The 57,671-nt window shown below is 41.5% G+C and carries 53 protein-coding genes and 1 pseudogene (1 of these 54 running past the window's edge); 2 read left to right on the top strand and 52 right to left on the bottom strand.

Annotation, left to right across the window (positions count from 1 at the left end; genetic code table 11):
* The 36 genes from ACFO3P_RS03975 to ACFO3P_RS03800 all read right to left on the bottom strand — a co-directional run.
* Nucleotides 1-961: the 5' portion of an ROK family protein gene (locus tag ACFO3P_RS03975; protein WP_042529551.1), read on the bottom strand. Its footprint begins 605 nt before the window's first position; only the first 961 of its 1,566 coding nucleotides appear in the window; it begins with the start codon at nucleotides 959-961; its stop codon lies beyond the left edge, outside the window.
* On the bottom strand, nucleotides 961-2,055 hold the full coding sequence (locus ACFO3P_RS03970; protein WP_256705206.1) for a DUF917 domain-containing protein: 1,095 nt from the start codon (nucleotides 2,053-2,055) through the stop codon (nucleotides 961-963). Before ACFO3P_RS03970 ends, ACFO3P_RS03975 begins: the two co-directional genes overlap by 1 nt.
* A 44-nt stretch (nucleotides 2,056-2,099) precedes the next feature.
* Nucleotides 2,100-3,386 carry a purine-cytosine permease family protein gene (locus ACFO3P_RS03965; protein WP_379542168.1) on the bottom strand — a complete coding sequence of 429 codons (1,287 nt, stop codon included), beginning with the start codon at nucleotides 3,384-3,386 and terminating at the stop codon, nucleotides 2,100-2,102.
* 629 nt (nucleotides 3,387-4,015) lie between these two features.
* Nucleotides 4,016-4,138 carry a hypothetical protein gene (locus ACFO3P_RS03960; RefSeq protein ID WP_264299300.1) on the bottom strand — a complete coding sequence of 41 codons (123 nt, stop codon included), beginning with the start codon at nucleotides 4,136-4,138 and terminating at the stop codon, nucleotides 4,016-4,018.
* Between the two features lie 40 nt (nucleotides 4,139-4,178).
* On the bottom strand, nucleotides 4,179-4,766 hold the full coding sequence (locus ACFO3P_RS03955; RefSeq protein ID WP_193064692.1) for a TetR/AcrR family transcriptional regulator: 588 nt from the start codon (nucleotides 4,764-4,766) through the stop codon (nucleotides 4,179-4,181).
* A 210-nt stretch (nucleotides 4,767-4,976) separates the two neighbouring features.
* On the bottom strand, nucleotides 4,977-5,306 hold the full coding sequence (gene spoIIID / locus ACFO3P_RS03950) for a sporulation transcriptional regulator SpoIIID (protein WP_193064693.1): 330 nt from the start codon (nucleotides 5,304-5,306) through the stop codon (nucleotides 4,977-4,979).
* A 501-nt stretch (nucleotides 5,307-5,807) separates the two neighbouring features.
* Nucleotides 5,808-6,671 carry a M23 family metallopeptidase gene (locus ACFO3P_RS03945; protein ID WP_193064694.1) on the bottom strand — a complete coding sequence of 288 codons (864 nt, stop codon included), beginning with the start codon at nucleotides 6,669-6,671 and terminating at the stop codon, nucleotides 5,808-5,810.
* Nucleotides 6,672-6,943: 272 nt separating this feature from the next.
* Nucleotides 6,944-8,161, bottom strand: a complete 1,218-nt coding sequence (gene spoIID / locus ACFO3P_RS03940) for a stage II sporulation protein D (RefSeq protein WP_379542167.1) — start codon at nucleotides 8,159-8,161, stop codon at nucleotides 6,944-6,946.
* A 570-nt stretch (nucleotides 8,162-8,731) separates the two neighbouring features.
* Complete coding sequence (locus ACFO3P_RS03935; RefSeq protein WP_193064696.1) at nucleotides 8,732-9,763, bottom strand: ABC transporter ATP-binding protein; 1,032 nt, start codon at nucleotides 9,761-9,763, stop codon at nucleotides 8,732-8,734.
* A gap of 4 nt (nucleotides 9,764-9,767) precedes the next feature.
* Entirely contained in the window at nucleotides 9,768-10,703 is a 936-nt protein-coding gene (locus tag ACFO3P_RS03930) for a C40 family peptidase (protein WP_193064697.1), read from the bottom strand.
* Between the two features lies 1 nt (nucleotide 10,704).
* Nucleotides 10,705-11,826 (bottom strand): mandelate racemase/muconate lactonizing enzyme family protein, encoded by a 1,122-nt coding sequence (locus ACFO3P_RS03925; protein WP_379542166.1) that lies wholly within the window; start codon nucleotides 11,824-11,826, stop codon nucleotides 10,705-10,707.
* 39 nt (nucleotides 11,827-11,865) lie between these two features.
* Nucleotides 11,866-12,780 (bottom strand): S66 peptidase family protein, encoded by a 915-nt coding sequence (locus ACFO3P_RS03920; protein ID WP_193064699.1) that lies wholly within the window; start codon nucleotides 12,778-12,780, stop codon nucleotides 11,866-11,868.
* A 165-nt stretch (nucleotides 12,781-12,945) separates the two neighbouring features.
* Complete coding sequence (locus tag ACFO3P_RS03915; RefSeq protein WP_256705216.1) at nucleotides 12,946-14,637, bottom strand: peptide ABC transporter substrate-binding protein; 1,692 nt, start codon at nucleotides 14,635-14,637, stop codon at nucleotides 12,946-12,948.
* Nucleotides 14,638-14,652: 15 nt separating this feature from the next.
* The gene (locus ACFO3P_RS03910) at nucleotides 14,653-15,657 is read right to left on the bottom strand and encodes an ABC transporter ATP-binding protein (RefSeq protein ID WP_256705217.1); all 1,005 of its coding nucleotides are present in this window, start codon (nucleotides 15,655-15,657) and stop codon (nucleotides 14,653-14,655) included.
* 9 nt (nucleotides 15,658-15,666) lie between these two features.
* The gene (locus ACFO3P_RS03905; RefSeq protein ID WP_042529522.1) at nucleotides 15,667-16,623 is read right to left on the bottom strand and encodes an ABC transporter permease; all 957 of its coding nucleotides are present in this window, start codon (nucleotides 16,621-16,623) and stop codon (nucleotides 15,667-15,669) included.
* On the bottom strand, nucleotides 16,620-17,558 hold the full coding sequence (locus ACFO3P_RS03900; protein ID WP_042529520.1) for an ABC transporter permease: 939 nt from the start codon (nucleotides 17,556-17,558) through the stop codon (nucleotides 16,620-16,622). The genes ACFO3P_RS03905 and ACFO3P_RS03900 overlap by 4 nt, the downstream gene beginning before the upstream one ends.
* Nucleotides 17,559-17,718: 160 nt before the next feature.
* A complete protein-coding gene (locus ACFO3P_RS03895; RefSeq protein WP_042529518.1) occupies nucleotides 17,719-18,543 on the bottom strand; it encodes a M55 family metallopeptidase in 825 nt (274 codons plus the stop codon).
* Nucleotides 18,544-19,281: 738 nt separating this feature from the next.
* Nucleotides 19,282-20,613 (bottom strand): UDP-N-acetylglucosamine 1-carboxyvinyltransferase, encoded by a 1,332-nt coding sequence (gene murA / locus ACFO3P_RS03890; protein ID WP_042529516.1) that lies wholly within the window; start codon nucleotides 20,611-20,613, stop codon nucleotides 19,282-19,284.
* Between the two features lie 36 nt (nucleotides 20,614-20,649).
* Nucleotides 20,650-21,447 (bottom strand): YwmB family TATA-box binding protein, encoded by a 798-nt coding sequence (locus ACFO3P_RS03885; RefSeq protein WP_193064702.1) that lies wholly within the window; start codon nucleotides 21,445-21,447, stop codon nucleotides 20,650-20,652.
* 48 nt (nucleotides 21,448-21,495) lie between these two features.
* Nucleotides 21,496-21,747, bottom strand: coding sequence for a DUF1146 family protein (locus ACFO3P_RS03880; protein WP_042529514.1), 252 nt, complete (start codon nucleotides 21,745-21,747; stop codon nucleotides 21,496-21,498).
* Between the two features lie 465 nt (nucleotides 21,748-22,212).
* Nucleotides 22,213-22,611 carry a F0F1 ATP synthase subunit epsilon gene (locus tag ACFO3P_RS03875; protein WP_042529512.1) on the bottom strand — a complete coding sequence of 133 codons (399 nt, stop codon included), beginning with the start codon at nucleotides 22,609-22,611 and terminating at the stop codon, nucleotides 22,213-22,215.
* Nucleotides 22,612-22,693: 82 nt separating this feature from the next.
* Nucleotides 22,694-24,091, bottom strand: coding sequence for a F0F1 ATP synthase subunit beta (gene atpD / locus ACFO3P_RS03870; protein WP_042529510.1), 1,398 nt, complete (start codon nucleotides 24,089-24,091; stop codon nucleotides 22,694-22,696).
* Between the two features lie 33 nt (nucleotides 24,092-24,124).
* A complete protein-coding gene (atpG, locus tag ACFO3P_RS03865) occupies nucleotides 24,125-24,985 on the bottom strand; it encodes an ATP synthase F1 subunit gamma (RefSeq protein WP_042535684.1) in 861 nt (286 codons plus the stop codon).
* 80 nt (nucleotides 24,986-25,065) lie between these two features.
* Nucleotides 25,066-26,577 carry a F0F1 ATP synthase subunit alpha gene (gene atpA / locus ACFO3P_RS03860; RefSeq protein WP_042529508.1) on the bottom strand — a complete coding sequence of 504 codons (1,512 nt, stop codon included), beginning with the start codon at nucleotides 26,575-26,577 and terminating at the stop codon, nucleotides 25,066-25,068.
* Between the two features lie 18 nt (nucleotides 26,578-26,595).
* Nucleotides 26,596-27,141 carry a F0F1 ATP synthase subunit delta gene (locus ACFO3P_RS03855; RefSeq protein WP_042529506.1) on the bottom strand — a complete coding sequence of 182 codons (546 nt, stop codon included), beginning with the start codon at nucleotides 27,139-27,141 and terminating at the stop codon, nucleotides 26,596-26,598.
* Entirely contained in the window at nucleotides 27,138-27,665 is a 528-nt protein-coding gene (locus tag ACFO3P_RS03850) for a F0F1 ATP synthase subunit B (protein ID WP_042529504.1), read from the bottom strand. Before ACFO3P_RS03850 ends, ACFO3P_RS03855 begins: the two co-directional genes overlap by 4 nt.
* A 189-nt stretch (nucleotides 27,666-27,854) precedes the next feature.
* Nucleotides 27,855-28,067 (bottom strand): F0F1 ATP synthase subunit C, encoded by a 213-nt coding sequence (gene atpE / locus ACFO3P_RS03845; protein WP_040978261.1) that lies wholly within the window; start codon nucleotides 28,065-28,067, stop codon nucleotides 27,855-27,857.
* 46 nt (nucleotides 28,068-28,113) lie between these two features.
* Nucleotides 28,114-28,836 carry a F0F1 ATP synthase subunit A gene (atpB, locus tag ACFO3P_RS03840; protein WP_042529502.1) on the bottom strand — a complete coding sequence of 241 codons (723 nt, stop codon included), beginning with the start codon at nucleotides 28,834-28,836 and terminating at the stop codon, nucleotides 28,114-28,116.
* A gap of 46 nt (nucleotides 28,837-28,882) precedes the next feature.
* Nucleotides 28,883-29,281, bottom strand: coding sequence for an ATP synthase subunit I (locus ACFO3P_RS03835; RefSeq protein ID WP_042529500.1), 399 nt, complete (start codon nucleotides 29,279-29,281; stop codon nucleotides 28,883-28,885).
* Nucleotides 29,282-30,187: 906 nt separating this feature from the next.
* Entirely contained in the window at nucleotides 30,188-32,407 is a 2,220-nt protein-coding gene (locus ACFO3P_RS03830; RefSeq protein WP_289585506.1) for a S8 family serine peptidase, read from the bottom strand.
* Nucleotides 32,408-32,577: 170 nt separating this feature from the next.
* Nucleotides 32,578-33,207, bottom strand: a complete 630-nt coding sequence (gene upp, locus ACFO3P_RS03825) for a uracil phosphoribosyltransferase (RefSeq protein WP_042529494.1) — start codon at nucleotides 33,205-33,207, stop codon at nucleotides 32,578-32,580.
* Between the two features lie 17 nt (nucleotides 33,208-33,224).
* Nucleotides 33,225-33,521, bottom strand: coding sequence for a hypothetical protein (locus ACFO3P_RS03820; protein WP_193064703.1), 297 nt, complete (start codon nucleotides 33,519-33,521; stop codon nucleotides 33,225-33,227).
* Nucleotides 33,522-33,758: 237 nt separating this feature from the next.
* Nucleotides 33,759-34,994: a serine hydroxymethyltransferase gene (locus tag ACFO3P_RS03815; RefSeq protein ID WP_193064737.1), complete on the bottom strand. Its 1,236-nt coding sequence runs from the start codon at nucleotides 34,992-34,994 to the stop codon at nucleotides 33,759-33,761.
* 70 nt (nucleotides 34,995-35,064) lie between these two features.
* Nucleotides 35,065-35,613: a TIGR01440 family protein gene (locus ACFO3P_RS03810; protein WP_193064704.1), complete on the bottom strand. Its 549-nt coding sequence runs from the start codon at nucleotides 35,611-35,613 to the stop codon at nucleotides 35,065-35,067.
* Nucleotides 35,614-35,704: 91 nt separating this feature from the next.
* Nucleotides 35,705-37,087 (bottom strand): methyl-accepting chemotaxis protein, encoded by a 1,383-nt coding sequence (locus tag ACFO3P_RS03805; protein ID WP_193064705.1) that lies wholly within the window; start codon nucleotides 37,085-37,087, stop codon nucleotides 35,705-35,707.
* Between the two features lie 219 nt (nucleotides 37,088-37,306).
* A complete protein-coding gene (locus ACFO3P_RS03800; RefSeq protein ID WP_193064706.1) occupies nucleotides 37,307-37,906 on the bottom strand; it encodes a low molecular weight protein arginine phosphatase in 600 nt (199 codons plus the stop codon).
* Between the two features lie 269 nt (nucleotides 37,907-38,175).
* Here ACFO3P_RS03800 and ACFO3P_RS03795 point away from each other — a divergent pair, with 269 nt between their 5' ends.
* Nucleotides 38,176-39,642 carry an alpha-amylase gene (locus ACFO3P_RS03795; RefSeq protein WP_193064707.1) on the top strand — a complete coding sequence of 489 codons (1,467 nt, stop codon included), beginning with the start codon at nucleotides 38,176-38,178 and terminating at the stop codon, nucleotides 39,640-39,642.
* Between the two features lie 191 nt (nucleotides 39,643-39,833).
* Here the strand turns inward: ACFO3P_RS03795 and ACFO3P_RS03790 are convergent, their stop codons facing one another.
* The 8 genes from ACFO3P_RS03790 to ACFO3P_RS03755 all read right to left on the bottom strand — a co-directional run bounded on the left by ACFO3P_RS03790 (nucleotide 39,834) and on the right by ACFO3P_RS03755 (nucleotide 46,379).
* Nucleotides 39,834-40,382: a manganese efflux pump MntP gene (locus tag ACFO3P_RS03790; RefSeq protein WP_042529486.1), complete on the bottom strand. Its 549-nt coding sequence runs from the start codon at nucleotides 40,380-40,382 to the stop codon at nucleotides 39,834-39,836.
* Nucleotides 40,383-40,497: 115 nt separating this feature from the next.
* Nucleotides 40,498-41,526: an L-threonylcarbamoyladenylate synthase gene (locus tag ACFO3P_RS03785; RefSeq protein WP_042529484.1), complete on the bottom strand. Its 1,029-nt coding sequence runs from the start codon at nucleotides 41,524-41,526 to the stop codon at nucleotides 40,498-40,500.
* A gap of 474 nt (nucleotides 41,527-42,000) precedes the next feature.
* Complete coding sequence (locus ACFO3P_RS03780) at nucleotides 42,001-42,402, bottom strand: hypothetical protein (protein WP_042529482.1); 402 nt, start codon at nucleotides 42,400-42,402, stop codon at nucleotides 42,001-42,003.
* Nucleotides 42,403-42,478: 76 nt separating this feature from the next.
* Nucleotides 42,479-43,072 carry a stage II sporulation protein R gene (spoIIR, locus tag ACFO3P_RS03775; RefSeq protein WP_193064708.1) on the bottom strand — a complete coding sequence of 198 codons (594 nt, stop codon included), beginning with the start codon at nucleotides 43,070-43,072 and terminating at the stop codon, nucleotides 42,479-42,481.
* 126 nt (nucleotides 43,073-43,198) lie between these two features.
* The gene (gene prmC / locus ACFO3P_RS03770) at nucleotides 43,199-44,062 is read right to left on the bottom strand and encodes a peptide chain release factor N(5)-glutamine methyltransferase (RefSeq protein ID WP_193064709.1); all 864 of its coding nucleotides are present in this window, start codon (nucleotides 44,060-44,062) and stop codon (nucleotides 43,199-43,201) included.
* A 3-nt stretch (nucleotides 44,063-44,065) separates the two neighbouring features.
* Complete coding sequence (prfA, locus tag ACFO3P_RS03765) at nucleotides 44,066-45,136, bottom strand: peptide chain release factor 1 (protein WP_042529476.1); 1,071 nt, start codon at nucleotides 45,134-45,136, stop codon at nucleotides 44,066-44,068.
* A gap of 257 nt (nucleotides 45,137-45,393) precedes the next feature.
* A complete protein-coding gene (locus ACFO3P_RS03760; RefSeq protein ID WP_042529474.1) occupies nucleotides 45,394-45,648 on the bottom strand; it encodes a hypothetical protein in 255 nt (84 codons plus the stop codon).
* Between the two features lie 320 nt (nucleotides 45,649-45,968).
* Nucleotides 45,969-46,379 (bottom strand): hypothetical protein, encoded by a 411-nt coding sequence (locus tag ACFO3P_RS03755; protein ID WP_042529472.1) that lies wholly within the window; start codon nucleotides 46,377-46,379, stop codon nucleotides 45,969-45,971.
* A 135-nt stretch (nucleotides 46,380-46,514) separates the two neighbouring features.
* Here ACFO3P_RS03755 and ACFO3P_RS03750 point away from each other — a divergent pair.
* Nucleotides 46,515-47,584, top strand: a pseudogene (locus ACFO3P_RS03750) (RNA-guided endonuclease InsQ/TnpB family protein); the annotation flags it as partial.
* A 370-nt stretch (nucleotides 47,585-47,954) separates the two neighbouring features.
* On the opposite strand, the gene ACFO3P_RS03745 reads toward ACFO3P_RS03750, so the two are convergent.
* From ACFO3P_RS03745 to ACFO3P_RS03710, 8 genes are all read right to left on the bottom strand, one after another.
* Nucleotides 47,955-48,578 (bottom strand): thymidine kinase, encoded by a 624-nt coding sequence (locus ACFO3P_RS03745; RefSeq protein ID WP_042529470.1) that lies wholly within the window; start codon nucleotides 48,576-48,578, stop codon nucleotides 47,955-47,957.
* A 222-nt stretch (nucleotides 48,579-48,800) separates the two neighbouring features.
* Nucleotides 48,801-49,046 carry a type B 50S ribosomal protein L31 gene (locus ACFO3P_RS03740; RefSeq protein ID WP_042529468.1) on the bottom strand — a complete coding sequence of 82 codons (246 nt, stop codon included), beginning with the start codon at nucleotides 49,044-49,046 and terminating at the stop codon, nucleotides 48,801-48,803.
* 162 nt (nucleotides 49,047-49,208) lie between these two features.
* The gene (gene rho, locus ACFO3P_RS03735; RefSeq protein ID WP_042529466.1) at nucleotides 49,209-50,492 is read right to left on the bottom strand and encodes a transcription termination factor Rho; all 1,284 of its coding nucleotides are present in this window, start codon (nucleotides 50,490-50,492) and stop codon (nucleotides 49,209-49,211) included.
* Between the two features lie 1,055 nt (nucleotides 50,493-51,547).
* On the bottom strand, nucleotides 51,548-52,834 hold the full coding sequence (locus ACFO3P_RS03730) for a UDP-N-acetylglucosamine 1-carboxyvinyltransferase (RefSeq protein WP_042529464.1): 1,287 nt from the start codon (nucleotides 52,832-52,834) through the stop codon (nucleotides 51,548-51,550).
* A gap of 112 nt (nucleotides 52,835-52,946) precedes the next feature.
* Nucleotides 52,947-53,588, bottom strand: coding sequence for a fructose-6-phosphate aldolase (gene fsa, locus ACFO3P_RS03725; protein WP_042529462.1), 642 nt, complete (start codon nucleotides 53,586-53,588; stop codon nucleotides 52,947-52,949).
* Nucleotides 53,589-53,719: 131 nt separating this feature from the next.
* A complete protein-coding gene (fba, locus tag ACFO3P_RS03720; protein ID WP_042529460.1) occupies nucleotides 53,720-54,574 on the bottom strand; it encodes a class II fructose-1,6-bisphosphate aldolase in 855 nt (284 codons plus the stop codon).
* Nucleotides 54,575-54,676: 102 nt separating this feature from the next.
* A complete protein-coding gene (locus ACFO3P_RS03715; RefSeq protein WP_042529458.1) occupies nucleotides 54,677-55,042 on the bottom strand; it encodes a response regulator in 366 nt (121 codons plus the stop codon).
* 567 nt (nucleotides 55,043-55,609) lie between these two features.
* On the bottom strand, nucleotides 55,610-57,214 hold the full coding sequence (locus ACFO3P_RS03710) for a CTP synthase (protein WP_042529456.1): 1,605 nt from the start codon (nucleotides 57,212-57,214) through the stop codon (nucleotides 55,610-55,612).
* Between the last annotated feature and the right edge of the window lie 457 nt (nucleotides 57,215-57,671).

Raw genomic sequence — 57,671 nt, 5'->3', positions numbered from 1 at the left:
CTCCGCCGAGTCCGATAGAAATTAAGTCAGGCATACGGAAATTCGTTCTTGCTCCTCCAATTTCTACTTCCAGAGAAGATTCCCGCGGAAAAGAATGAATTAACACACCAACATCTGAGGTTGTACCGCCAACATCTACAACAATAGCATCAGACAGGTTCCCTAAATAGGAAGCGCCGCGTAAAGAGTTTGTCGGACCACAGGCAACTGTAAATATCGGGTAACGAACCGCGTAATCAACAGACATTAATGTTCCGTCATTTTGTCCAAAAAATACTTTTGCATCAATATTTTCACTTTTTAACGCATTGATAAACCCGTCTGCAGCTGTTTTCGCTACACGGATTACGGAAGCATTCAAGATTGTTGCATTTTCACGTTCCAGCAGACCGACAGAACCAATTTCAGCAGATAATGAAATGGCCACGTCTTCTCCTAATACTTCTTGAAATATTTTCTTTGCTCTCTCCTCATGGTCGGTAGATACAGGAGAAAAAACAGAAGTGATTGCAATAGAATCTACCTCTCCTTTTACTTCATTGGCAATTTTGTATAAATGTGCTTCATCTAAATCAACGATTTCCCTGCCATCAAATTCATGTCCGCCACGTACAAGGTAAACATGCTTTCCAAGCGCCGCACGAAGGTCATCCGGCACGCCTACCAGCGGTTTCACTGCCAATGTAGCCGGGGCGCCAATACGAACAGCAGCAATGTTGTTTAACCCTTTCCGCTCTACAATAGCGTTTGTACAATGCGTTGTCCCAAGCATGGCATAACGGATATGTTCAGGAGACACATTTGCTTTTGTAATCACTTCATGCATCGCTGTATAAATTCCAGTTTCTACGTCCTCTGTTGTGGATGATTTTGTTTCGGAAATCACTTGATTATCCTGATCCAGCAAAACAGCATCCGTATGTGTTCCGCCTACGTCAATTCCAATACGATACGTACTCATTATTCCGTCTCTCCTTTACGAACTAATTCTTCCACCGGCGTATATTCGACATCGTAGCCAAAATATTTGGGTCCGACTGTTGCAATCCCTTTTTCCGTTCTCCATTTTTCATGGCATGGTATACCAATAACGACACATCTGGAACCATAACGGATTCCTTCTGTAGTAATTGGCAAACCTGTTTCTGCATCCAGTACGGCAATTAAATCCGGTGTCACACAAAGCAATCGCCGATCTGTTTGAGCAAGAAGATGCTCATTTTGAAAACGAAGCTGAAGCGTTTCTTCTTTATAGTCACCGATTCCTTCAAAGGATGCTGTACCTCTCGCAAAACCAGTTTCTGTTTTCCGATCGATATCTGTTACTTTTCCACGGAATAATTCAAACCCGCCCACTGTTTTCAAAACTTCCTGAATCGCATTGACATTATTTGCTTTAGCAAGGCGAATGGTTTTTCCAATTTCCTCTTCCAACTTTAAAATACCGGCAATTCCGCTATCTTTTAGATTTTTACCTCGCATGGAATACATGGCATTCATTACAGAGCCGCCCATTTGAATGGCAGAGGCGCGGGCAATGCGTTCTGTCCAGACGTTATCAATCGTGGATAACAGCGCTGTATTCCCTTTTTCATCGCCGATTACTGCCGGAGTAGCCTGGATACCATCTAAATAGAATGTAACCATCTGCAGTTCAGGAAATGCTCTTCCCATTCCATCTGCATCAATAACAGGCAATCCCCGTCTTGCAGCGAGCGCAAAAGGCAGCATGGAGTTTACTCCTCCCGCTTCAATCGGAAAAGTTGCATAAATGTCTTCCCCAAGAAATTCTTCCAGTTTCCCAAAAACCTCGATCGCTTCTTCTCCACTGGGAACTTTTTCAAGCATGACCGTTGGAGCCCCCATCATGGAAGAGGGAACAACTAAAGCATCCTCTGGAACTTCATCTATATCCAATAAAGTTACTGGTCCATTTTCTTCGATTGCCTGCAGCGCCATCAGCTTTCCGATATATGGATCTCCGCCTCCGCCTGTTCCAAGCAGTGCTGCACCAACAGCGATATCTTCAATTTCTTGTTTGCCTATTTTTCTCATTTTTTTAAGCCTCCATGTTTCCAGAATATAAGATTTGATTTGTATTATTTCTTTTTTCTAAAGATAAGGGACCCGATATAATAAACGATTCCGCTAATCAATAGCGAGTTAATGGATGGAATACCAATTGTGAGGATATACCCTGCAGCAAAACCTGCTGCCCAGGCAATCAGTGTAACAGGATGCATTTTTTCAACATCTGTGGGCAGCGTCCCTTGTTCTCTGGATTCATACAAACTTTTACGGTGTGTTTTTAAAATAAAGTACTCTACCACCATAATTCCCGCAATTGGCGGAACAAGTACGCCGAGGAATACTAAGAAATCAACAAAATAATCCAGCATTCCAAGCACGGAAAGCACCGTTCCAATAATACCAATCACTAATGTAACCTTTGCACGGTTAAGCTTTATTTTAAATACGGAATCAAAAATATTTGTAAAGCCGAGAGACGAAGAATACAGATTCAAATTATTAATTTTAACTGTAGATAAAACAACAGCAAATGCTCCAAGCCAGCCGGATGCTTGTACCATAATACTCACTACATCATTCGTCCGGGCAGCAAGTGCCATCAATACAGCTATCATATTGATTCCAAGTTCCCCAATCAGTACCCCGATGGTAGCCATCCAGAATACATCTTTACCACTTTTAGCAAATCGGGTGAAATCTGGTGTAATAACAGCTCCAATGATAAATCCGCCTGCAACCATTGTAGCAGCTGCCCCCATTGTTAAAGGGTCACCAGCCGGAGCTGCAGAGAATAATCCATTAATAGAATGCTCACTAAATACATAATAAACGCCCACAGCCATTGCTAACAGGAATAATGGCACTGTAATTGTAGCTGTGATACTCAATAATTTAAAACCGAAGATAACGAGTACTGTAACTCCTAATCCTGTAATCGTAGCAGCAGCTGCATGCGGAAGTGCTCCCCCGGTAGCCTGAACCAGACCATCGGCAAACACAGAGTTTTGAACCCCGAACCACCCGATACAGGAAATAGCAATCACGCCGCCGATAATGCTCGATCCGTATCTGCCGAACCCTGTCCATCTTGAAAGTAAACTGGTGGAAAGACCTTCTTTAGCACCTGCATATCCTAAAAGAAAGCTGATAACCTGTAAAATAACACTTCCCAGCATCGTTGCCCAAAAAGCTTGCCAAAATGTCATTCCATAACCTAGCGATGCACCTAAAATAAATTGGGAAATGGTTGCTAATGCTCCTACTCTAATAATCGTAATACTCCAAAGAGACTGCCTTGCCGATCTGGGTACTCTGGATAGTGAATAATCATCTCCAATATTGGTTTTATTCCCCATTGTTTATTCCTCCTTCGTCATTTCATGCTGTTATGATTGGGTTGTTCAGGAAAAAGCTGCTATTTCGTCTAGCTCATTGAGATGATATTTCTTTCATTCGCTGTAGAATCCTATCAGAGCGCAGGCCAACCACGCAGACTCCTAAGTGGTTGGCAGGCTAAACCCGTGACTCCTGGGGTTGCGATTACTCACCCCATCGAAAAGCGTTGTCACAACGCCTGCACTTGCACGTCCTGGGACTGCGATTACTCGCCCCATCGAAAACATTTGTGCATCGCAGGGCGAGCTGAAGACCCACTTGAAAAGCGGTTTTCTTTTCAAGTTAGCTGAAGCCGTCCCCATGGCAGACTAAGACCGCAACGTCCTGGGGTTGCGATTACTCACCCCATCGAAAAGAGTTGTTGCAACGTCTGCACTAGTACGTCCTGGGACTGCGATTACTCGTCCCATCGAAAACATTTGTACGTCGGAAAGCGGAGTGGTTGGCCGGAGCGGAGCTATGCACCATCATCAAGTCCAAAAAGGCCGGATATTTCACCAAAATGCAAGCATGGTAATGAAGAACATGTTCATCTTGGAATAGCAAGATATATTTGCTTATTCTTAGGTGCGAAAGTTGAGTTAATAACTTATTTTTTAGAAAACTCGGTATATACTTCGCTTGATATTTCATCATTCATGCCTCTGACAGCATTGAGACCTGCGATTACTCGGTCTATTAAAACCGTTGTTGCAATTACTCGTTCTCTCAAAAAGCATTGCGGCTCCTTGCACTGATTAAAATAACGCTGTTTACATGTATTTAAAATGCAATTCCTCTAATAATGATTGCATCAACTGACTTGCCAGTATAATCTGCTCTTCAAAATCAGCCCCGTCGTATAATTTAATCCCCCAAAAGACGCCGTTACCTATCAAAACGAACTGCTTAATAATTCTGTCAATTTCATCAGCCTGCATCTTCGGATAACTATCTCTTAGTATCGAATCTAAGGATGCGACAAGCCATTCATTATATCGCTTCATATGGTCATACAAATACTGCGAGATTCCCGGTATTGGAGAAGTTACCAATGAAATATAAGCATCCGTTCCTTCCATATCTCCTTTATGGTGGTCTGCAATCCCTTCAAACATGGCAGAAAAAATCTTCTGAACAGGCTCCTCTCGCTTCTCATTCAAAATACTTTTCATTTTATCAAAATGGTTATCCAAAAATTGCTTGAATGCCACGATAAACAAATCTTCTTTATTTTTGTAGAAAAAATAAATAGATGCCGGTTTAATACCAACTTCATTGGCTATTTTCCTCATTGTTGCGCCATGATACCCATTTAAAGCATATTGTTTTAGTGCTGCATCAATTAACTTTTTTTGCAATTCCTCACCACCTAACGATTGTTAGATTATTATATTACCTAACATTCGTTCAGTCAATAAGTTATTTGATAATTTAATTTAAATAAAATCTTCTCCTAATTTGCATTAATAGGAATCATCCTTGATCTATTCGTGATTCTCCTTTGTACAAAGAAATGGCAACAAAAAACAATCCAACTTTTTGCTAAAAATTGGATTGTCTCTATTTTCCTAGCTTCCTTGTGCTTTTGGCCTGCTGGAGGAAGATAGGAATGTTTGTGTGATTTTTGCTTCTGTTAATGGTGCCTCGTCTTTTGGCGTTTTATACTTCTTTCTTGTTGCTTCTCCCCCGCGCAAATGTCGGATTGCTTTATGATACTCTAAGATTTCTTTTACTTCCAATGCTAATTTGGGATTGATTTCCGGCAGGCGCTCTGTCAAGTCCTTATGGACCGTACTTTTGGATACGCCAAATTCTTTTGCAATGGTGCGGACTGTTTTTCTCGTTTCTACAACATGCCTCCCTATTTTAATTGTCCTTTCTTTGATGTAATCATGCACACCGTTCGCCCCCCTAAGTTGTAATTCCGAGGTGTCGTTTGGACAGGGTGTATGTTTTGGGATAGGACTTATAAAAGGATGTTCAAAAAATCCACTGAAAATGACACATCGAATTTCTACGTTAGCTTGCTTTTCCGCTAACGTTGCGTTTTTAGCCGACTCGGTCCTTTTCATTGCACTTTTTTGAACACATACTATAATAAGCGGTTGACTATTTTTATGTAGTCATTGGTATATAAAAAAAGGGTTCCACTTTAGATGAAGGATACTTCTAAATCACATGTCTTTTCACCTCAGACAGTTCGATTGCATGGTTTGTAATATCATCATATTAAAAAAAACGTTCCTTTATGCTTAAGATTTGTACAAATAATCCGGGGGACAAGATGTATTTTCAAAAGTTCGTTCCTGCATTGCTTTAGGGGACGTTAAAAAAACCAATAAAAAAACCGGCAATGAAGGATTCATCACCGGATTTTTGGTTTTCCCAAGCATTTCAAATTATTCTTCTGAATTTTCCAACTCTACATCGATTTCTTCATCTGCTTCTTCGTCTTCACTTGGTACTTCTTCTTGTTCCGTATCTTCTTCATCTTCTGCACCCTCTTCAGGCTCTGTTACATCTTCTCCTGAAGTCGGCTCATCGCTTACTGCTTCATCCTCTTCCGCACTTTCTTCTACGGCAATGCTGGATGCCGGCTGCTCAAAATAGCTTTCCGGATTTACTTCTTTGCCATCTTTACGGATTTCAAAATGTAAATGTGTTCCATTGTCTTTACCAAACAAGTTTTTACCAGCTGTTCCAAGCGTGTCTCCTTGTGCCACTTTATCACTGACAGTGACAGCCACATCTTCAAGACTAGCATAATACGTTTTTAAGTCATCCCCATGAGATAACACAACCACGTTGCCTAGTAACGGATCTTCCTTCACTTCTTCTACTGTTCCGCTGATAGAAGCCAAAACATCAAATGATTCTGCATCTGCTGCTGCGATATCTACTCCTGTACTTTGATAGTAACGATTGTTGTAAAGTACAAGTGCATTTTCTCTGTCTTCTTGTTCTGCGTTGTAGTCAAAAAATTTAGTTACGATTTCTGCTTCATCTGTGTTTTCAAGCGGCATTCCTACCAATTCCTGCTGGTCAACTACCGGAACGGAATCTTCTTCATTCATTACTGGAAGATATTCTTCCTCTCCATTTCTTTGATCAGCCGGTTCTGAAACATCAGATCCTGCATTTTGATACCAAACGACTGCTGCTAATAAAACAGCTGCGATACTTAAATACATTGCTGGGAAAAACCATTTCTTGCGGAAAATTTGGCTCCATTTATTTTTTGGGCCTTTGAATTCCTCTTTCATTTTCATCACCTCTGCAACCATTGTGAGCAGAAAAAGAGAATTATATACATGGCTATGAAAAAATTTTTTTGATTTTCATAATAAGTAGTTTATGCAGAGGTTTTCATAGATAGGTTATTTCGCTTTTATCCTGGTTTAAGATAGAAGGAAAAGCTTCATCGCAGCAGCTTCAAAAGCATCTGATTCTCAAACCATATGAAGCAGTTTTTTGCACATGAATAGAAAAGACATTGATAGGCTTACCCTATTTTTTTGATAAAAAATCCCCCGTCTCAGTTAGAAACGAGGGTTGGTGCTATTTCACCTATCTGGCTGATTTCAACATCTGTGTAATAGTGATGAATGATTTCTTCATAGTTTTTACCTTCTGCCGCCATGCCATTTGCTCCGTATTGACTCATGCCGACACCATGCCCATAGCCTTGTGTTGTAAAAATCAAATGGCTGTCACTCTGTTCAATGGTAAAGTCACTCGATCTTAAGCCTAATTTATCGCGAAATTCCGGACCGGTAAATGCCGTCCCGGCTACGGTTATTTCTGCTACTCTGCCGCTGTCTGTATGGTTGATTTCCATCGGGATTGCCTTATCGTCCTGAAGCGGAATTTCTAAAGCCTCGGATACTTCTGCAACGGTCAGCGTTGTCTGCTGGGAGAATTCCGGTGATTCTTGATCCCAGGGACTCTCTACACTGCGCAGATAGGCAACCTCGCCTTCCCAATAATCCTCTGAATTTTCCGTATAGCCATTGCTTGTAGAAAAGAAGGAAGCTGTAATCGGCGCACTATTGTAAGTAATAATCTGCCCTTCTGTCTCTTTCACAGCCTGGTTTATTTTGTTCATTTTCTCATGATATTCTGCTCCCCATTGTTCTTGCAGCTCTTGTTCACTTTTATATACTTGATGCTGTGTCGAATCGGTCAGGTCATAGCTATCATTTTTCTCGCCATTTAATAAAAAGTTGACTGTAAATGTTCTAGCAGCAATCGCCTGTGCTTTTAATGCCTCCATTTCAAACTCTGCGGGCATCTCCGAAGAAACCACACCAGCGACATATTGCTCTACCGGAACATTTTCCACTTCTTCATTACTCACGCGCATGACAGAAACATTAAATGGAGAAGCCCCAACTTCTACTGCCTCGCTGCTGGATGCTGTCTCTTTTGGAAGTTCTTCTGCCCCATCTTCTTCGTTCTCCTTTTCTTCGTCATTGGCTACTATCTCCGAGCCTGCACTAATTTGATTTTCTGTCTTAGTCATTTGTACAACCACTGTCGGGACAGCAAGAATAAAAAACATCATAACCATAAAAACCGTAATGACTATCTGCTTCCAAGGAGACGAGCGCTGAGGTTTATAATGCACTAATTTCCGGTTAGAAAAAGGTACGATTTTCTGGATTGGCTGGTTCGATATCCTGTTTTTCTGCTTCAATTGTTTCATTTTCTTATGAACTGCTGTATTTTTCCGTTTATATTTTTTGTTATACACGTTCCTCCTCCTTTTCTTAAGACTGATAAGCTGTTTATGTCTATCATGCCTACTATTAAATTTATACATTTTACCGGCAAAATAGACCTTTTCTTAAGAAAAAAAGTGAGAAGTGCGTTATGCAAATGGAAAATTAGAATGGAAACTTTATTCAGCGGGGAGGTTTTGCGTTCCTGTGGAATAAGAATTAAAAGCTTTGTGCGTGACATTCTCGGACCGCGATTAATAATGTTGTCAGGTTAAAACGCCGCTGCGACGGGTTTTGGTGGGGTGAGTAATCGCAACCCCAGAAAAACACTACGCTAGATAGGTTTTATTACTATCTGTATCAAAATTAATAAAATTCATTAACTTAACAGCATTGCTACCATTACGCGTCCCATCGAAAACCGTTGCGATCAGGCGTTCAGCCAAAAACATTTGTAGCATCGCCTATATTAAAACATCGTATCTTGCACGAAATTTGGACAGGTTTCTATTATTCCACTTATCAAATAATTCCGCTTTTATGATATACACAAAAAAACCATAGAGGGTCTCTATCGGTTAAGAGTTTCTATGGTCCTCCTGCTATGATTGAATTTCTTCTTCGACAATTTCTTTTGTCCGCTGCGGTCCTGTTGTCAGGCTGTCTTGATAATTTTTATCATAGAGGTGACAGGCTACACGATGCCCGGGATCTATCTCTTGCCATACCGGCTTGACGTCCTTGCATATCTCCATTGCCATGGGGCATCTTGTTCGAAATACACAGCCAGAGGGCGGGTTGATAGGGCTTGGCAATTCGCCTTCTAAAATAATCCGCTCTCTCTTTTCTTCTATATCCGGATCAGGGATCGGGATAGCTGATAGCAGGGCTTTGGTATAAGGATGCAATGGATTTTCATAGAGCGCTTCTCCGCTTGTTTCCTCTACTAAATTCCCTAGATACATTACGCCGATCCGGTCTGAAAATTGTTTTACCATCGATAGGTCATGGGCAATAAATAAGAACGTCAGCCCTTTTTCCTGCTGCAGCCGCTTCATCAGATTGACGACCTGCGCCTGCACAGAAACGTCCAATGCAGAGATAGGCTCATCCGCAATAATAAAGTCCGGGTTTAGCGCGAGCGCTCTTGCAATTCCGATTCGCTGGCGCTGTCCGCCGCTGAACTCATGTGGATAGCGGTTCACATGATCCCGGCTGAGCCCTACCTCTTCCAACAGTTCATATATCCGGTTCATCAGGTCTTTTTTCTTCTTAAAAACCCCATGTACCTCCAGCGGCTCAGAGATAATTTCCCTAATGGTAGACCGGGGATTCAGCGAAGCATAGGGGTCCTGAAAAATCATCTGCATCTTGCGGTAGAGAGCGAATTGTTCCTTTTCCGTCAACCCATGGACATTTTCATAATTAAACCAAACATCCCCGCTTGTTTTTTCATATAATCCTAGAATCGTGCGGCCGATGGTAGATTTTCCGCAGCCGGATTCGCCAACCAGCCCATACGTTTCCCCTTTAAAAATATGAAAAGATACATCATTAACAGCTTTTAAAATATCTGACCTCCCGACATCAAAGTATTTCACTAGATTTTTTACTTCCAGGATTTTATCTTCCATCTCCTCACCTCCAGTATCTTCTTGCTGCGCAGAGCTCCTTTTCATACTCGGTCCCTTTTAAAGGCGTGATTTCCACCCCTTTTCCGGTTTGCGGGGAATGCAGCATTTCTCCATTTCCTTTATAGATGCCGACATGATGGATGGCTCCTTTCCCTTCCTGATAGGCAAAGAAAAGCAAATCTCCCGGCTTGAGGGCATCGATTGCAATTTCTTCTCCCGCCCTCGCCTGGTCTCCCGCATCCCGGGCAATCCAGTAACCATTTGCTTTATGTGCAGCATAGGCCAGACCGGAACAATCATAGCCGAAGGAGCTCATTCCTCCCCAGAAATAATCCAATCCGATGAAGGGAAGAGCTGCAGTGACAATATCTGCTCCGCTGCCCTGTTTTATCCCGTCCTCTTTTGTCACGGTGACTGTTTTTTCTTTGGCGATCTGCTGCTTTCCGGATGGTGTTTGTACATAAACATGTGCTTCCCTCTCCCCTAAATAAGGCAGTATCGTTAAATAACTCAGCTGGATGCGCGTGTCTTTCGCCGGGTCTTCCAGCCAGGCATTGTCTGTCGTCACCACAATATATTTATCCTGAAGCCATGCTTCTTTATCCACGCTTGTCAATTGCCGGAGAGGGATATATCCAGGATAGCCTCTGGAATCTTTTTTGGACGGCTGGAACGGAGCAATCACATGCGCCCAGTCTCCCTCTTCTTCTAAAACGATAACAGGCTCGCCATATAGCGTTTGCGATTGTACGCGATTTTCATTACATAGTGCCAAGCTTTCCTCATAGGTTAAGGAATTGACCCATTTTAATATATCTGTAGGATGGGAGGTTCCATCTTTATCCTCTGCTCTGGCTGCCTGCGGATTGGTCCAAATTGTTGCAGCCTGTACATTTGTTACATGGAATGTTTTCGGAAGCTCCTTCAACAACTGCTGCATTCTACCAGCTCCCCTCCCTTTTGATTGTTTGCAGATAAGCTTTCTTCACTGATTTTATCCCGAGTCCGGATTGATTTGAAAACGTAATTTGATTTCCCTTTCCCTGATACTGGATACCGCCTTCCAAAATATCATCGGACAGCATCAGCGGCGCATCAAAATCAAAGCGGGTCACCGCCGGATGACTGGCTGCAAAATGAGCTGCTGCGGTAATGCCCAGCTTGGTCTCTATCATGCTTCCGACCATACATGAGACACCAAAATCCTGAGCCAGGTTCGCGATTTTTATAGCCTGATGGATTCCGCCGGACTTCATCAATTTAATATTGATTAAATCTGCCGCCCCCATTTCCAGCACACGGCGTGCATCCTGTGTGGAAAATACCGCTTCGTCAGCCATAATTGGTGTTGTGGTACGTTCGGTAATATATTTGAGCGCCTGCACATCATGTGCCGGCACAGGCTGCTCTACCAATTCCAAATTTAATCCCAGCTCTTCCATTTGTGTAATAGCTTTCACAGCCTCTTTCGCCGTCCAGCCCTGGTTGGCATCTAACCGTATCAGCACATCCTCTCCTGCAGCTTTCCTGATAGCAGCTACCCGTTCTATATCTTTTTCTGCCGGGTCCTTGCCTACTTTCACCTTTAAAATCCGAAACCCATTCTCTTTATATAATTTTGCATCCTGCTCCATCAGTTCCGTCTCATTCACGCTGACCGTATAATCATTTTCAATCTGCGAACGATAGCCTCCCAGGTATTGATATAAAGGCTGTTCGGCTGCTTGAGCAAGACAATCATACAATGCCATATCCACTGCAGCCTTGGCGCTTGTATTGCCTGTGATTGCTTTCTCTAAACGGGCAAATACAGCTGCATAAGAACATAATGATGCATCGATTATAACCGGACGGAGCACTTTATCCATTGCATAATGGATGCTCGCCAGGCTTTCCCCTGTAATAACATGTGTCGGCGGGGCTTCTCCCCAGCCAGTGATGCCATTATCGCAGGTTATTTTCACAACTATACTTTCCGCAATGGTTACTGTGCGCAACGCTGTTTTAAATGGGGTATGCAATGGAATCGAGCTATGATAAAGTTCCAAATCAACAATCTTCATGCTAAACAGCCCTTTCTATGTGGGTAATTCTCTCTTTCATTAACGGACTCCCGGCGACAGCTGAAGTGTTTTCGTTCTGCTGGATAACGTTGCTTTTGCCCCCAAAGGAATAGAGAAATGCGGAAAACAGTGGCCAATTCGGAAACCGGCAACAACCGGCTTGGTATAATTTCTAAAATAATGTTTCCAGACTTCCTCCATCCTCAGACTTGGCTGGACTTTCGGTTCAGCTTCCGCAAAGTCGCCAATAATGATACCGGCAGCATCCTTTAGTTTCCCAGCCAGACGAAGCTGGTTCATCATCCCGTCAACTCGATACGGCTCCTCTCCAATATCCTCGATGAACAGCAGCTTATCCTTTGTTACAATTTCATAGGGCGTTCCGATTGTCTGCACCAGGAGAGAAAGATTTCCACCGACAATGCTGCCCGTGGCTTCTCCTTCTCGATAGACAGTCAGCGGAGAAATGCTTTCCGAATAAATGAGATTGGTCGGCCCGAACAACTGTCTAAACAGCTGACTGGAAAGCGTATCGAAGTCTTTTTTCACCATATCCGATGCCGGCATCGGGCCATGGAACGTAATCAGGCCTGTTGCTTGCCGGATAGCTGTATGTAAAAATGTAATATCGCTGTATCCCCAGATAATTTTGGGATTTTTTTTGATTAATTCCATATCTAATTTATCAATGAAACGCCCCGTACCGTATCCGCCTCTGGCAAAAATGATCGCTTTGATGTTCCGGTCGGCAACCATCTGATGAAAATCTGCTAACCGATGGGTATCCTTTCCTGCTAAATAGCCATATTGATCATAGACATGCTGTCCAAGCTTTATCCTTAAACCCATATTTTCAAAAAAGGAGAAGGATTGCTCCAGTTTTTCTTTTTTTACAGGACCGGCCGGCGCAATCATTCCGATGGTGTCCCCAGTTTTCAAACGATAAGAAAGCATCTATATATCCTCCTTTTTTGGCAGTTAAGAAAGTATAAACTTTCTTACTGCATAAGTGTAACTAAGGTTGTCACCTAAGGGCTTAGTGACAACCAAGTTTTCTAAAAACAGAGACAGGCTCATATATGAATGAGCCTATCCTGTTTACCGCAGTTCCCCTGTACCTTACTCCGTCTTATCTGCGTATTTCAAATCAAAGTATCCTACCGGGTGGCGAAGGATTCCCTCCACGCCATCTGCTTCCAGAACAACCACGTTATAGTAGCGGATTGGCATGGCAATCATTTCTTCAGCCAGCATTCTTTCTGCTTCGTATAGATATTCATAGCGCTGCTCTTCATCTGTTTCGCTTTTACCTTTTTGAATCAGCTCGTCATATTCTTCACTTTCAAACCCGGTACGGTTCATATAAGAATCTGAGACAAAGCTTTCTAAGAAGTTGACTGGATCAGCATAATCATTGATAAATGAGCTTCTTGAGAATTGCAGTTCCAGATTTTGCTGCGCTTCTGCAAACACATTCCATTCCTGGTTCTCCAGTGTGACCTCCACGCCTAAGTTTTCACTCAACATATTTTGCATGGCTTCTGCAATCGCTTGAATAGTGTCGCTGGTATTAAAGGATAGTACAATCGGCGGCAGCTCATCATAGCCTTCTTCCTTCATTCCTTCTGCGAGCAGCTCTTGGGCACGTTCCGGATCAAATGCTACTAAATCGCCGTTTTCTTCACGGAAATCGTTTCCGTCCGGTGCGGTAAAGCCAGGTGATACAAAACCGTATGCAGGCTCTACCCCTTGTTTAACGACGTATTCCGCAATATCATCGCGGTTAATAGCGTATGAAAACGCCTGTCTGATTTTCTTATTTTGGAACGGTTCTTCTGTCAGGTTAAAACGAAAGAATTCCAGTCCGCCATATTCCCCGATAAATACATTATCTCCATCTATCAATTCATCAGATAGCTCTGGAGGCACGCTCGCTGTATCCAGCTCGCCTGTCTGGAACATTTGGTATTGTGTATTTGAATCGTTAACCATGGAAAAATGAACATAATCCAGGTTAACAGCATCTGCATCCCAATATTCTGGATTCTTTGCAAAAATCATTTCACTATCATGATCCCATGAATCTAACATGTATGGACCATTTGCTACAAACGTATCTGCTTCAGCATGCCAGTCTGGCGTTTCTTCAGCAACCTGATGGTTGATTGGGAAAAATGCCGGGTTGGTAAGCAAATCCAGGAAGAATCCAGTCGGCTGAATTAAAACAACTTCCAATGTCTTATCATCAATGGCTGTGACATTGACATCATCGGCCGAACCTTCCCCGCTGTTGTATTCTTCTCCGCCTTCAATGTAGTAAGCTAAAAATGCGGCAGCAGAAGCTGTATCAGGGTCCAGCATATGCTTCCAGGCAAAGACAAAATCTTCTGCAACCACAGGGTCTCCATTAGACCAATTGGCATCCTCCCGCAAATGGAATGTATACGTCAATCCATCCTCAGAAATATCCCAGCTCTCTGCCACCCCTTCTGCTGCTTCTGAATTCTCATCCAGACGTGTCAACCCTTCCATCAGATTATTCAAAGGATCCCAAGATACCTGATCAAAGCCAATGGATGGATCGAGGGAGGTCGGCTCTTGACCGTTGTTGATATATAATGTCTTTCCATCCAGATCCGGCGTTTCTTCTGCAGCGGCATCCTCTCCGCCCTCCTCGCCATCCGCTTCTTCTGCTGTATCCGTGTCCGCATCATCCGGCTCCTCTCCTGCATCCTCGCCCGCTGTACATGCAGCGAGAACAAATGCTGTAAAAAGTACCAGGAGTACCCATAAAAGCTTCTTTCTACTCATTGTTTTGCCCCCTTTTTAAGTTTGTAAGACATTTGCAGCTAACAGCCGCTTGGCCCGCTCATCTTGCAGCCAGCAATCCACATAATGTGTATCGCTGATTTTTTCTGGAGCGGGGTAAACTTTATCACACACCTCCATCGCAAATGGACATCGCGCTGTAAAAGGACATCCCTTTGGAGGTGAGAATAAATCAGGTGGTGTACCAGCAATCGGCTTTAATTCTTCCTTGGCATCTAATCTGGGAACAGAATGGAGCAGCCCTTGTGTGTATGGATGCTTCGATTCGTAGAATATTTCCCGTTTGCTGCCGGATTCAATAATTTTCCCGGCATACATCACAACAATGCGGTCTGCTATCTTTGCGACCACGCCCAGGTCATGCGTAATCAAAATAATCGATACCCCAGTCCGCTCCTGGATGGTTGCAAACAATTCCAAAATCTGTGCTTGAATGGTCACATCCAGTGCAGTCGTCGGCTCATCCGCTATCAGCAAATCCGGATCACAGATTAGAGCAATTGCAATCACAATCCGCTGACGCATTCCCCCGCTAAACTGATGCGGATATTGTTTTAAACGTTCCTCCGGGTTAGGAATTCCGACCAGGTTCATCATTTCAACCGCTTTTGCCTTCGCTTGTGTCCCCGATATTTTCTTATGTTCCTTTAACCCCTCCATCAGCTGTGTGCCAATGGTTAAGGTTGGATTAAGTGCTGTCATTGGATCTTGAAAAATCATTGAAATATCTACTCCGCGGATGGACCGCATTTTCTTCTCCGAATATGCTGCCAGATCCTGCCCTTTAAAAATAACGGAGCCTTTCGTGATTTTCCCCGGCGGATCCGGAATCAGCCGCATAATGGCATTGGAGGTAACACTTTTTCCACAGCCGGATTCCCCGACGATTGCTAAGGTTTCTCCTTTATCCAAGTGAAAACTGACGCCCCGGACAGCTTGGACTGTCCCTCCATACGTAGTAAAGGTCACATGCAAGTCGTTTACCTCGAGTATTCTTTCCAAGTTGCCCACCTACTTTCTTAATTTCGGATCAAGTGCATCCTGCAGACCGTCCCCCAAGACATTGAAGGCAAACATCGTAAAAGAGATAAAAAATGCCGGGAAGAACAAAGTCCACCAGTTTCCGGATAAAATCGCTCCTAATGAATCGTTTGCCATCACTCCCCAGCTGGCAAACGGGGCTTGAATCCCAAGACCGATAAAGCTTAAGAATGCTTCGGCAAATATTGCAGACGGCACGGTTAAGGTCATTTGAACAATAATGGGTCCCATCGTATTCGGAAGGAGGTTCTTCCGGATGATCCGCGATGTTTTCGTACCAAATGATTTCGAAGCGAGGACAAATTCATAGTTTTTAATTTGCAGCACCTGTCCCCGCACAATTCGGGCCATCCCTACCCAGCCGGTAATGGTCAATGCCAAAATAATCGTTCCAAGACTCGGCCCGAGTACAACTAAAAGTAAAATAACAACTAATAGATAAGGCAAGCCATATAACACTTCAATCATACGCATCATCACATTATCCGTACGGCCGCCCTTGTAACCGGAGATTCCTCCCCAGATAATCCCGATGGTGACGTCAATCAAGGCAGCTACCAGACCGACAAATAAGGAAATACGGGCGCCGTACCACGTCCGTGTAAACACATCTCTCCCTGCATTATCCGTGCCAAACCAATGCTCCATCGAAGGCGGCTGATACTGATTCGGAAGGTCTTGTCTGTTTACTTCATAAGGAGAAATAACCGGACCGAAAATAGCCATAATCGTCAGTAAGACGAGAAAGATCAGCCCAAGCATGGCCATCTTATTTTTCACCAGACGCCGCCAGGCATCCTGCCAATACGATAAGGATGGACGGGACACTTCCTCCATTTTTTCTTTATCCTTTTCTTTCCACGAAAACCATTCATCAGGGATAGCGGCCGGTGTCTCAAAATGCTCCATTTCTTTCTCTGGTTTCATCTTGATCTGCCCCCTTTCTGATGCATCTTGATTCGTGGATCAAGTATTCCATAGACAATGTCCACCAGGAAAAGCATAATAATCAAGAAAGCGCTGTAAAAAACAGTGGTCCCCATAATTACCGGGTAATCACGCTGGTTAATGCTTTCCACAAAATATCTTCCCATTCCCGGTATCGCAAAAATCTGTTCAATCACAAAGGTTCCTGTCAAGATCCCTGCAAAGAGGGTTCCCATAATCGTCACAACTGGCATTAACGCGTTCCGGAGCGCATGCTTGAAAATGACCTTCCAAGGCGACAGTCCTTTTGCCTTTGCCATTTTAATATAATCCTGTGTCAGCACCTCCAGCATTGTAGAGCGTGTCAAACGGGCAATAATTGCCATTGGGCCTGTCGCAAGCGCAAGGATAGGAAGCACCATGTGAGCGGGGCTTCTCCAGGTGGCTGCTGGAAATATTTCCAAATTTACCGCCAGCTGCTGAATAAGAATCGTAGCTAAAATAAAGTTTGGTATCGAGATGCCTAAAACAGCAATCCCCATAGTTAGATAATCAAGAAAGCCGTTATGCCGCAGCGCTGCAATTATTCCAATCAATACGCCGGAAACGACTGCCAGGGCAATCGTGATGATTCCCAGTTCAAAGGAAATGGGAAAACCCCGTGATAAAAGGTCATTTACTGTCTGATTAGGCTGCTTGATAGAAGGTCCGAATTCAAAGGTGACAATGGATTTAATGTAAAGCAAATATTGTATGTAGTAAGGCTGATCTAAATTATAATGCGCCTCCAGGTTAGCCTGTACCGTTGCATTTGATGACTGATCTGTGTTAAAAGGAGATCCTGGTATATTTACCATTAATACAAAAGTAAGGGTAATGATCACCCATAGTGTAACAATCATAATAAGTAAGCGCTTAAAAATGTATTTCAGCATACCTTTCACCTCACTATCATATCTTTTTATAAAAAAACATTCCGTATATAAAGAAAAGAAAAACGAACCTGTTAATTAAAAAGAATAAATCAGCTTGTTACTAATGATAAATATGTTTGTTTCTTGTATTCATTACACTTTAAGAGGTGGTTTAGAAGCTTTAGGAAAATGTTGTCTGCATGGCCAGTTCCGTCATAACCAGCATCGCTTGATAGGCTTCCTTCATATCTTTTGCCTGGAAGCGCACTTTGGTTGTGCCGGGAATCCATAGCGTGCCGGGCATTAAATTGGCCCATTCTGCCTGTCCGCTGTTATTAAATTCGATCGTCAGCTCTGGATTTTCTGGAGGAATCAATGGGGATACAAGCTTGCGGTTATCCAGAGCGAGCTTTACTTTTTCTTTAAGCAACAGACCTGCTTTTTTAGGTGTTAAACTTTTTACGGAGGATCTCGAGATTGTTTCCTTTACAACAGCAGTGGTGACATGCGGGATTAATTTCTCTGCTTCTGCCGCTGCCTGGTCATCTCCTGCTACAAATAAAACAGGTACACCAAAGTATCCGGCAAGATATGCATTCATTCCCATCTCCCCGATACAATGATCATTCAGATAAAAGTTACGGATAGCGTGTATCATTGAGTGTGACATCACCCCGCGCTGCCCTGCTCTTGCATGATAACCTACAAAGAAAACACCGCTATAGCTGTCATTTAATCCTTGCATCATTGAAAAGGGCTTGACCTCTCCCGTTATTAATAAGGCATCCGGATGAATCTCATCAATAAGTAAATTGTTCATCTTGGAATGGCTGTCGTTCACTAATACTTCTTCTGCTCCTTCATCAAAGGCAGCTTGAATCACGTAATTTGCTTCATCCGTCATTATTTTGCGGGCTCTTTCATAATTATGTTTCCGCCAATCCACAAAGCTGGCGTCGGGAAGTCCTGTTATTCCTTCCATATCCACAGAGATATACATTTTCATTTTCATCACCCAATCGAAATATTAGTAATTTTCTCAAATATAGCATGTTTCATGAAAAGTGAGAAGAGAAATATTGTAAAAAAAATGAATTATCACTCATTTCATTTTCTAACATTTTATTTCGAAAAACGAATAGACTGCTGATTTAACGTAACTTGTTACTAACCATATCTATTTAATAAGATTTGAAAAAATAATTCTTTGTACCTATATGTTTTAAAATGAAGGTTTTTACCTTCTAGCTACCGCTACAGAAAAACACTACGCCTTCCGTGGGCTTGAGCTCAGCCTCCTCTAAAGAAGACTTAGTGATTGGCAAGCCGACAGGCGCAGACAGAGCTAAAGTCGAACTTATGCCCCGAGGGTAGAAAAAAAAGAAGTTCGCTTTTTTTCTGCGGGGTCTTCCCTCCGCGCTTTCCCACAACGGACAGGACGTCCTAGTGCCGGTCGTTGGCACAGGACGTGACCGTTCTTAGTCGACCAGGAGTCTCCGTGTTTTTCTTCCGCTAAATAGTTTTTTACTACTTTTCTGTAGCAAATGTACTGTAACAAATATAATATTCAATAAAATTAATTAACCTGATAACATTGAGACCTGCGATTACTCGGTCTATTAAAACCGTTGCTGCGATTAGTCGTCCTATCAAAAACTGTCGCTTGTTATAGGGGTTAATTACAGAAAAATAAAAAAGACGCATCTCCATGAGATACATCTTTTTTGAAAGGATTGCGATAGTATTATTCCGTTACAAATTCACTTAATTCGACATTTTCTTCTACGCCTAATGGCTGTAATACGACACCATTTTCATCAACGCGTCTAATGTCTGCGCCAAGATTCGCTAATTTTCCTACGATATCAACATATCCGCGATCTAAGTGCTTCAGCTCTGTAACCCGTGTATAACCGTCACTTACAAGTCCTGCTAAAATCAGTGCTGCTGCTGCGCGTAAATCTGTCGCTGCCACTTCTGCACCCTGTAATTTAGAAAGACCTTCGATAATCACACTGCGGCCTTCAATTTTAATATTCGCATTCATACGGCGAAATTCTTCTACATGCATAAAACGGTTCTCAAATACGGTTTCAGTGATAACACTGGTTCCCTTCGCACATAACATCAATGCCATCATTTGTGATTGCATATCTGTCGGGAAACCTGGATGCGGCAATGTTTTTATATCTGTAGATTGCGTCGCATCAGAACCAATAACCCGTAATCCGCCGTCTTCATCAATCACTTGCACGTTCATCTCTTCCAATTTCGAAACCACTGAACTCAAATGTTCACGCACAGCATTTTCAATTAATATATTTCCTTTTGTAATTGCTGCTGCAACCATAAATGTTCCTGCTTCAATACGATCTGGAATCATGATATGCTCTGTTCCGTAAAGCTTTTCCACACCGTGGATACGGATGGTTTCAGTACCAGCTCCAACGATTCTTGCGCCCATTTTATTTAAGTAGTTAGCTAAGTCAACGATTTCAGGTTCTTTCGCTGCGTTTTCAATCACTGTTTTTCCATCTGCTAATGCAGCGGCCATCATGATATTTTCTGTAGCACCAACACTTGGCATATCTAAATAAATTTTCGCGCCATGCAGGCGGCCATTTGATTTAGCTTCTACAAAACCATTACCAACGTGAATCTCTGCTCCCATAGCTTCAAAACCTTTTAAATGTAAGTCAATTGGACGTGATCCAATTGCACATCCTCCAGGCATAGCTACCTTTGCGTGTCCATAGCGGGCTAATAATGGTCCCAGCACAAGCACGGATGCTCGCATTTTTCTTACATATTCAAACGGGGCTTCTGTCTCCAGCTTAGCAGAAGCATCAATCATTACTGTTTTTTCTGTTGAATCAAATTCCACATTGGCATTTAAGTTGCGAAGCACTTCATTAATTGTGTATACGTCTGCTAATACTGGTACTTCTTTAATAATACTTTTTCCTTCACTAGCTATTAAGCTAGCAGCAAGTACAGGCAGGACTGCGTTTTTAGCACCTTCAACACGCACAGTGCCTTCTAACTTTCGTCCGCCACCAACGATGATTTTTTCCATGTCATAAATCCCCTTCAGAATCTAATTTCCCTATTATTAATATTCATTGATTAGGATAGGTGTTCCTATCATAAAACTCTTTTCCCCTTGACGATCTGCAACAGTGGTAATTTGCACATTTTTTGGGTCATTCTCCATGAAATAAAACTGCTCCCATGTTTTTGTATACCCGTATGTACTTTTTTCAATCCTAGAATTTTCTATATTGTCATTTTTAGTCGAAATATGCTCTATATTAAAATATGTCGCTGCTTCATTTAAAATTACATCGTGATTCATTATATCACTATCTTGTATAGATAGACAAGTATATAGTTGTGTCTCTTTTGTTAAATAATTCTTTTGTACAGCTCTTTTCTCTTTTTGATACTTTTGGCTTATTTGGTTATTCCAATCAGTCCCATGCATAACAACAATTACCTCTGCCGGCTCTTCCTTATCCACAGGAAGAATCACATTATATATTACGTAAAAGGGGTCCTCTTTGTGACGACTCTCAAAAGTATACTTTATCCGGTTTTCATCCTTATCCTCCTGTAGCGTATACGTTGCTTCCAGCTGCTGAACAAGATGTTGTGCCTCTTCTGCTGCCATCTGTTCCTTCATCGTTACCTCCCAAAAGTCGATATTCCAATTGTTCGACATCGCAAATGCACCTAAGTCCTGCATTTCATCCTCCTGATAAGGCTGGCTGAAGGCCTGGTTAACAAAAAAGCAAATAAGCAGCAAAAAACAAATAGCCTGTTTGTTTCGCTGACCTCGATTTTGGAATGCCTGAAGGGGGCTTGCTTGGGTAAAAGGGAAATTAGAATGAAAAAGAATTTTATGAAACATAAAAAAACCTCCTATCAAATCTATTAATCTCAGTTTTGACAGAAGTTTTTATATCAATACATGTATGGAAGAAAAAAGATATATTAAATCGCCAGACCATTGCAATATATCAAGAAAGAACCTGCTTACACCTGTTCCAATCATAATCGTAATAAACAGAAGAAACACTCTTGCTTCTGCTGATCTTCCTTTTTTAAATATCGTTTCAATCCGGATGGCAGTAACTACTTTCCAAGTCAGATAAATAAACATGATATGGGAGAAGATACTGAGCAAAGCTAATTGTCCTGCTGAAAACATAACAAACTCCTTTCTTTATATGCTGAAATATTATTTTTTAAATGATCGTCGGATTTATATTTGCCGCTATAATGGTTATGGCGGTGGTCAGTAATCGCACCCCACTAAAAACGTTCGCTGATTACTCTTTTCAATCATCATCTCGGCATTATTATAAGAAAACAAAATTCTAATTTCTTACTTTCATATATATATACCATTCCACTTTTATTTTTTGTCTTATATTGTGGAATAATATTTTCAATGCATCATTTCCCGGGAAATTATAACATATTTCGTTTTATTTCCTTAGTAAGAAGTACTTTTGATATCGATAACAGCCAATATGAATTATTTATTATTCAACTGTTTGCTCCCTTCTTAAAACAATTTTATTCAGAGGGAGTCCTGCAGTCAGTTACACTGCGATAAAATAAACTCCCTATCCATCATTTAGGCAGGGAGTTTATTTATTTAAAACTTATATTATGAATTTGCGATTTCCAGACGATTAATTGCCCGTTTTAATGCAAGTTCAGCACGATATCTATCTACTGTATCGCTTTTATCCTGAAGACGTTTCTCTGCACGTTCTTTTGCTTGCTTTGCACGCAAAACGTCGATATGATCAGCAGTTTCCGCAGACTGTGCCAGGATAGTTACTTTATCAGGCTGTACTTCCATAAAGCCTCCGCTGATTGTTACCTGCTTCGTATCGCCTGATTTCTTCAAGCGGACAATACTAATCTGCAGTGGCGAGACAAGCGGAATATGCTTTGGCAGAATTCCAATTTCACCAGTTTCCGCTTTACAGACAACCATATCAAAGCTATCTTCCAGAATCGGACCTTCAGGAGTGACGACACTTACTTCTAATGTACTCAATGTTTACCCCTCCTACAGCTGGCCTCGAAGCCATAAAGATGATACATTGGTCTTTCATTTATGAATCATCCTCTGCTGTCTATTATTCCGAAGCTTTTGCTTTTTCAACTACTTCTTCGATACGTCCAACAAGACGGAAGGCATCTTCTGGAAGGTCATCGTACTTTCCTTCAAGAATTTCTTTGAAGCCTTGAACCGTTTCTTTTACCGGAACGTACGAGCCAGGCTGCCCAGTGAACTGCTCAGCAACGTGGAAGTTTTGCGATAAGAAGAATTGAATACGGCGTGCGCGGGAAACTACCAGCTTGTCCTCATCACTTAACTCGTCCATACCAAGAATTGCAATAATATCCTGCAATTCACGGTATTTTTGAAGTGTTTGCTGTACTTCTACCGCAACACGATAATGCTCCTCGCCAACCACTTCCGGGTCAAGTGCACGAGAAGTTGATGCTAATGGATCCACGGCAGGATAGATACCTTGCTCAGAAAGCTTACGATCTAAGTTTGTCGTTGCGTCCAAGTGAGCGAAAGTAGTTGCCGGCGCTGGATCAGTATAGTCATCGGCCGGTACATAAATTGCTTGAATTGATGTTACAGAACCTTTATCCGTTGAAGTGATACGCTCCTGTAATCGTCCCATTTCTGTAGCAAGTGTCGGCTGGTAACCTACGGCTGAAGGCATACGTCCAAGAAGTGCGGATACCTCCATACCTGCTTGGGTAAAACGGAAGATATTATCAATAAACAATAATACGTCCTGACCTTGTTCATCACGGAAATATTCTGCCATCGTAAGACCTGTCAATGCCACACGCATACGGGCACCAGGCGGCTCGTTCATCTGACCAAATACCATCGCTGTTTTTGCAATAACTCCAGAGTCGCTCATTTCATAGTAAAGGTCATTTCCTTCACGGGTACGTTCTCCAACACCCGCAAATACAGAAATACCGCCATGCTCTTGAGCAATGTTATTGATTAATTCTTGAATTAATACGGTTTTACCTACACCGGCTCCGCCAAACAGACCGATCTTACCACCCTTGATATATGGGGCAAGCAAGTCTACAACTTTAATACCTGTTTCCAAGATCTCTGTTTCTGTAGAAAGATTCTCAAAATCCGGTGCTTCCCGGTGAATTGGATCTAAGCGGGTGCCTGCTGGAAGCGGCTCATCTAAATCAATTTTTTCACCTAAAATATTAAATACTCGTCCTAATGTAACATCTCCAACAGGGACAGAAATCGGTCGACCTAAATCTTCTACTTCTGCTCCGCGCTGGAAACCATCTGTTGAGGACATTGCAATTGTACGAACACTATGATCACCAAGGTGAAGGGCTACTTCAAGCGTTAAATCTTCACCTGACTGTTTACTGCGTACTACTAATGCATTGTTTATAGCTGGGAGCTGACCATCTTCAAAACGTACGTCAACGACCGGTCCCATCAGCTGTGTTACGCGTCCTTTCGTCATCTGTTCCCCTCCTAACTTAACTTACCTGCGTGCCTATTCAAGCGCTGCTACACCACCGACGATTTCGGTAATCTCTTGGGTAATCGCTGCTTGACGTGCACGGTTATATGAAAGTTCTAAATCACCAATCAATTCATTTGCATTATCTGTTGCACTGCGCATTGCTGTCATACTTGCAGCATGCTCACTTGCTTTTCCGTCAAGTAATGCGCCAAAAATCAAGCTCTCTGCATATTGAGGTAAAAGTACTTCCAGAATCTCCTCCTGATTCGGATCAAATTCATAATCAGAGGCAGAAGCGCTTTGTTCTTCTATATTTTCAATCGGCAGAAGCTGTTTATTTGTGACTACTTGAGAAATCGCACTTACATAATGATTATAAATAATATGAAGTTCATCAATTTCCTCATCAGCATACATTTGCACAGCTTCAGAAGCAAGGTCTTTCACATCTGCAAATGAAGGATGGTCTGACATTCCTAATATACTCTGGGCAACTGGAAGTCCGCGTTTACGGCAAAAGTCATATCCTTTTCTCCCAATCACAATAAGGGTATATTCATCTTTTGAGGAATGATTCTGTTCAATTTTATTTATAAGGTTTTTTAAAATATGACTATTATACGCTCCAACTAAACCACGGTCAGAAGTGATGATCAGATAGCCTGTTTTCTTCACTTCCCGCTTCGTAAGCATCGGATGCTGTAAGTCTGTATTGGAATTTGCAATACTGCTAACTACTTCCTGCAGCTTCTCTGCGTATGGAACAAATCCGCGGGCATTTTGTTCTGCCTTAGACATTTTAGATGCCGATACAAGCTCCATTGCCCCTGTGATTTGTTTTGTTTTCTTCGTTGAGTCAATTCTTCCTTTTAAATCTCTCAGTGATGCCAAGCTTTTCACCACACTTTCCTATAAGGAATGCGGACCGAAGTTATTCGCTATTCAGTCCTTTTACTTTTATCGCAGACATCTTATTGATTAGATGGCAAGAATGTATTTTTGAAGCTTTCAATTGCTCCGCTGAATTCTTTATCATCTGGAAGAGCACCAGTTTCGCGAATTGTTGTGAAAATATCATTTTGGTTATGCTCGATCCAAATATTCATTTCTTCTTCAAAACGCTGAATATCTTCCACAGGAATATCATCTAAGAAACCTCTTGTTAAGGCATAGATAATCGCAACCTGTTTTTCAACGCCCATTGGTTTATGAAGACCCTGCTTCAATACTTCCACTGTACGTTGACCGCGGTTAAGTTTCGCTTGTGTTGCTTTGTCAAGATCAGAACCGAATTGCGAGAATGCTTCCAGCTCACGGAATGATGCCAGGTCAAGACGAAGCGTACCAGCAACTTTTTTCATCGCTTTGATTTGTGCGGATCCACCTACACGGGATACAGATAAACCAGGGTTAATCGCCGGACGTACCCCTGAGAAGAATAAGTCGGATTGTAAGAAAATCTGACCATCTGTAATCGAGATAACGTTGGTAGGGATATACGCAGAGATATCTCCTGCTTGTGTTTCAACAAAAGGTAGTGCTGTTAACGAACCGCCGCCTTTTGCGTCACTTAGTTTAGCTGCACGTTCTAATAAGCGTGAATGCAGATAGAATACATCCCCCGGGAATGCTTCACGGCCTGGCGGACGACGAAGTAACAGAGAAAGTTCACGGTAAGCAACTGCCTGTTTTGATAAATCATCATAAACAACAAGCACGTGTTTGCCGTTATACATGAACTCTTCCCCCATCGCTACACCAGCATATGGTGATAAGTATAATAATGGAGCCGGGTCAGATGCACCTGCAGATACAACGATTGTGTAATCTAATGCACCATGTTTACGGAATGTTTCTACTGTCGAACGGACAGTGGATTCTTTTTGACCGATGGCAACATAGATACAAATCATATCCTGATCTGCCTGGTTCAAAATTGTATCTACTGCTACCGTTGTTTTACCAGTCTGACGGTCACCGATGATCAACTCACGCTGTCCGCGTCCGATTGGTACAAGCGCGTCAATCGCTTTTATACCTGTTTGTAATGGCTCATCAACGGATTTACGATCCATTACACCTGGTGCCTGTGCTTCGATTGGACGCATTTTTGACGTTTCGATTGCGCCTTGTCCATCGATTGGCTGACCTAACGGGTTCACCACGCGGCCTAAAAGTTCCTCTCCAGCCGGTACTTGCATGATACGGCCTGTACGACGAACTTCGTCACCTTCTTTGATTTCCTCGTAAGGTCCAAGAATAACGATACCTACATTGCTTTCCTCTAAGTTCTGAGCCAGGCCCATTACTCCATTAGAGAATTCAAGCAGCTCTCCAGCCATTGCATTATCAAGTCCGTGTGCACGTGCAATCCCGTCCCCGATTTCAATAACTGTTCCTACATCAGTAACTTCTATGTCTGAATCAAAATTTTCAATTTGCTTTTTTATCAGCGTACTGATTTCTTCAGCATTAATGCTCATACCATTTCACCCCTATCATCATTTATTAGCAGATACAATACTACGGGAGATTCGATTTAGCTTCCCTTTTACCGTACCGTCATAAATCGTATTTCCAACTCTGATTTTGATTCCGCCTAAAATCGACGGATCGACGATATTGTTAAGTTGAACTGCACTTTTTCCTAATCGGACAGCAAAAGAGCGTGCTAAATGACTCTTTTCATCATCCGTTAAATTTCTTGTCGAATAAACTGTAGCATCTGCCATTCCTTTTGCATCATTTACTAAAGAAATGAATTCATCGATAATGGTTGGAATGATCGATATTCGATGGCGATCCACCAATAATTGAAGTGTATTCAATACAATCGGGTCCACCCCTTGAAAACCTTCAACTACCAGCTGTTTCTTTTTTGCATTATCAATCTTTGGATGCGTCAGGAATTTAGCTAATTTTTTATCATTCTTAAAAACAGGCTGCACGACTTTAAAGTCTGCTGTAAGCTGTTCTAATTTTTGCTGTTCTACTCCAAGTCTGAAAAGAGCATCTGCGTATCGTTTAGCAACTACTACATTACTCATCGCTCTTCTCCTACCTCTTTAATGTATTCGTTGATTAATTTCTCTTGATCCTGCTCCGTTAATTCTTTCTCAATCACTTTGCTGGCAATTAATACAGATAGAGACGCCACTTTATCCTGCAGCGCTTGGATAGCTCTTTCTTTCTCGTTTTGGATATCTGCCTGGGCAGCTTCTTTCAGACGCTCTGCTTCTTTCTTCGCAGCTGCAATAATCTGTTCTTCTTGCTTGCTGCCTGCTGCTTTTGCATCTTCAATCATTTTTTGAGCTTCCGCTCTCACTTGATTAAGCTGCTCAGCTGCTTCTTTAGAAGCTTTTTCTGCATCAGCTCTGCTTTTTTCAGCTTCTTCGATTTCATTCGCTACGTATTGCTCACGCTTTTCCATCATATTCATCAATGGACCCCAGGCGAACTTTTTCAATAATGCCAGAAGTACAAGGAAGAAAAATAGCTGAACGAGCATGTCTACCCATTGCAAGCCGCCGATTTGGGCTCCAACTATCAATAAATCAGTATATGAATGCACGAATTCCACTCCTTTCGCTAAGACCTTGTTCTAAAATAGAGCGCATACCGCTGCTGCTCAGCCGGGCTGCCTGCTCTATTTCATTTATTACATACGAAACGTCGTATACCTTTTAGAATGAACACTGTTGCATAAAGGAATGGCGAAGATTCTCCCTGAGATAAACTTCGCCATTATATTTCTGAAAAATTAGCCGCCAATTACCATAAATGCGATAACTGCTGCGATGATCGGAATCGCCTCAACAAGTGCTACCCCGATAAACATTGTTCCTTGAAGCGGTCCTCTTAGTTCTGGCTGACGAGCGATTCCCTCTACTGTTTTACTTACGATCATACCGTTACCAAGACCAGCACCTAATGCTGCCAGTCCAATTGCGATTGCTGCTGCTAAAGCTCCCATGAATAATTTCCTCCTTTTTATGTGTAAAAAAATATAATAGTTTTATTTAATGGTCCTCGCTCACTTTATGAGACATGTACACCATTGTTAACATAACAAATACATAAACTTGAATTGTACCGATAAAGAGTTTGAAGCCCATCCACGCAAGTGTCGGGATCGCTGCTCCGAAAAATCCGAATACAGATGATGTTGCCAGTCCAATAAGTAGACCTAATAAGATTTCACCTGCATAAATGTTACCGAATAAACGAAGACCTAATGTTAAAGTATTTGTGAATTCTTCAACAATTTTAAATGGCAACATAAGCGGCACGGGACTTACGAATGTTTTTAAGTATGCCTTGGTGCCCCGGATTTTTATACCATAGTAATGCGTTAATAAAATAACCATTACAGATAGTGTCAATGTCATCACTGGATCTGCAGTTGGAGATTTCCACCATAAGTCATGTCCAACCACGCCCACAGTTGCTACACCCACAAGGTTACTTACTAAGATATAAAAAATAAGCGTTAAACCAAGCGGAAGAAATAGTCTCCCTGTTTTCCAATCCATATTGTCTTTTATAATGCCTTTGACAAACTCTACTGCCCATTCCATAAAGTTCTGTATGCCTGTAGGCTTCATCTGCAGTTTTTTGCTTCCCCACACACAAAAAACAAACACAATGAGTGATACAATAACAGTCATTAAAAGATTGGCAAGGTTTAAATCCGCACCTGGTATCCCAAAGACATCATGTACTATCGGACTTTCGTGATCCAAAATTATCACCCCTTTACTAAAACTATTTGTAAGTAAAAATGGAATACTAGAGTGGTCTATCTTCTCCTCGTTTGTATACGATAATCTGATAGAAAATAAAATCCAGCGCCATAATCACATAAGAAGATACAATTCCAAAGATTACAGCATATAAATGGAAATACGCTTCAAATCGCATCGCGATGACAACAGCTAAAATGGCGGCTGTCATCCTGGAGAATGTACCTAAACCGCTTCTAGCCTTCCTGCCTGCTGCAATTGTTTCGCCAAGTTGATTGGACTTGTATTGCAGTAACCACAAGTTATAAAGACTAACACTACTACCTAAGATTAGACCGAGTAAAATTCGGGTATAGGGTAGGAATCCAGCGCAAAGAACTAAAATTGCTAACCAGTAAAGCATCCACTTCCGCTGACGGATAATCATATTATCAAAATTAGACATCAATGCTATTTCACTCCTAATGCCCGTCAACTTAGATACTTGTGTTAGGAAAATAGATTTGCATCCGTTTTCAATCAAGTTGGGGAACTTCTTGCTGGGTAATACTACTTGTAGTCTTAGATGCGGAGGTGTTACATACTATTTGCATCTATGTATAGAAGGCAGAGAAATGCATTTCGCATATTTTTCAGAAAGCATCGATTTTTAATGGGCTTTTACCGCTCTCTCCTTTTCTCCACACTAAGTAAGTTTACAATACGCCTGTAAGAGTTGTCAACGTGTACCAAGCAATATACTGGGTATTTTTAAAACCGTCATAAAACCCTTCAAATCAAGCGTATTCCTATAGTATAAGGGTTTGTGAAATGTTTTACAAGGTCTCTTCCACACAAATACTTCCAATCAATTTGACATTTTTGTGAACAAGCTTTTTTTTACTAGATAAAAAAGGTAGAAATCAGAGATTTTATCATCTTATTTTAGCTGAGATAAAATAATACATTTTATTATCATACATGGATGTTCAGAAAGACCAAGAACACCAATAGGTCTTTACAACCTCGGTGTTCTTGCCAAAGAGATGTCCGCTGCGACGTTTTTCGATGGGACGAGTAATTGCAGGTTAATGCGACCGCTGCGGAAAAACACTACGCTTTCCATGGGCTTGTGCTCAGCCTCCTCGAAAAAAAGAAGTACACTTTTTTTCTGCGGGGTCTTCACCCTACGCTTTCCCATAGGAGTCTCCGTGTTTTTCCTCCGCTAGATAGGTTTGAGTACTATCTGTATAATATTTAATAAAATTCATTAACCTGACAACATTGGTAATTGCAACCCACATCCCGCCGAAAAAAGCCTATCCGTACTTCTTGCGTGCTGTGTTTTACAGAAATCCTTGCCCGCAGCTTATTACTGAGGGACATTTTGAACATCTTCTATAAAAACCATCGTTTCCACCTGCTCAAACTCACCGTCTTCAAGCTCTGCTGTGATTAATGCCAGGTAATAACCAGGTGCTCCTGCTTCTTCTTTGCTGATAACTCCCTCATGACGCCCTTCCTCCAGTTTTGCTTCTTCCAGCAGTTTCCGTTCAAACAATAATGTCTCTGGGTGATATAAACTGACATCCAGGCTTTTAACAGGTTCTGTTACAAAGAATTGATACTTATAATCCGCATTTTCAAACGGTTCCAAGTAGAATTCAAAGCCTGCCGTTTTAGGCTGATCTGCCTCCTGATTGACAATGATGTACGGCAAAGCATAGCTTCTTTCATCTTCTTTCAGTGTCAGCCAGCCTTCATGCACTCCTTCTTCCAGACGCTCCCGGTTCATTGACAGCTCTATCGTTACTTCCTCTTGTTCTCCCGGTTCGATTGTAAAGGATTGCGGGATGCTCCATACTAGACCATCTTTTCGCTCCGGCGTTTCAAAATAATACGTTTGTTCTTTCTCTGTTTTATTTTCAATAGTAACTGTTTCTGTAAATGATTCCTGATACTGATTCAGCTTCCCAAACTCCAGCTGCGGGTCAGAAATAATGGCAGGGGTATCTACTGCCGCATCCAGCTGCATCAGTCCCATCCCTTGCGTAGTAGCATTAAGCCGGACTTCCTGTTCTTCAAAAGGCTGTGCTGTTGTTTTAAGTGCGCCAATCAGCTGTGTATTCGTCCAGTCTGGATGCGCCTCCTTTAAAACAGCAAAGGCTCCTGCCACATGCGGAGCGGCCATACTCGTCCCGTCCATTGCCTGATATCCTCCGGGAACCGTGCTCCATATGGCAGCTCCCGGTGCAGAAATATCCGGCTTGATTGCCCATTGGACAGTCACCGGCCCACGTGAACTAAAGGGTGCAATCGTCAATAACGATTCTTTTTGAATAGAATCTATAAAATAATTCCCTTGATTTATTTGCGTCTGCAGCCATTCTCCTTCTTCTTGCTGGATAGAAGCAACCGGAATTGTTACAGGCTGACGGTTATTCTCTACCGATGCCTGCAAAGGTCCAGGTTCTGAATTATAAATAATCAAGGCTTCTGCACCCAGACTTTCTGCTTGTAATGCCAATTCAAAAAAGGGAATCTCTTTTCGTTTCGCAACTGCTATTTTTCCTTGTAGAGATTCTCCCTGCTCCAGATTGTCCATATCCGCCAGCTCATAGGAGCGGTCCAGCTCCCATGGTTCAGCTCCGATTGCTTCGATTAAAGGAATTTCCTTTTCCTCAAACGTATCTGCAAGCACAGGCTCTTTTTGGGGTGTTGTGGATGCTCCCACAGATACAGACTTGTCTGCTGTTGCCGGCGATCCGACTGTCCATGCATCCGGTCCGCTGTTTCCATTTGCAATAACAACAATCATGCCAAGCTCGCTGGCACGGTTTACAGCCATACTCGTCGGGTAATCCGGAACATTGACATCATTGCCCAAGGACAGGTTGATAATATCCATCTCATCCTCGATTGCTTTTTCTATAGCAGCCAGCACTTGAACAGAGGAGCCTGAACCGCCTGGCCCAAGAGCACGATAGGAGTAAATCTCTGCGTCTGGAGCTACCCCATTTATCTCCCCATTGCCTGCAATGATTCCTGCTACATGGGTCCCGTGTGCAGTTGGCTGCCCTTCCTCCGGTGTGGTTTCCATTGGATCATCATCGAAATCAACCAGATCATAGCCGCCTTGATAATTCTTTTGTAAATCATTATGGTTATAGTCAATTCCTGTATCAATCACACCTACTTTAACACCGTCCCCTGTAAAAGGAGTTGTATTCAAATCTTGCGGTTCTGGTGCAGAGAAATCCATTTCTTCCGTTACATCGGCGCTATTTGTCTGTTGAGGCAGGGTTTCGTATGTCTGCACCTGGTGGAATGTCTTCACCTGCTCAATGGAGCCAAGCTCTGCCAGCTGCTCTCCTTTTCCTTCGACAGCAAGTCCGTCAAAAACAATATCGTATACCGCTACAACCTCCACAAATGGATGATAAGCTTCTATTTCTTCTTTTACTTCATGCGGGTCTCCCTCTACTTCTATAATCAGAGTCTGCTTAGGATTATCAGCATGATACACTGTTATGGTTTGCAGCTGCATCAAAAACAAGCAGATTACGAGAGAGTACAACACCTTTTTCCACATAACATCTCCACCTTTGTAGAGTAGTTTTCGTGGATAAAGGTCATTTTATACAATTTTTAACGGGGGTAAATTTATCACACGGTTCTTTTATGGTATTCTGTGTTATCCCCAGTCTTCTTTTTAACATGAAAAGCAGACTAGATATGATATCCAGTCTGCTCTTCATTCTCTTATTTTGTTCCGAATAGACGATCTCCTGCATCTCCAAGGCCAGGAACAATGTAACCATGGTCATCCAGACGTTCATCTAGTGCTGCTAAGTAAATATCTACATCCGGGTGTACTTCTTGTACTGCCTTCACGCCTTCTGGTGCCGCTACCAGACACATCAAGCGGATATTTTTCGCGCCGCGTTTTTTCAAAGCACCAATGGCATCAATTGCCGAACCGCCTGTTGCCAGCATCGGGTCAATCACAATCAGTTCACGTTCTTTAATATCATTGGGTAATTTAACATAGTATTCTACCGGTTTTAGTGTTTCTGGGTCACGATATAAACCAACATGTCCAACTTTTGCTGCCGGAATCAGTTTGCGTACGCCGTCAACCATGCCTAAGCCTGCACGAAGAATCGGCACCAGTCCAAGTTTTTTACCAGCTAATACTTTTGATTTTGATGTGGTAACTGGTGTTTCCACTTCTACATCAGATGTTGGTAAATCTCTTGTAATTTCAAATGCCATTAACATCGCTACTTCGTCTACAAGCTCGCGAAATTCTTTTGTTCCTGTATTTTTATCGCGAATATACGTTAATTTATGTTGAATTAACGGATGATCAAATACAAATACATTACTCACGTGACCACTCCTTAAATTTATATATCGTTCAAATTGTACTGAAAATCAGGTATGCTTTCAAGTGAATTTTCTTTGCTGAATGAATAATAGTTTATTGCAAAAATTATAATTTTGTTTTTTATTATCTCGCTGATTCCTGAAGAAATCAAGTTGGTTTTACTATAAATCAAATAATAGATATGCTTTGGAATAAAAAAGATTTCCTGGCTGTCGCTCCAGAAATACACTCCGCTTTCCGTGGGCTTGAGCTCAGCCTCCTCGAAAAAAAGAAGTTCGCTTTTTTTCTGCGGGGTCTTCCCTCCGCGCTTTCCCACAGGAGTCTCCGTGTATTTCTTCCGCTAGTTATAATATCTGACTAAAGATTATTCACGTCTATTATAAAAGAAAAGTATATAATTTAATAATTCACCTTATGCATCTTTTAAATTTAGAGAATATTTCTATACTAACCAACAGAAAAAAATAAATATAGAAATCCACAGAGCACCTAACTCTGTGGATTTCTATTGTCCTGCTTTAAACGTATAAAGTTTATCCACAGTGGGGATATCTTATTTATAAAGCGGGAACTTTTCTGTTAATGCTTGTACGCGTTCTTTTGCTTCGTTTAGTTTTTCTTCGTCTTCGTAATTTTTTAAGGTAAGTGAGATAATTGCTGCTATTTCGTTCATTTCTTCGATTCCGAATCCGCGTGTGGTTACTGCTGCTGTTCCAATACGTACGCCGCTTGTAACAAATGGGCTTTCGGTATCAAAAGGGATGGTATTTTTATTTGTAGTTACGCCCACGTCATCTAATGCTTTTTCTGCTACTTTTCCTGTCAGATTTAATGGCGTAACATCTAATAATAATAAATGATTGTCTGTTCCGCCTGAAACAATACGGATGCCTTCTTTTTGCAGTGCTTCTCCAAGTGCTTTTGCATTCTCAATGATATTTCCGGAATATGCTTTGAAATCATCGGATAATACTTCTTTGAACGAAACCGCTTTTGCTGCAATAATATGCATTAAAGGTCCGCCTTGGATTCCAGGGAAGATGGCTTTATCAATTTTCTTCGCATATTCTTCTTTACAAAGAATCATTCCGCCGCGTGGACCGCGTAATGTTTTATGCGTTGTGGTTGTCACAAAATCAGAATATGGAACCGGATTTTCATGGTGACCTGTCGCAACCAATCCGGCGATATGTGCCATATCCACCATTAGATAAGCACCGACAGCATCTGCAATCTCTCTGAACTTTTTAAAGTCGATGCTTCGGGAATACGCACTTGCACCAGCAACAATCAGTTTCGGTTTGACTTCTTTTGCTTTTTCCAGGACAGCATCATAATCCAGCTGCTCTGTCTCTTTATCCACACCATAGTCAACAAAGTTGTACAACCCGCCGCTGAAGTTGACCGGGCTTCCATGCGTTAAATGTCCGCCGTGATTTAAATTCATTCCTAATACGGTATCTCCTGGCTCCAGAAAAGTAAAATATACGGCCATATTCGCTTGGGAACCGGAATGAGGCTGTACATTGGCATGATCCGCGCCGAATATTTCCTTCGCACGTTCTCTGGCAAGGTCCTCTACAATATCAACATACTCACAGCCGCCATAATAGCGTTTATCCGGGTAACCTTCCGCATATTTATTCGTAAGTATGGACCCCATTGCATCCATAACCGCCTTGGATACAAAGTTTTCTGAAGCAATCAGCTCAATCTTATTTTGCTGACGCTCCTTCTCTTGCAACATCGCCTGAAAAACTTCATTATCTGCTTGTTTTACATATTCCATCATTACTGCACAGCCTCCTATATAGGGTAAAAATTTATTATTATTTGTTGTTCAAACGAAAAAGAATGACTTATCTCACTGCGTTTTCTCCGTAATATGCCCGGTGGCCGCCAATCAATTTCGGACGGGTCCGAGCTGCCCTGACTCTGGCGTGGCCAATCGTACGCTGTTCCAATTTCAAGGGAACCGCTACTGGCTTCAAATGCATGCCTATCATGGTTTCGCCAATATCTATCCCGGCATGGGCACGAATATTCTCCACAACAACAGGATGCTCCAGTTGCCTATAGACATAGCTCGCCATTGATCCACCTGCTTCTGGAACAGGCACCACAGCAACTTCCTCCAGACCATACTGCACAGCTGTCTGTTGATCTACGACAAGAGATCGGTTTAAGTGCTCACAACATTGAAATGCAAGATGGACTCCAGTTTGCTTCTGAAGCTTTGTCATCTGCTCGTAAATACTTTTAGCAATTTCCGTACTCCCGCTTGTCCCGATTGGCTGACCGGCTACCTCACTTGTAGAGCAGCCAATAACAACGATTTCGTCTTTTTGCAGGCTGTTTGTCGCCAGCCATTGATCAATAACTTGTTCTAAGTCTTTTGTTATCATCATGACACACCCTTACTGCTTATCATCCTTCTGCGTCTTCGTTTAAAACAGCAAATAATAGAATCATTTATAGCATACCATGATTTTTTTAAAATTACGATACATCTTGATGCCTGTTTTCCTCTAAACCGCCCCTGCTGCTGTCAGAAGGCTCCATGGATATCACGCTGGCAGAATCCGTTTCTTGCTTCACATTAAATTGCTTAATCTGTTCTCTTAGATTTCCGGCATGCTCCTCCATCTGGCTTGCTAATTGGTCCACTTGTTCCATTGTTCCAATCTGCTCTTGAACCGCAGCATTGACCTCCTGTGTACCAGCAGATGTTTCCTCGGCAATCGCTGCTACTTCCTGCGATTGATTGGCTGTATTTTGAATCGATTGCAGCTGCTGCTCCACCAATTCATAAATCGTATCGACCTGCGTGGCGGTCTCTGTAACTGTTGTCCCCATTTCCGTAATCGTACGATTCGTGTCCTCTCCACGACCGACTTCTTTCCGCGCGGATGCCGCATTGGTATTCATTTTTTCTGCTAATTGCTTCACATCTGTCTGGATGGAAAGCAGGAGCTCGGAAATATCGTTCACTGCCTTTCCGCTTTGGTCGGCTAGCTTCCTCACTTCCTCTGCAACCACCGCAAAGCCTTTTCCATGCTCCCCAGCCCGTGCAGCCTCAATGGAGGCATTTAATGCCAGTAAGTTGGTTTGTTCTGCAATCTCACCGACTAAAGTAATGATTCCTTCCACTTCCATCGTGCTTTGGCGCAAATGATTGACATCTTCCATTGAAACTTCCTGCTCTACAGCAATACGCTCGATTCCGGCAACTAATTGTTTCACCATGTTCTGGCCTTCCTCCAGCATATGAATCATAGCATGGGACTGCTTTTTGGAGGTCTCTGCTTTATTTTGTACTTCGTTCGCAAGCTCTGTTGCAATTTCAATCGATCCGACCGTCTCCTGTGTCGCACGTGATGAATTCTCGGCACCATCTGAAATTTCGCTGATCGAATCACCAATCGCAGCAGCATGCTTTGTAGCCGTATTCGAAGCTTCCTTCAATTGATGGACGGTTGTATTTGTTTCCTCAAAATGCTGGTCAATATTTATTACCATTTTATTTAAACTCTGCAGCATACTGTTTACCGCAACAGATAACGATTTGATTTCATCATCCGATTTCGGGATTTCCACCCGCATCTCTAAATTTCCTTTGGCTGCTTCCCCTGTAATTTTCTCCAGTTTCTGCAAAGGCTTTGTAATCCATCTCGCAGCAAAAAAAGCTAGAATCCCGGACCACACCACCCCGGCCAGCAGCGTGCTGATAACAAAAACCTGCTGAGATATATTGACCCGGGATTGCACATAGTCATATACAACATAAATAAAAAATGCGCTTGTTGAGTATGTAATAAGCGCTAAAAAAGTAGTAAACACAACCAGCTTTAACCTAAGACTAAACCGATACCTATTCCCCATTAAACTTCCACTCCCCCAATTAAAATTTTCATCGCTGCGGTTATAAGACTTGCATGCTGTACAGCGGAAATCTGATGAAAATACAGCAAGCAAAACATGCAAAAACTCCGGCACAAGCGCTTTCAAGAAAAAGCAAATTTTTTCGCTTTCCCTTTCACTGCAAAGATTCCACGGAGTTTTCACAGACTGCCATCCACTGCCTTCTTCATTGCTGTCTTTTTAAGATGACAGCCAACGATCAAGACAGGCTTCAATTTCTTGTTTTGTCTTCAAATAATGCGCTGTTGGCCCGCCAAAAGGATCGGCAATATCAGAATGCGTCAGCTGTCTTTTTAAATCACGAATTGTTTCCATCTCTTCCTGACCTATTTCATACAGCCGCTGGCGCTGTTCTATCGGATCCATTTTAGAATCAAACTGCTTGACGCAGCGCTTTCTTTTTTCTTCTAAATTCGCATAGGCTTTTTCTATTTGCTCCCATATTTTTATATCGGCATGTAGTGCAAATTCTTTAAGTGTATATGTTTTTTTTCTTTCTTCGGGATATTCGGACCAGATTCTTTCTTTATGGGAAGCGGTCATAGTCAGGATCACATCGGCCCATTGTACCAATGCGGCGCTGATTGGGGCGGATTGATGATTGATTTCAATCCCTTCCTGTCTCAGAACCTCTTCTGTCTGACTGCTCGCCGGCGCTCCCGGCATCGCACTGATTCCGCAAGATTTCACCTGTATATCTGATTGTGCGCGCTGCTTCAACAAGGCTTCTGCCATTGGACTGCGACACGTATTTCCCGTACATACAAATAATACATTCATAAGATGAATCCTCCTGTTCTTATCACGGTAATATTTATCAAACGTATTCTTTTTTACATCATATCATGATTAAATCAAAAACGCAGACTGCCCTTTAAAAGAGATATGAGGTTTCGTTTCTCTTCATAAGGTGTATCTACTACTTAGTATGGTAGAAATAAATTATAAAAATGAGCAGCTCGCATGAAAAGAACAATTACGCAGCTGGGACAAAGGGAAGATACACCCTTTCTTTAATAGGTTTATTAATAGAAACGAGGAGAAATAATATGAAGCGAAATCACACTATGATTCAATTTTTCGAATGGCATGTAGAAGCAGACGCTCTCCATTGGAACCGGCTGAAGGAAACAGCTCCTGAATTAAAAAACAGAGGCATCGACGCTGTTTGGATTCCGCCTGTTACAAAGGGCATGTCACCTGAAGATAATGGCTACGCTCCCTATGATGTATACGACTTGGGGGAATTTGATCAAAAAGGGAGCACCGCTACAAAATACGGCACAAAAAAAGAGCTGCAGGAGGCGATAAAAGTGTGTCATGATGAAGATATCCATGTGTATACGGATATCGTGATGAATCATAAAGCCGGAGCAGATGAAACAGAAGTATTTCAAGTGATTGAAGTAGATTCGAATGACAGAACAAAAGAGATTTCAGAACCCTTTGATATAGAAGGTTGGACAAAATTCACCTTCCCTGGACGTGGTGACACGTATTCTTCTTTCAAATGGAGGTTCGAGCATTTTAATGGGACAGACTACGACGCGAAGGAGGACAGAACAGGTATATTCCGAATTGTAGGCGATAATAAAACATGGAACGAAGCGGTAGATGATGAATTCAGCAATTACGATTATTTAATGTTTGCGAATATCGACTACCATCATCCAGAAGTCCGGGAAGAAATGATCCGCTGGGGCAAATGGCTAGTAGATACGCTACATTGCAATGGTTTTCGCTTAGACGCAATGAAACACATTAATCACGATTTTATTAACGTGTTTGCAAAAGAGATTGCCCAAACGTACGGCGAGGAATTTTATTTCGTCGGCGAGTTCTGGAAGCATGATTTGGAAGCATGCCAGCAATTTTTAGAACAAGTTGATTACCATATCGATTTATTTGATGTCGCGCTGCATGATAAGCTGCATGAAGCTTCTAAAGCCGGCAACGATTTTGATTTGACAGCCATTTTTGACGATACACTGGTTCAATCCTATCCGCATCATGCTGTGACCTTCGTGGATAACCATGATACACAGCCTGATGAAGCACTTGAATCCTGGGTCGAGGATTGGTTTAAACAAAGTGCTTATGCCCTTATTTTACTGCGGGAAGGCGGATACCCATGCATTTTTTACGGTGATTATTTTGGGATTGGAGGAGAAAATCCAATCGAGGATAAAAAAGAAGCCATTGATCCGCTTCTCTATGCTCGCTATCATAAAGCGTACGGTGAACAGAAAGACTACTTCGATCACCCTAGCACGATTGGCTGGGTTCGCCGCGGCTCCCCGGAAATAGAACGATCAGGCTGTGCCGTCATTATCTCAAACGGAGATGATGGCGAGAAAAGAATGTATGCAGGAAAAGATCGTGCAGGAGAAGTCTGGGTCGACCTGACCGGAACAAGAACCGAGCATATCTCCATTGAAGAAGATGGCTTTGCCGTTTTCCCTGTCAATGGAGGCAGTGTGTCCATATGGGCGCTTCCAAAAGAAGACGTCGAATAATTTAGTCCCATCAAGCCATAACTAGGTGTTAAAAAGGTTAAAACCTGTGCAATTCGGGGTTTTAGCCTTTTTGTAATAGGGTGGCGTGTGCTTTTTTCATCTGTGATTGATATGGAATATATCGTTTTATCCCTATCCCCGTTCTGAAAATTCGGCCGCCAGCACTTTTTATTTCGATTCATCATTTACGCTCAGCTGAATAACATATAAAGCCCAAAGCATGAAAGAATAATCCCTCCAAAAATTTCACTGTATATCCCAAGGAAGCCCTGCAGCCGTCTGCCTAATAATAAGCCAATCCATGTAAAAAGACAGCTTACAGCCCCAAAAATAAGGAGCGTAAAAATAATCGTGACGCCAGAAATACCAAGGCTGAACCCAACTGTAAAGCTATCGAGGCTGACGCTGAACGCAAGCATCCACAATCCGAGGCCGACCGGCTGCCATCTGTACTCCTCGGATGTATGAAAGGCGGAGAAAAACATATGGGCGCCGATAAAGAACAGCAGGATTCCCGATGCCAGCGCTGCCCATTGTCCGACCTGTTCTGATAACGCATGTCCAAGCAGCATGCCTGCCATCGGGAAAAGCATGTGGAGACTGCCGATTACCAGGCCAATAATAGCAATCCGTTTCAATCGCATTTTATTCATTCCTAAGCCCAAACTGATAGAGAATGCGTCCATACTTAAACCAACGGCAAGCAAGGCCAGTGAAAGTAATTCGGTAGAAAAAAACATTCATACGTCCCCCTTTGAAGCATGCTTGTACACTTTATGCTTCCAAACAGGATTATATGAATGTTTTCAGAAATATTCGTGACGACCAATGTGGATATCTCTACTATTAAAAAGATTATTCTTTTATAATTTGATCTGCCGCCTTTCGCAGACGATTCATGACTGCTTGACCAATTCCTTGCTCCGGAAATGTCTCGCAAACAATCTTATCCACATTGGCATGCTTAAAGAACCGCAATCCATCATATAAGGAAGAAGCGATTTCTTCTATCGTCCCGCCAAGCAGATGCACTTTTGTGCCGTCTGGAAAAATTTCAGCACTTTGATTGGATGCCAGGACGCCTATTCTGTTCCCTGCCTGCTTTTCCTTATCCACAAATGCACTAAAAGCCTGAAGATTTCCTTCAAATAAATAAAGCGGAACCTCTGGTGCATAGTGTTTATATTTCATTCCAGGAGCTTTGGGACGGTCCGCGGAGGATGTAACAAGGCCAGGGTCGATCATCACAGTGCCCGCTTCCGCCTCTAATTGTTCCTTTGTCACTCCGCCGGGCCGTAAAATAACCGGTATTTCTCCCGTGCAGTCAATGACCGTTGATTCCAATCCGACACCAGTCTGCCCGCCATCAATCAGTCCGCTGATTTTTCCGTTTAAATCCTCATATACATGTGCCGCTTGAGTCGGGCTGGGTTTTCCGGACACATTTGCACTGGGAGCCGCAACAGGTTTTCCTGCTGCCTGTAATAAAGCAAGCGCAATAGGGTGACTCGGGATTCGCACCCCGATTGTGGATAAACCCGCTTTTACATTCTCCGCACAGAAATCATTTGCTGGTAAAATATATGTTAAAGGGCCCGGTGAAAAAGCCTCCATCAATGGATACACATAATCTGGAATATATGTGACAAGCTCTTTTAACTGCTCCGCTGACGCAACATGGGCAATCAATGGATTATCCTGCGGGCGTCCCTTTGCTTCAAATATTTTTCGGACAGCTGCTTCGTTCGTCGCGTCTGCGCCCAATCCGTATACCGTTTCTGTAGGAAAGGCGACAACCTCTCCTTCTTTTAACAGATTTGCTGCCTCTTGAATCTCTTTGTCTATGATAGTGGTTCCATTCTTTTTCCATACTTTCGTGTGCATAACTTTTCCTCATTTCCCGCAGTGTAACAGGCTGGGAGATCGATTACCAATGTTGTCAGGTTAATAAATTTTATTGAATATTATATTTGTTACAGATAGGTAGCAAAAAACTGTCTGGCGGAGGAAAAATACGGAGACTGCTATGGGAAAACGCAGTATTTTTCCGTAGCGGCTATTAACCTGACAATATTGCTTCGATTACTCTTCCCACCGAAGGGCTTTTGTAAAACTCCCACTGCATGAAGTTTCACTTTATACGTTTCTATTTTAGTCGATACACAACGGAAACGCAAAAAAGCAGTATTTTTACAAACTTATGCACATTATTCACAGTTTTTATCCACAAAATGACGATAATTCACATATATCCCCTAATTATACACACCCTGTTGTGAATAGTGTGTATAATTTTCACTTGACAAATTACGAAATAAACTATGCTAGTTATATCAAGCTTCTCTCCTTTTTAAGAAATTAGGATACCTGATACGCCCACCAATTCCCTGTTTTTTCTGAATTTATATTTTTAAATGTGACATCGCTTTCTCTTTTGAATTGTAAAGACTCTAATAAGATATCCACAACCGGGCTTTGATTATGCACATATACACATTTTACGTTATTTTTTCTAGATATGACGAGAACAGATTCAAATACAACAAATAATTTTTCTACATGCTCTTTATTTAAATATAATTGCTTCAGCCAATACGTTGATTCATCTACCATATCCAGATTAAAGCAGCCTTCCATGCTTCCGTTGATTTCTACAACATAGCTCTCCTTTGTTAATTTTTTGCCGAAAAGCGTTCCGTTCTTTTCCATAAATTTCTCTATCAGCTCTAGTTTTGCTTCTTTAACTTGGTAGATTTGCATTTTTCCATCCTCCATTCTTTTTCTTGATTAAACTTAAGCTACGCTTTACTATCATCGTATGCCTCTATGAACAAATCTATGACAAGCCTAACCATTTAAATAAAAAGAATTCTACTTCGACCTCTTCTTCCTCTTCTGCTTCTGCTGCATCTCCATCCGCTACAGAGGTGCCGTTAAAGAAATCTAAAAAGCATAATGGCGGGAATAGGACACACCACCAGTTGGCGCCAGAACCTTCTCCTATCGTTACTAAAATCGCTTCATATTCCCCTGCCGGATAAAGGTAGTCTCCATATAATTTCGCAGGAAATGATACATCCTCCGCAAATTCCAGTTCAAAGTCATCATCGCTATTTTCTTTCTCCAGTGTATCTCTGACTACTTCTTCTAATTCCGGAAGCCGGTCATCGATCAGCTGTCTTGCCTCTTCAATATCATCAATGTCCTTCACCCATTCTGTGATGACTTCATTCACTTCATCACGGACCTTATGTTTTACATCTTGGTCCTTCTCGCTGTCACTATTTGCCAGAATACGCAGCCGGATCGCTTCGTCCGGGATAACCTGATAGTCAAGCTCTTTATTTTGCAATTCTTTTGCTATACTAACTACTGGAATAATCGATAATAATAAAAATATAAGTGCCATTGCCATCCATAATTTTTTCATAAAAAAATCTCCCTTCCATCTATCTATGAGATAGTTTGGACAAGGAGATTTCTGCTTATACAAGTTTGATAGAAATATATATTTGAAAACCGGGTATACTTTTTCGTTATTCTGGCTATGCAGACATCAGTTTAAATGGCTCGCAAATACCATTCGATCTTTTCCGTTGATATCTTGTTTGATTTCCACATGGCTGCCTGGAAAAACCTGCTGTATCCGTTTCTTTACAGATTCCCCCTGCGTATGGCCAATTTCAAAAGCCAACAGTGTATCTTTTTTTAAGGGCAGCTGTTTCACTTGTTCGATAATCATATGATATGCTGCCAATCCATCCTCTTCTGCAAAAAGCGCCAGCTCCGGGTCAAAATCACGGACGGTATCACTAAGCGCAGCTGCTTCTGATTTCGCAATATACGGCGGGTTGGAAACAATCACATCAAATGGCGTGGTTTCATGAATAACCGGAGATAAAAAATCTCCCTCCAGAAATGATACATCTGCCTCCCATTGATCGGCATTCTGCTTGGCTATTTGAAGCGCCTCAGCTGAAATATCGGTAGCAAAGACTTCTGCATGATTTAATTCTAATGCCAACGTAATCGCAATAACGCCGCTTCCTGTACCTATATCAACCACCCGTACAGGTCCGGTTTGCGCAGCAAGGTAATCCTTTATAGCAAGCACCAGCTCTTCCGTTTCCGGTCTGGGAATTAACACATGCTTATTCACTTGAAAGATGCGTCCATAAAATTCCTCAGATTCCGTCAAATGCTGGACGGGAATTCCAGTTTCAGCATGCTTTTTTATATCTGCTTCAATCTGTATTTGTTTTTCTTCAGATATGGGGTCACGCAAAGCAAGCAGCCATTCCTGTCTGGATAACCCTAAATGATGTCTGATTAATATTTCTGCCACTTTTGGTTCTCTATTTGCCTTTTCTAAAAAAAGAGAAGCCCGGTGAAGGACTTCATGAATTTTTGTTTGGGTCATTGATTATTCCCCAATCTGCTCTAATTTTTTCGCTTGCTCTTCCATGACAAGCGCATCGATAAACTCATCCAGCTTGCCCTGCATAATCTGGTCCAGCTTTTGAATGGTCAAACCGATCCGATGGTCTGTCACACGGTTCTGTGGATAGTTATACGTACGGATACGCTCTGAGCGGTCTCCTGTACCAACCGCTGATTTACGATTTTCATCATATTCTGCTTGTGCTTCCTGCTGGAATTTATCATAAATACGAGCCCGTAATACTTTCATTGCTTTTTCTTTATTCTTAATCTGTGATTTTTCATCCTGAATCGATACCACAATCCCAGTAGGCTCATGCGTTAAACGTACTGCTGACATCGTCGTATTTACGCTTTGTCCCCCCGGTCCGCTGGAAGCAAAGGTATCCACACGAATATCCTTCTCATGGACATCTATCTCTACCTCTTCCGCTTCAGGCAGCACCGCAACAGTTGCAGTGGATGTATGAATACGTCCGCCAGACTCTGTTTCCGGAACACGCTGTACGCGATGGGCGCCATTTTCATACTTCAGTTTCGAATAAACGTCTGATCCATTGATCATAAAGATGATTTCTTTATAACCGCCAACGCCTGTGGAGCTAGCCTCCATCACATCGATTTTCCAGCCCTGCGCTTCTGCATAACGAGAGTACATCCGATATAAATCACCTGCAAATAAAGCAGCTTCATCTCCCCCGGCAGCACCGCGAATTTCCATAATAACGTTCTTATCATCATTCGGGTCTTTAGGAAGCAGGAGAATCTTCATTTGTTCCTCCAACTCTTCTTTTCTGGACGATAATTCAGATACTTCCATCTTCGCCATTTCCAGCATTTCATTATCTGATTCATCTTCCAGCATTTCTTTCGCATCTGCCAGTTGTGATGTAACTTCTCTATACTCACGGTGAGCCTGGACAACGTCCTCCAGTCCAGCCTGCTCTTTCGAATACTCACGCAGCTTTTTTGTATCACTGATTACTTCCGGGTCACTTAACATTTCATTTAATTTATTATACCGATCTTCTAGTGCTTGCAAACGATCTAACACAAGAATACACCTCTTTCTCCATAACAGTCTTATTATATTATAAGGGAGCATCCGGGTCAATTGCACACCAGATGAGAAGTAATAGCAGGGTTGCCGATAAACAAAAAAATACCCATAAACTCGGCACGTTTTATACATGACCTGTCTATAGGCATTCTTTCTTGATTTCTTCTTTATTTAATTTAATATACAGCATCCGCTTATTTTCCCTTCCAATTCCGTATCTTTCTAAAAAGAAAAGTTTATTTTTTTAACCTTTATCTGATACTTATTTCTTTTTTCTGCATGATATTGGGATTTTTCCGGCTTGTATGAAGCACATATACCTCTCTTCCTAAATTGTATCGGTGAATCTCCTGACAAATTTTCATTGCCTCTGGAGAGTTGGAGAATTTTTTCAAAGGGTCCATGTCTTCTAAAATGCGTTCACTGTGCTCATTAGTATGCGCCTGAACTACTTCAATTAAAACCCATTGTTCCGGAAATGCGTCGCGCACTTCTTCCCATTTCAATGTATTCACCTCCAGAATGATACATAGTATATTTATATTGTATCATGAGAAGGAATAGCGTAATACAACTTGTGCGAAAATTACGATAACTTTCACAATTTCTTTGAAAAAGAATTTGTCCAGAAAGAAGACCCTTTTTATCAAAAAGAAACCCAAGCTAATTTGGATTTCTTTTGTGGTATACGAATCTGATGTAAAATATTGCACCTGCAATTATCGTATTGTTATTTATTTTTTTAATAAATGTTACCTTTTCCTCCGCCTGTATTATTCATCAGCCTTACTCCTATAACAATGTTTTAAAAAACGGCCAAGCGTTATCACATCCTTACAATAACAGCTCCGCCGCCACTTCCTTGAATACATTTGGTATCTTCTTGCTCATGCATAAATTGCAGCAGTCGATTGTTCTGTGCAATCAAGTAGTTAAGCTGCTCCAGCTGGCTTCTTAAATCCATCATCATCTGCATCATGTATTGCATATCCGGTGATGCATCATGATAAGAAGCGGAATGGGCTTTATATAGATTGCTTCCCGGTCTTTGGCTGGCTGTATCCTGAACAGGAAGTTCATAGCCTGATCCATAGTTATCACCTTGTATTTGCGTTTCCACACCTGCGTCCTGTGCGCTATTGCTCCGTTGGCTCTGATATTCCTTTTGCCGGGTATACCCTCCCTGATTTTGACGATAAGGGTGCCAGCCGGGCGAATAGGGATAGTGAAAAGACATCCGTTAACCTCCTCTCATCCTATATCCAGTGTATTTGCCCGTTCTTTCCATGTGTGCAACGACCTGAAATTGATTAATTAGCCCGATTTGTGAATTATTTTTCCTCAATAATATTAGGATTCTGACGGTTAGTATGAAGAACAGGAAAAAGCCAAATCAGAACAAACGGAAATCAAATGTCATTTATTTGAGATGGCCTCTAAGGATCATCCATATATCCCGTACCTTTTTTTGAATGCTTTGTTTAAATCGATGAAACAGAACGATTTTCAATCCTTACCGATTCAATCGAGTCAAGGCATTATGAAAATGGTCTTTCAAAATTGGATATCTTTTTATGGCAGCTTACGGGAGTATAAAAAGAATCCCGTAAAATTTAAAGCACGTCCTAGAATACCAGGATATTGTCGTTCCAAAGAAAAAGAAATAACCTTTTCCAATCAGGATTGTATGGTAAAAGATAATAAATTCTTGAAGTTCCCTAAACAAAAGCACGCCTGAATATAGGGAAGTTAGGTTATTCGGAAGGAAGGCTCAAACAAGTTCGAGTCGTTCCCAAGTACGGTCAATATGTCGTGGAATTAGTTTTTCAAATTCCTGCAAAAGCAGAGAAAAAAGAATCCAAGAACCGTTTTATGTCTGTTGATTTAGGTATGGATAATCTTGCAACCATTGTCACGAACACAGGCAAAAGGCCAGTTTTAGTGAAGGGCAAAAATATCAAATCCGTCAATCAACGCTATAATCAGCTAAAAGCCTATTATACAGGGATCTTCCGTCAAGGAAAAAATACAAACGAGGGGCCGTTTACATCCAAACGTTTGGAGAAAATCAGCCAAAAACGATTTCTTCAAATCAAAGATCTCTTTCATAAAGCCAGTTTTCAAATCGTGAAAATCGCCTTGGAAGAGGATATTGATACCATCATCATCGGGCAAAATAAAGACTGGAAACAACACGCCGCTATAGGAAAAAGGAATAACCAATCTTTTACAGCTATCCCGCACAGCCTGCTTATTCAAATGATCACATACAAAGCAGAAAAGCATGGGATAACGGTGATGTTGACAGAAGAATCTTATACGTTGAAAGCAAGTTTTCTTGATAACGATGAAATCCCTATTTATGACCAAAAGAGTCAAAGCGTTGTATTTTCAGGGAAGCGTATCAAACGCGGGCTTTACCTTTCGAAAATGCGTTTACTATGTATCATGATTATACCAAGAATTATTACACTTCCATTTCGATACATGCTTATATATGTAAGAAGAAATTTCGTTAAATTATTCCAACTCCATTTACCACAATATAACTGAATGTTTGGCGTTCACTCCAAAATAAGTAAAATATCATTTTTAAACAGGAAATCCAACAACAAGTACCAACACGATTCACTCAACTGCCAATGGTTTTAATTGGGTAAGTAATCGCAAAAGCCATTCTATGGAAGAGAGTAATCAATGCGCCTTTCTCCAACTCTAACCTAATCCTGCAAGGTGGCGAGGAGGAATCGCAACAAAATGAGGTTTCATTATATAAAAAACTGCCGAATATATAGATTCGGCAGTTTTCGTATTAACTATTTGCTTGTTTTACAACATTTTGTGCTACATTTACTTCTGGTTTATTAGGTACTTCATGATGATGACGGCAGCGCGGTTCATAGGATTCTGAAGCTCCTACCAGAATGACAGGGTCATCGTAGGAAGCAGGTTTTCCATCAATCAGCCGCTGCGTTCTGCTGGCAGGCGAACCGCATAATGGACAGATGGCGTTTAATTTCGTCACCGATTCCGATAAAGCCATCAGCTGCGGTACGGGTTCAAAAGGAACCCCACGAAAATCCATATCCAGGCCGGCAACAATGACACGGATATCCCGGCGAACAAGCTCCTCGATGACATCAATGACATTGTTATTGAAAAATTGCACTTCATCAATCGCCACAATCTCTACATCGGGCTTTATTTCCTCTAAAATTTCAGCCGCATCCTTGATTGATTTTGCAATAGTAGTTCTGCCATCATGAGAAACAACTGCTGTTTCATCATAACGGTTATCAATAGCCGGTTTAAATACACATACATCTAGATGCGCATACGTTGCTCTTCTGACACGACGTATTAATTCTTCTGATTTCCCGGAAAACATGCTTCCGCAAATTAATTCTACCCAGCCATTTCGCTTCATTATATGCATTTGGAGAAACTCCTCTCGCGAATAAGTATAACTATTTTTAATGAGAAGCTCAGGCAGCACTCTCAACTATCTTCTATTATATGATAAATGAAAAAAACTTATTTTTCATATTTTATCTCATTAAAAGTAAAAAAACAGGCAAAATGAGACATTTTGCCTGTCCTTTCCAAATTCCATTCCTTATAAAAATTCTTTTTAACCGATAGACGGTTCATCAGAAAATTAGTTAAGGTTATATTTTTTCTTAAAGCGATCCACACGGCCGCCGACTTTGTCAGCTTTTTGCTTACCAGTGTAGAATGGATGTGAATCAGAGCTGATTTCAACTTTTAATAGAGGGTATGTGTTTCCATCTTCCCACTCAATTGTTTCGTCTGATTCTTTTGTAGATCCGCTTAAGAACTTGTAATTCGTGCTAGTATCAAGAAAAACTACTTTTCTGTACTCTGGATGAATTTCCTTTTTCATGTTCTTCTACTCCTTTTTGCCCTGAGTCCCTTGGAAACAGAGTTATTCGAAGAGTCGTTCGCGATGCAATGCACCCTACCTAAACTCACATAGAAAGATTATAACAGTGTATAGAATGAAATGCAATAGAAGTTATTAACAAAAGACAAAATGCATCTGATTCTATTGACGATTCATTCCTTTTCGTTTCATTTCTTCGTCCATCAGCTGCAGGAATTCTTCATTATTCTTAGAATTCTTCATCCGTTTTAAGAAGCGGTCTAAGAAATCATTGGAATCCTGCATGGTTTTCCGCAGCAGCCACATTTTATCTAAATGTGCTTTATCTACCAAGAGCTCTTCTTTACGGGTTCCTGAACGCAGAATATCGATAGCAGGGAAGATTCGGCGGTCTGCAAGATGACGATTCAGATGCAGCTCCATATTCCCTGTTCCTTTAAATTCTTCATAAATCACATCATCCATACGTGAACCGGTGTCTACCAGCGCTGTCGCTAAAATGGTAAAGCTGCCGCCTTCTTCAATATTTCTTGCCGCACCAAAGAATCGCTTTGGACGGTGGAAGGCTGCCGGATCGATACCGCCGGATAAGGTACGTCCGCTTGGAGGAATAACTAAGTTATACGCCCGGGCCAAGCGTGTAATGCTATCCATCAGAACGATGACATCACGCTTGTGCTCGACAAGACGCATAGCACGCTCTAACACAAGCTCCGACACTTTGATATGGCTCTCAGGAACTTCGTCAAAAGTAGAGGAAACGACATCAACGTCCGGACCTACAGAACGTTCAATATCGGTTACTTCCTCTGGACGCTCATCCACCAGCAGAATAATCAGTTTGGCATGCGGATGGTTTTGAGAGATGCTGTTTGCAATTTCTTTAATCAGCATCGTTTTCCCAGCTTTTGGCGGCGCGACAATCAAACCGCGCTGTCCAAAACCGACTGGTGTCATTAAATCCATAATACGTGTAGATAACTGGTTTGTTTCTGTTTCTAACCTGATTGGCCGATTTGGGTAAAGTGCTGTTAAAGCTGGAAAATGGACACGTTCTTTGGAAGAATCCGGGTCTTCATCATTCACTGCATCGACATGCAACAGACCGTAATAACGTTCGTTTTCCTTTGGCGGACGTACCTTTCCGGATACTTTATCTCCATTTCTCAAATCAAAACGACGGATTTGGGAAGCAGAGATATAGATATCCTCTGCACTTGGAGAATAGTTGATTGGACGCAGGAAACCAAATCCTTCAGAAGGAATAATTTCTAAGATTCCATCCATAAATAAAAATCCATCTTTTTCCGCCTGCGCTTTTAATATTGCAAAAATTAGCTCTTTCTTTGTCAGCTTTGCGTAATATGAAATTTTATAATCTTTCGCAAGTGCATAAATCTCTTTTAACGTCATTGTCTCTAAACTAGAGATTGTCAGTGTTGCCATTAAATCACCACGCCTGTTCTAGGTTCTTTTATATATTTTAATAGGACGAATAAACATTGTCCCATCTTTTCATACAGCTTCTGTATTTTATGATAAATAATTTGATGGAGTACACCATCTCTATCTTTCTCCATAGCTGATCGTTTGGTTACCTATTGCTGTCTTATCGTGTATACGCTTCATTAGAATTTCATCCGCTAAAGATTTTAATCAAATGGAGAAAAAACGGATGATTGATTCGTTGACAGCTTATCATTCGTTTCCTATTTTTCGGAAACGATATGTATCTGGTATTATTTTTAAATCTTTCTAACTTCCTTTTTCATCTATCATCGTCTTGACTGTAAAAGTACCATTTTCGTCATGGTATGCAAAACGGATTTCCTTATAATGATATGGAAGGAGTACTAAGAAGACCTGCTCCGGCTGAGAGAAGCAGTTAGAAGCTGTGATATTGCTGCAGATGTCTGGAGATAACAGACACAATCCATGTTATTTATTAGACTGACAGTACTTTTCAGGAAGGCGGGTCATCAGAGTTGCGTATTTTGGTAAGAATACGATATCTCTGTAAAATGAAACTTCCTTTTCTATTTCCCTGTCAGACTTTTATCAAATTGCTTGGTTTGACTAAACATCTATTATCATACTCTTTTACGAATAAAGATTCAATAGACTTTTTTGTCAAAAATAGAGGAATTTTATCATGTTAACTATGACTTTTATCTATGATTCTGAAGTTATCGAAAATGTACTCATCTTGCAGGCTTTTTCGACAATAGAAGTTATTTGAGGACAGGTGTATCTTTTCTATCACTGCGTTTAAAAATATTCAGGAAAACGATACATCGATAAGAAGTATTTGCCAGGCCGCCCGAATACCTCAAAACATGCTATATAATAAAAAAGAAGGAAGCCGCTTCTCTTTTAGAGGATGTTTAAAAAGCAAATAAAAGGACTTGCCGGCTTAAATTACAGCAGTTGGAGGGATGATGGGAGCCCCCGCGCTGTAAAAATTCGATGTGTCCTTTTATTCCGCTTTTTAACCGTCTCTTTTACGTATTCTGATCTTGGTAAATTTCTGATTCAGTCATTTCTTCCCGCCAAATGGTTGCTCCGAGAGAAGAAAGCTTGTCCGTCAAATTCTCATAGCCGCGGTCAATATGATCCAAACCGGTAATCTCCGTTACGCCATTTGCAAGAAGTCCGGCAATTACCAGAGCTGCTCCGGCACGAAGGTCACTGGCTTTTACCTTTGCACCTTCTAATTGAGTCGGACCAGAAACAATCACGGATCCGCCCTCCACTTTTATTTCCGCATTCATCCGGCGGAGCTCATCAATATGCTTTAATCGTGCAGAATAAATGGTATCGATAATCACACCAGAATACCCCGCTTGTGTTAATAGTGTTGTAAGCGGCTGCTGCAGGTCAGTCGGAAAGCCAGGATAAACCAATGTCTTGATATCCACACTGCTTAATGATTTTGTTCTGGCAACATATAATTGGTCATTGTGTGATTCAATATTTACATTCATTTCCCGCAGTTTTGCAATCAATGATTCCATATGCTGCGGAATAACATTGTCAATAATCACTTCTTTCCCCATTGCAGCGGCTGCAATAGCATACGTACCCGCTTCAATACGGTCAGGAATAATGGTATGCGTACAACCATGTAAGGAAGGAACCCCGTCGATACGAATCACATCTGTTCCAACACCTTTGATTTTGGCACCCATATTGGTTAATAGCGTCGCAACATCAATAATCTCGGGTTCTTTTGCAGCATTTTCAATGATTGTTTGTCCTTTTGCCTTTACCGCGGCCAGCATAATATTAATGGTAGCCCCAACACTGACGACATCCAAATAAATGCGTGCACCGCGCAGCTCTTTGGCACGTAAATAAATCGCACCCTGCTCATTTGTCACCTCAGCACCTAATGCTTCAAATCCTTTAATATGCTGGTCTATTGGGCGCGGCCCCAGGTAGCAGCCTCCAGGCAAACCAATAACTGCTTTATTAAATTTTCCAAGCATGGCACCCATGAAATAATAGGATGCACGTAATTTTTTGACTCTTCCGTTCGGCAATGGCATGGCAATCATTTTCTCTGGATGGATCGTCATGTCCTGACCATCCCGGGATACTGTCCCGCCAATTTCTTCTAACAGCTGACCTAACGTATCTACATCCGAAATATCCGGCAATCCTTCAATCGTTACTGTAGAATCTGCAAGAATAGCTGCAGGCAATAAAGCTACTGCACTATTTTTTGCACCGCTGATATGAACTTCTCCAGATAATTCATGCCCACCCTCAATTAATAACTTTTGCATGTAAAAACCTCGTTCCTATGGAAGTTATGATCCACAAGTTGTTTTTGTTTATTCAGATGCATATCATCTTTACCCTTTTCTTATTGTCTGTCTTTTTTCCAACTCTATGCAATTATTTTTGATTATTCCAGTCTGCTAAGAATTTCTCAATTCCCTGATCCGTTAATGGATGCTTGACTAAGGACGACAGAACGTTGAATGGAATGGTTGCAATATGCGCTCCGTTTAATGCAGCATCTGTAACATGAATTGGATGACGGATAGATGCAGCAATGATTTCAGTCTGAATCTGATGACGGTCAAAAATAGCTGCAACATTAGCTATCAATTCCATTCCATCCTGTCCAATATCATCTAATCTTCCCAGGAAAGGAGATACATAGGTTGCTCCAGCACGTGCTGCAAGCAATGCCTGATTCGCATTAAAAATCAATGTCACGTTGGTTTTGATATTTAAATCGCTGAACACCTTAACCGCTTTCAAACCTTCAAGGGTCATCGGTACTTTTACCGTAATATTTGGTGCGATGGCTGCCAGCTCTTTCCCTTCTTCTATCATGCCTTCTGCGTCCTCAGCAATTACTTCTGCACTGACTGATCCAGAAACTTCTTCTGTGATTTCACGCAAGCGGTCATGAAAAGAAACCCCTTCTTTTGCTACAAGGCTTGGGTTGGTTGTAACACCAGCCAGTATCCCAAGCTTATTCGCTTCTTTGATATCTTCAATATTAGCTGTATCAATGAAAAATTTCATTTAGATTACCTCCCTGAGATTTTGCAGCAAAAGCTGCACCATCGGTACAGCTTTTGCCTGATATATTTTTATTGATGTGATTAAAAAGTTTCTTATCTGCTCTTTTTAACACATATTTTTAATGAAATCAATTATGCATTATTAGAAGAACCAAATTCACGCATTTTACCGATTACGGTTTCTTTAATCGCTGCAGTACCTGGTCCTAAATATTTACGCGGATCATATAAATCCGGCTTTTGTGCTAATGTTTCACGAATTGCTTTCGTCTGGGAAATTTGATTCTCTGTATTCACATTGATTTTAGCAGTTCCTAATGAAATTGCTTTTTGAATATCTTTTGTAGGAATTCCTGTACCGCCGTGAAGTACTAATGGCACATTAACTAACTCCAGGATTTCTTTCATTTCTGTGAATCCTAAGTTAGGCTCTCCTTGGTATGGACCATGAACGGAACCTAGTGCTGGCGCCAGGCAATCTACTCCTGCTTCTGTCACAAGACGCAGACATTCTTCTTTATCTGCATAGTTGATTCCGCCGATAACACCATCTTCTTCTCCACCTACAGTACCAACCTCTGCCTCAACAGATACACCATGGATATGAGCAAGTTCAACCACTTTCTTTGTTACTTCGATATTTTCTTCGATCGGTGAGTGCGATCCGTCTATCATGACAGAAGTAAATCCTGCATGGATTGCTTCTGCACAGCTTTTAAAGCTGGACCCGTGATCTAAATGAATGGCAACAGGCACGGTTGTACCATATGAATCCATTAAAGATTTTACCATAGCAACTACGACATTGTAGCCGCCCATATATTTTCCAGCACCCTCAGAAACACCAAGAATTACTGGTGACTTTTCTTCTTGAGCTGCTTGGAGAATACCTTGGATATATTCCAGGTTGTTAATATTAAACTGACCTACTGCATATCCATTTTCTTTTCCTTTTTCGAGCATTTCTTTCATTGATACTAAAGGCATACCAAGTTCCTCCTTCAAATTGTCCGCATGAATTTCTGACAACATTCATTACAATATAAGAATACCAATTTCAAGACTTTATCGCAACAAAGTAGCAGTGATTCATTCGTTTTTCTTCAAAATTTCTTCCACAACATGACATAGTTTTGCAACATTGAATGGCTTCGAAATAATTTCCTCAGGTAAGTTTTCCCCCAGTTCCTGTTTTGCAACTTCCGGCAGTCCAGTAATGATGATAGTTTTTGCTTCTACCCTCATCTGCTTTATTTTTTGCATGACAGCCTTTCCGTTGTAAACAGGGATATGATAATCCAGAACTACCAAATCGCAAGGGGACTCTGATAAATGTTCAACCGCTTCTTTTCCGTTCTTTGCAAGTGAAGTACGATAACCGGCTGTTTGAAAAACTTCTTGAAGCAACATGCGAATTCCTATTTGGTCATCAACAATGAGGATTGATTGTGTCATACTTACCCTCCGATATATTTAATTTTTGTTTTAAATTTAAAATTCGATATATTTATTTAAATTCCTGCTTATTTATATGGATTTGTTTTTTTACCCCCTATTTTAACAAGAATCATTTTACGGCTAAAACTGCAGACCTGATGGCAGTTTCCACCATTCATTTAGATGTGTATTCACAAGCGAAAATTATACACCACCGCTCATCGTTCCTCCCGGCCTTTTGCCAGCCAAAGCAGCCATTGTCTCGATGAGATTCAGCTCCTTTCGCTTTTTTTCAATAAACCTTATTCTTCCAAAAAACAGGGGATAAGATTTACATAACACAATGGTGAATCAGCCGTTTTTTCTCCGGCACTATGGGATAGTATAGATGCAATTGCTTCTGTGATGTATTTCTGCCCACGGAAAATACTTTAACCATACTTTAGCATAGATGTCGAGGAAATTGTTCCTATATTTTATTTTGATAAGCGATTAAAGTACTTATACTTGCTGTTTAACCCAGCGTGAATACAAAAAAAGATACTCATCTGTGATAGATGAATATCTCCTTTTTGCTTTTATCATTTATTTTTTATTTTCCACAGCCGCACCGATAAATCCTTTGAACAATCCTTGCGATCTGGTAGGGCGAGAAGTGAACTCCGGATGGAATTGGCAAGCAATAAACCAAGGATGATCCTGAATTTCAATTGTCTCTACAAGGCGTCCATCCGGGCTAGTCCCAGAGAAAACAAGCCCTTTTTCTGCCATTTGCTCCCGATACACATTATTAAATTCATAACGATGACGATGTCTTTCTTCCACTACTTCTGCACCGTCATACGCTTCTTTTGTTTTCGTGCCTTCTGTTAAATGGCATGGATATAATCCAAGACGCAATGTACCGCCTAAGTCTTCAATATCCTTTTGCTCTGGAAGCAGGTCAATAATCGGGTATGGCGTTCCCGGATTAATTTCTGCAGAATGTGCGCCTTCTAAGCCTGCTACGTTTCTGGCAAACTCCACAGTAGCCAGCTGCATGCCTAAGCAAATTCCAAAGAACGGGATTTTGTTTTCACGCGCGTAACGAATCGCATGGATTTTTCCATCGATACCACGGTCACCGAATCCGCCAGGAACGATAACCCCGTCTACTTTCGATAATGCTGTTTCAATCTCTGCTTCTGATAATAATTCAGAGTTGATCCAATGTATATTGACATTCGCATCAAAATCATACCCGGCATGCTTTAAGGATTCGACAACAGAAAGATAAGCGTCAGGAAGTTCTACATATTTCCCGACCAGCCCAATCTCGACTTTTTTAGAAAGGTTACGAACCTTATTAATAAGTTCCTTCCAGTCGTCCATGTCTGCATCTTGGCAATCTAACCCAAAATGGTTGCAAACAATCTGATCCATATTTTGCTCCTGTAAAGCAATAGGAACTTGATACAGCGTATCTGCATCCATCATTTCAATAACCGATTTTTCATTAATGTCACAGAATAAAGCAATCTTTTCTTTCATTTCCTTAGTAATTGCCATTTCGGTACGTAATACAATCACATCTGGCTGGATTCCAAGAGAACGGAGCTCTTTTACACTATGCTGTGTCGGCTTCGTTTTTACTTCGCCTGCAGCTTTAATGTAAGGAACAAGCGTACAGTGGATGTACATCACACTATTCCGGCCAACATCACTTTTAATTTGACGGATAGCTTCTAAGAATGGCAGTGACTCAATATCGCCGACAGTTCCGCCGATTTCTGTAATAACAACATCTGCGCCAGTAGCTTCACCTGCACGGAATACCTGGTCTTTGATTTCATTGGTAATATGCGGAATAACCTGTACTGTTCCGCCAAGGTAATCGCCGTGACGCTCTTTGCGGATGACACTGGAATATACTTTCCCTGTTGTAATATTGCTGTATTTATTTAAGTTGATATCGATAAAGCGTTCATAATGTCCAAGGTCTAAATCTGTTTCAGCGCCATCTTCGGTCACGAATACTTCCCCATGCTGATAAGGACTCATTGTCCCAGGGTCTACGTTGATGTACGGATCAAATTTTTGAATCGTTACTTTTAATCCGCGGTTTTTTAATAAACGTCCTAATGAAGCTGCTGTAATCCCTTTTCCAAGCGATGATACTACGCCGCCAGTTACAAAAATATACTTTGTCACTTGTTCTCATCCTTCTTTCTTTATTTTATGTTATGCATTGATTAAGTGATTCAGGGAGTTAGCGCCCGTTATCTCTCGCCCGAATACATTTATTTTGAGGCGGAAGGTTTACGGAGGCTTCTCCGTGATAAAATTGGCCGTTCTTTGGAATGATTGTCCTGTCCGTAGCATTTACATAGATGGTAAAAGCTATCACACAAAACTATTTCAATTTATTTCTCTATCTAACAAGAAAAGCGTTTCCCCTCTCATCTCTCAGGGGAAACGCTTTGTAATTATATTCAAAGAGCCCAATAAAGATTCTACTGTTAGTCTATGTAAATGTCAAGCACTGAAAAAAACATGTTTTTTTGGTTCTATGTCAAATGTGGTGGTGGAATATCATTCCTCCACCTCTTTATTTATAAGCTTGCTTTAACACAAGCTTTACCTCTTGTTGCCATAGAATTTTCTTTCT

The sequence above is a fragment of the Oceanobacillus aidingensis genome, assembly GCF_042654105.1.
In the GTDB taxonomy this organism is placed as follows: domain Bacteria; phylum Bacillota; class Bacilli; order Bacillales; family Amphibacillaceae; genus Oceanobacillus; species Oceanobacillus oncorhynchi.
Note: the sequence above shows the minus strand (reverse complement) of the source record. Positions and strands in the feature narration are given on the sequence as shown.

What these genes read in the sequence shown, in the direction of transcription:
- ACFO3P_RS03970 (WP_256705206.1), bottom strand. Translation starts at nt 2,055, where the DNA reads ATGAGAAAAATAGGCAAACAAGAAATTGAAGATATCGCTGTTGGTGCA.
- ACFO3P_RS03965 (WP_379542168.1), bottom strand. Translation starts at nt 3,386, where the DNA reads ATGGGGAATAAAACCAATATTGGAGATGATTATTCACTATCCAGAGTA.
- ACFO3P_RS03945 (WP_193064694.1), bottom strand. Translation starts at nt 6,671, where the DNA reads ATGAAAGAGGAATTCAAAGGCCCAAAAAATAAATGGAGCCAAATTTTC.
- ACFO3P_RS03935 (WP_193064696.1), bottom strand. Translation starts at nt 9,763, where the DNA reads ATGGAAGATAAAATCCTGGAAGTAAAAAATCTAGTGAAATACTTTGAT.
- ACFO3P_RS03930 (WP_193064697.1), bottom strand. Translation starts at nt 10,703, where the DNA reads ATGCAGCAGTTGTTGAAGGAGCTTCCGAAAACATTCCATGTAACAAAT.
- ACFO3P_RS03925 (WP_379542166.1), bottom strand. Translation starts at nt 11,826, where the DNA reads ATGAAGATTGTTGATTTGGAACTTTATCATAGCTCGATTCCATTGCAT.
- ACFO3P_RS03920 (WP_193064699.1), bottom strand. Translation starts at nt 12,780, where the DNA reads ATGCTTTCTTATCGTTTGAAAACTGGGGACACCATCGGAATGATTGCG.
- ACFO3P_RS03915 (WP_256705216.1), bottom strand. Translation starts at nt 14,637, where the DNA reads ATGAGTAGAAAGAAGCTTTTATGGGTACTCCTGGTACTTTTTACAGCA.
- ACFO3P_RS03905 (WP_042529522.1), bottom strand. Translation starts at nt 16,623, where the DNA reads ATGAAACCAGAGAAAGAAATGGAGCATTTTGAGACACCGGCCGCTATC.
- ACFO3P_RS03900 (WP_042529520.1), bottom strand. Translation starts at nt 17,558, where the DNA reads ATGCTGAAATACATTTTTAAGCGCTTACTTATTATGATTGTTACACTA.
- ACFO3P_RS03895 (WP_042529518.1), bottom strand. Translation starts at nt 18,543, where the DNA reads ATGAAAATGTATATCTCTGTGGATATGGAAGGAATAACAGGACTTCCC.
- murA (WP_042529516.1), bottom strand. Translation starts at nt 20,613, where the DNA reads ATGGAAAAAATCATCGTTGGTGGCGGACGAAAGTTAGAAGGCACTGTG.
- ACFO3P_RS03885 (WP_193064702.1), bottom strand. Translation starts at nt 21,447, where the DNA reads ATGTTTCATAAAATTCTTTTTCATTCTAATTTCCCTTTTACCCAAGCA.
- ACFO3P_RS03880 (WP_042529514.1), bottom strand. Translation starts at nt 21,747, where the DNA reads ATGTTTTCAGCAGGACAATTAGCTTTGCTCAGTATCTTCTCCCATATC.
- atpD (WP_042529510.1), bottom strand. Translation starts at nt 24,091, where the DNA reads ATGACGAAAGGACGCGTAACACAGCTGATGGGACCGGTCGTTGACGTA.
- atpA (WP_042529508.1), bottom strand. Translation starts at nt 26,577, where the DNA reads ATGAGCATTAATGCTGAAGAAATCAGTACGCTGATAAAAAAGCAAATT.
- ACFO3P_RS03855 (WP_042529506.1), bottom strand. Translation starts at nt 27,141, where the DNA reads ATGAGTAATGTAGTAGTTGCTAAACGATACGCAGATGCTCTTTTCAGA.
- atpE (WP_040978261.1), bottom strand. Translation starts at nt 28,067, where the DNA reads ATGGGAGCTTTAGCAGCAGCAATCGCAATTGGACTGGCAGCATTAGGT.
- ACFO3P_RS03835 (WP_042529500.1), bottom strand. Translation starts at nt 29,281, where the DNA reads ATGTCTAATTTTGATAATATGATTATCCGTCAGCGGAAGTGGATGCTT.
- ACFO3P_RS03830 (WP_289585506.1), bottom strand. Translation starts at nt 32,407, where the DNA reads ATGTGGAAAAAGGTGTTGTACTCTCTCGTAATCTGCTTGTTTTTGATG.
- ACFO3P_RS03815 (WP_193064737.1), bottom strand. Translation starts at nt 34,994, where the DNA reads ATGGAATATGTAAAACAAGCAGATAATGAAGTTTTTCAGGCGATGTTG.
- ACFO3P_RS03810 (WP_193064704.1), bottom strand. Translation starts at nt 35,613, where the DNA reads ATGATGATAACAAAAGACTTAGAACAAGTTATTGATCAATGGCTGGCG.
- ACFO3P_RS03805 (WP_193064705.1), bottom strand. Translation starts at nt 37,087, where the DNA reads ATGGGGAATAGGTATCGGTTTAGTCTTAGGTTAAAGCTGGTTGTGTTT.
- ACFO3P_RS03800 (WP_193064706.1), bottom strand. Translation starts at nt 37,906, where the DNA reads ATGAATGTATTATTTGTATGTACGGGAAATACGTGTCGCAGTCCAATG.
- ACFO3P_RS03795 (WP_193064707.1), top strand. Translation starts at nt 38,176, where the DNA reads ATGAAGCGAAATCACACTATGATTCAATTTTTCGAATGGCATGTAGAA.
- ACFO3P_RS03790 (WP_042529486.1), bottom strand. Translation starts at nt 40,382, where the DNA reads ATGTTTTTTTCTACCGAATTACTTTCACTGGCCTTGCTTGCCGTTGGT.
- ACFO3P_RS03785 (WP_042529484.1), bottom strand. Translation starts at nt 41,526, where the DNA reads ATGCACACGAAAGTATGGAAAAAGAATGGAACCACTATCATAGACAAA.
- ACFO3P_RS03780 (WP_042529482.1), bottom strand. Translation starts at nt 42,402, where the DNA reads ATGCAAATCTACCAAGTTAAAGAAGCAAAACTAGAGCTGATAGAGAAA.
- spoIIR (WP_193064708.1), bottom strand. Translation starts at nt 43,072, where the DNA reads ATGAAAAAATTATGGATGGCAATGGCACTTATATTTTTATTATTATCG.
- prmC (WP_193064709.1), bottom strand. Translation starts at nt 44,062, where the DNA reads ATGACCCAAACAAAAATTCATGAAGTCCTTCACCGGGCTTCTCTTTTT.
- ACFO3P_RS03755 (WP_042529472.1), bottom strand. Translation starts at nt 46,379, where the DNA reads ATGTCTTTTCACTATCCCTATTCGCCCGGCTGGCACCCTTATCGTCAA.
- ACFO3P_RS03745 (WP_042529470.1), bottom strand. Translation starts at nt 48,578, where the DNA reads ATGCATATAATGAAGCGAAATGGCTGGGTAGAATTAATTTGCGGAAGC.
- ACFO3P_RS03740 (WP_042529468.1), bottom strand. Translation starts at nt 49,046, where the DNA reads ATGAAAAAGGAAATTCATCCAGAGTACAGAAAAGTAGTTTTTCTTGAT.
- rho (WP_042529466.1), bottom strand. Translation starts at nt 50,492, where the DNA reads ATGGCAACACTGACAATCTCTAGTTTAGAGACAATGACGTTAAAAGAG.
- ACFO3P_RS03730 (WP_042529464.1), bottom strand. Translation starts at nt 52,834, where the DNA reads ATGCAAAAGTTATTAATTGAGGGTGGGCATGAATTATCTGGAGAAGTT.
- fsa (WP_042529462.1), bottom strand. Translation starts at nt 53,588, where the DNA reads ATGAAATTTTTCATTGATACAGCTAATATTGAAGATATCAAAGAAGCG.
- fba (WP_042529460.1), bottom strand. Translation starts at nt 54,574, where the DNA reads ATGCCTTTAGTATCAATGAAAGAAATGCTCGAAAAAGGAAAAGAAAAT.
- ACFO3P_RS03715 (WP_042529458.1), bottom strand. Translation starts at nt 55,042, where the DNA reads ATGACACAATCAATCCTCATTGTTGATGACCAAATAGGAATTCGCATG.